Consider the following 57671-nt stretch of genomic DNA (forward strand, 5'->3'; position numbering starts at 1 on the left):
CGACAGTTTGACAGAAGTTAATATGACTAAAGTAGATATTTACTGAAAGACTTAAAAAATATTATCAGATATTTTCCAAATTCAGTTAGTGCGTAGAAATACGAACTGACAACCAAATTTGCTTGGTGACAATAGCGTTTTGGACCCACCTGATCCCATGCCGAACTCAGTAGTGAAACGAAACAGCGCCGATGATAGTGTAGCATTTGCTATGTGAAAGTAGGACATTACCAGGCTTCAAATTGTAGAAAGCCCGATTCGAAAGAGTCGGGCTTTTTTACGTCTGCAGAAAAGTGAAATACGCGCAATTAACATCCACTCACACAACACACATCTCGTAGGTCGGGCGTAGCGACTCCCGACGAAAAGATAACATCGGTAATAGCTATAATGTTCTTATTTCACGAGCTGGGTTACCCGCTACCACGGTATTAGCCATTACGTTTTTAGTAACGACAGCACCTGCACCTACAATACTATTTTCACCAATACTAACACCCGCTAAAATAATAGCGCCTGCGCCAATCCATACGTTATTGCCTAACGCGATAGGGCCTGCAAAGTTTTCCTTATTAAGCCTTTCTGCTGGATTAGTAGCATGTGACACAGCTAAAAGCTGAACGTTCGGGCCTATTAAGCAGTCATCACCAATGGTGATTGAGTGATTGGCTAATGGCGAGTCGAGAAGTGTGCAATTAATATTCATAAAAGTACGATCACCAATAACAATTTGATTACCGTAATCGCAATGAAAACCTGATTCTATAATTACCCCTTCACCGCATTGAGCGAGCAATTCTTTAATACGTTTTAAATTGCCTTTGCTCGGGCTTTTATTGAATAGACGACATACTTCGCCTGTTTGTTTACGTAGGGCTAAAAGCTCTTTATTTATGCTATTAAATGGCTGCATTAAGGTCTTTAATTAGGTTAATTATTGCTGAGTGTATTTTACCTTTATTATTACTCGTTGAAAGCTGCTTTATTTTTGTTCGTTCACTTGCCATTTAACTAGTTTCGTTTAAAATTGCATAACTTTCGAAACGAAACTTAATTCACGAGCTCTATGACTAAACGAAACACACAGCAGCGTCGTCACAATATACTGGTTCAAGTTAATGAATTAGGTGAAGTCGCTGTTGAAAAGTTAGCACAGCAGTTTCAAACATCTGAAGTAACCATTCGCAAAGATTTAACCTCGCTTGAAAAAAGTGGTTTATTACTTCGCCGCTATGGGGGGGCTATTGCGCTGCCTAAAGAAATTGTTAGCGATGAAATAGACTCTAAGCGCAAAGTGGCTATAGCTAAAGCAGCAGCAACGCTTATAAAAGATCATAACCGCATTATTATTGATAGCGGGCGTACTACGGCCGCCATGATCCCTGAGCTTGCAAATAAGCGCGGGTTAGTTGTAATGACCAATGCAATTAAAGTAGCAAGTCGTTTATTAGCACTCGAGAACGAGCCAACACTTTTGATGACCGGTGGAACCTGGGATCCACATTCTGAGTCATTTCAGGGGCAAGTTGCCGAAAACGTATTATGCTCTTACGACTTTGATCAGCTATTTATTGGTGCGGATGGTATAGACGTAAAACGCGGCACTACTACGTTTAATGAGTTAGTTGGTTTGAGCCAAGTAATGGCAAAAGCCGCTCGTGAAGTAATTGTAATGGTTGAATCAGATAAGATTGGCCGAAAAATACCAAATTTAGAATTACCGTGGAAAATAGTAACCACATTAATAACCGACAATGGCTTAGCAGAAGATAAACGCAAAGCAATTGAGGCGTGTGGTGTAAAACTAATTTGCGCAGAGATTATGGAATAGCTACTTAGTAGCAAGCATTTAAAATTAATGGAGACACTATGTGTGGAATAGTTGGGGCAGTTGCAGAACGTCCAGTAAACAAAATTTTAGTTGAAGGCCTTAAACGTCTTGAATACCGTGGTTATGATTCAGCAGGCGTAGCATTGCTTGATGGCAACACACTTAATACTGTTAAAGCAGTAGGTAAAGTAGTAAACGTAGAAGCTGCACTTGAGAAAGCAGGCGTTAGCGGTCATACAGGTATTGCACACACACGCTGGGCAACACACGGTAGCGTTACTGAAGAAAACGCACACCCGCATGTATCAAACAACCAGTTAGCACTTGTGCATAACGGTATAATTGAAAACCACGCAAGCCTGCGCGCATCGCTTAAAGAAGAAGGTTACGAGTTCCTATCTGAAACCGATACCGAAGTAATGGTGCACTTAATTCATAAGCTTCGTAAGCAGCACACTAGTTTACTTGCTGCAGTACAAGCAGCTGTTAAGCAATTTGAAGGTGCGTTTGGCACGGTTGTATTTGATAAAGACAACGACAACGAAATTATCGTAGCACGTTCAGGTAGCCCTCTTGTTATTGGTTTAGGCCTTGGTGAAAACTTTATTGCCTCTGATCAGTTAGCACTATTACCAGTTACTCGTAGCTTCATCTTTTTAGAAGAAGGTGATGTAGCCCGCATTACACGTGACACTGTTGAAATTTTTGATGAAAATGGCAACGCTGTAGAACGTGAAGTGATTGAATCAAACATCACCCAAGATGCCTCAGGTAAAGGCGACTACCGCCACTACATGCTAAAAGAAATTTACGAGCAGCCACTTGCAGTACGTAATACCCTTGAAGGACGTTTAAACGACGACCGCGTAGCAATAGATGCCTTTGGCGACAGCGCTCAGCAAATATTTAAAGACGTAAAACACGTACAAATTATCGCCTGTGGTACGTCATACCATTCAGGTATGGTTGCCCGTTACTGGCTTGAGCAATTTGCAGGCGTTAGCTGTAATGTTGAGATTGCCTCTGAGTTCCGTTACCGCCAATCGTATGTGCACGAAAACAGCCTACTTGTTACCATTTCACAATCGGGTGAAACAGCCGATACGCTAGCTGCATTACGCCTAGCTAAAGAGCAAGGTTACATGGCATCAATGACCATTTGTAACGTACCTGGCTCATCGCTTGTACGCGAATCAGACCTAGCGTTTATGACCAAAGCGGGCGCTGAAATTGGCGTAGCTTCTACTAAAGCGTTTACTACACAATTAGTTGGTTTGTTAATGCTTACTGCGTCTATCGCGCAAGAAAAAGGCCTTGATCAAAGTGCTATTGTAAATGCTATAAAAGTACTTCCAGCTAAGTTAGAAGAAACATTGCTACTAGCTGATGGCATTGCAGACCTTGCAGAAGAGTTTGCCGACAAGCACCACTCACTGTTTTTAGGCCGTGGTTCGCAATACCCAATTGCAATGGAAGGTGCGCTTAAGCTCAAAGAGATTTCGTACATTCACGCAGAAGCCTACGCAGCGGGCGAGCTAAAACACGGCCCATTAGCACTTATTGATGCCGACATGCCAATTATTGTTGTAGCACCAAATAACGAATTGCTAGAAAAGCTTAAATCAAACGTAGAAGAAGTACGCGCACGTGGCGGCATTATTTACGTATTCGCAGATAAAGATTCACACTTTGAGTCAGACGACACAATGCGTGTTATTAACGTAAACCACACTGACGACATTATTGCGCCAATTGTTTACACACTGCCATTGCAGTTACTGTCGTACTACGTAGCAGTAATTAAAGGTACTGATGTTGACCAACCACGTAACTTAGCTAAATCTGTTACTGTTGAGTAAAATCAAAAGGTTGGTAATTACCTGTTAAAGATAAAAAGGCGCTTAATGCGCCTTTTTTTGTACCTCAAAGCCTGTTAGATTAAATAACACACTATTTTCTAAAGGATTAGTAATGCGTTTATTAACCGCTGTTTTTATATGTAGCTTATTTATAGTTTCTAATAACACACTTGCAGAGCCTGATTTAAAACAGCAAACCATTAGCTATACACAAGAAACACATACAATCAATTCAGTAATTTTAAATGAGCTACGTACCGTTGTAGTCCAGCTTCCAAAGAGTTACCAAGCTAATTCAAACAAAGTCTATCCAATTATATATCGCTTAGATGGAGCGGGTAATATACCGCTTGCCAGTGCTGTTATTGAGCGCTTACAAAATGATAATCGTGCGCCTGAGGTTATTATTGTCGCTGTTGAAAGTACTAATCGACTCAGAGATTTCTATCCTACAGTGAATAAAGAGCCACAAGGCCCAGTTGGTGAAGGGGGCGGTGCAGCAAAGTTTTTAGCGTTCTTTGAACAAGAGCTCATACCTTTAGTTAATAAGAACTATCGCACACATGACTATAAAGTGATTTCTGGCGCATCTGCTGGTGGTGTATTTGCGCTATACGTGTTGCAGGCAAACCCTGAACTATTTCAAGCGCACATTGCTTATAGTCCTGCGGTTTGGTGGAACTATGGCGCATCGGTAAAAAGTACAAAATCGTTTATAGCTAAAACGAAAGACCTGAATAACTACGTTTATATCAATATTGGCGAAGAAGCCGGCATAATGCGTGAAAGGTACGATGAATTACAGCAATCACTGCAATCGCATAAAGTACGAGGGTTACGCTTCTCTAGTGATGCGTTTGATGATGTCTCACATAACCTGACTTCGGTTGCTGGGGCATTTAATGCCTATCACAACTTATTTTTGCCTAAACAAATGTCCATAAATGATTTAACTGACGATGCAGCCTCTATTGATGCTTATTATCAAACACTATCTCAGCAATGGGGCGAGCAAATTGGGCCACCGGATCGCGCTGTTAGATCACTCGGTTATAACTTAACGGGCAGCAAGCAGTTTACCCGTGCTATTGAGGTGTTTAAGTACAATATAAAAAACCACCCAAAATCAGTCGATGCGTTTTCAGCCTTATCTTATGGCTATGAAATGCAGGGTGATACTCGCCAAGCGCTTGAACAGATGGAATCTGCTTTAGCGATTGCAGACGACTCATACCCTTATATAAATTACTTAAAAGAAACAAAAGCTAAACTACAAATAGCTTTAGGCAAAGACGATACATAACCACTTTTTAATCCAACTCGATTGTTATATATTTAAAGAGAAAAGGGAGTAACAGCTTTTCTCTTTTTCTAAAACGACATTAAAATCACTAACCCCTACTTAACGGGTAATAAATACGCTAAAATTGAAGGCTATTTTAGTAATGAGCCCGCACATTTTATGACCTCAGCCGCAAATCCTAGTAATTTCAACGAACTTGGCCTAATTCCAGAGCTAATTGCTCGATTGTCTGATCTTGAATACACACAACCTACACCTATTCAGGCACAAGCAATTCCAAGTATTTTGGCGGGAAGTGATTTAATTGCAGGGGCAAATACGGGCTCAGGTAAAACAGCAACTTTTGCGCTGCCAATGCTACAAAAAATGTTCGTTGAACAAGGTAGTAAAAGCACAGCCAGCAAAGGCAACTTTGTAACAGGGCTTATTTTAGTACCTACTCGCGAGCTTGCAACGCAGGTGGCCGATAGCGTTAAATCGTATTCTGCAAATTTTAATGGCGCGATTAAAACGGTGGCGGTATTTGGTGGTGTGTCGGTTAATACACAAATGCAGGCTCTACGCGGCGGCGCCGATATTATTGTTGCAACGCCTGGTCGTTTGCTCGATTTAATCTCAAGCAACGCGATTAAGCTCGATAATGTAACTACACTTGTGCTTGATGAAGCCGACCGCATGCTAAGCCTTGGTTTTACCGAAGAGCTTGCTGAGTTATTAGCGCTTATGCCTGCTAAAAAACAAACTATGTTGTTTTCAGCTACATTCCCAGAGCAAGTCACTCAATTAACGCAAGAGCTGCTCAATAATCCTGTTGAAATACAAGTTCAAAGTAAAGACGAAAGCACCTTAGTACAGCGCGTATTTAGCGTTAATAAAGGCGAAAAAACTACGGTTTTAGCGCATTTAATTAAAGCGCATAAATGGCGCCAAGCGCTTATTTTTGTAAACGCTAAAAAAGACTGTGAGCACTTAGCAGGTAAGCTTGAAAAACGTGGTATTAACGCACAGGTATTTCATGGTGATAAAGGCCAAAGTGAGCGTACTCGCGTAATTGAAAAATTTAAAGCCGGTGAAATAGAAGTACTTATTGCCACCGATATTGCAGCCCGTGGTTTAGATATTGCAAAACTGCCTGTTGTTATTAACTTTAACTTACCGCGCAGCCCCGCTGATTACATGCACCGTATTGGTCGAAGCGGCCGTGCCGGTGAAGTTGGCCTAGCGTTATCGTTAATTGATTACGAAGATTTTCATCACTTTAAAATAATCGAGAAGAAAAACAAACTTCGCTTAGAGCGTGAGGAAGTAACAGGTTTTGCGGTAAACCAAGCAAATCTTGATGCGGCCCTTGCGCTTAAAAACGACAAGCCAATGGCAAAGCCTGAAGGCACAGGTAAGAAAAAGAAAAAAAATAAGGCTGACCTAGAAGATGACGTATGGAGCGGTTGGAGAAAAAGGTAAGACTTAATACTATATAAGTCATTAAATCTAAGTCATTAAAAAACCCTGCAAAATATGCAGGGTTTTTTGTTGGCTCTAGTTTATTTTGTTATACAGCAAATTAAAAATCAGCAGGTGCTGGTGGCACTACTAAAGGTTGCTTAGGGTTTTCTTTAAGCTCTTTTAATAACTCTTGTACTGCACGCTCTATTGATGGATCTTGGCCTTTATAAATAAGTTCTGGGCGGTCAACCACTTTAATATCAGGTGCAACGCCTTCGTTTTCTATAATCCAGTTACCTTGAGTATCTAAAATACGGAATGTAGCCGCAATGACTTGCCCGCCATCTACAAGGCTTGGGTTACCAGAAATACCAATTAAGCCACCCCACGTACGCGTACCAATTAACTTACCTAAACCCGCTTGGCGGAAGTAGTAAGGAATTGCATCACCGCCTGAGCTTGAATAGCCGTTAATTAGCATTGCTTTAGGACCGTCATGTGCAAATTGTGGTGTTTTAGTGGGCTCGGTGCCTCGGCGTTTCCAATAGTTAAGTGGTTTACGCGCAAGCCACGTGATCATGTGCTCAGGAATAAAGCCACCACCGTTGTATCGGTCATCAATAATCATGGCGTCTTTAGTGGTTTGCGGCATGTAATTTTTAAACATGGCGCGATTACCTTCATACGCGGTATTTGGCAGGTGTACATAGCCAATACGCCCATTTGATAGCTTATTAACGTAGGCTGCACGCGAGTTAACCCAATCTAAATAACGTAGGCCTTGCTCACTGGCTACTGGTTTTACAGTTACTTGCCACGCGCCTTTGCTACGCGGTTTGCTGTTTAGCACCAGCTCAACTTGCTCACCTTGAGTGTTCTCAAGTAGTTCGTAAAAGTTAGCAACGTCTTTAACCGAGCGTCCATTAACCGCAATTATGTAATCGCCGTTATGGGCTTTTACGCCTGTAGTCCCCAGTGGTGAGCGGAAATCGTCATGCCAGTTTTCACCTTTGAAGATTTGCTCTATTTTTACGTAACCCGATGGATCGCTTGCAAGCTTAGCGCCTAATAAACCGTGGTTTTTACGTTCGGCTTTTGGCATATCGCCCGATTGCACGTAAATATGACCTGAGTTAATTTCGCCGGCAATTTCACTCAATACGTAATCAAGGTCGCTACGATGGCTAATGGCATCAGCCATAGGCTGGTATTTAGCTAAAATAGCATCCCAATCTTGACCGTGGTGGTTTTCGTCGTAGAACCAGTCGCGCAGTGTGCGCCAACCTTCTACATACATTTGTTGCCACTCAGCTTGCGGGTTAATTTTAAGCGTCATTTTGCTTAAATCTAGCTTATTAGCGTTTAGGTCTTGCTTTGGCTTAGGTTCTATTAAGCTAAAGTCGTGACCGGCTTTTACTAAAATATGTTCAGCGTTGCTAGAAACAGTATATGTGCTTACATCTTTGGCTACGGTTTCTAGTTTACTGTCGTGCTCGGTACCTATAAGTTGCAATGCGCCATTAGCAAGCATAAGTACGCCGTCTTTTACTGCGGTTAAGCCACGGTAATTGCCCGCTGGTGCGTTAAGTGCGGTAACACGCTGCATAAAGTCGCTACTTTGCAGTGCGTTTTTAACTTTTTTGTCGTCTTCTTTTTCGTCGTCATCGTCTTTTACAATCGTGGTTTCGTCACTTTGTAAGGCAATAAGCGGTTTAACACTGTCGTTTACTGCGGCCGCATAAATACGGGTGGCACGGTTAAACATGTAATCAAACTCGTAGCTGCTAAACGTAAGGTTAAAGTCGCGCTCAGAGCTAAAGTAAAGGTATTGCCCATCTGGCGAAAAGGTTGGGTTTTGCTCGTTACTCATCTCGTCTGTTAAGCGCGTTACCTTTTCTTTTTTAAGGTTGTAGTGCCACAGTGAGGCATAACGGTTTTCGTTATTTTTAACATACACAATATCTTGGCTGTTAGGTGACCACGTATATTGAGTAATGCCGTCTTCGTCGTAAATGCCGGTGTCTATTTTATGTTGCTTGCCCGATTTTGCATTTAACCACCACAGTGTGTTGTTTTTATCTGCAAACAATAATTTTGAGCTATCGGGTGACCAAATAGGTGTAAAGCGCCAAATAGTGCCATTACTAGTGAGTTGTTTAATGGCATTATTTTTACTGCGATCTTTTAAGTAAATTTCGTACTCGCCAGTTTCATCACTCATGTAAGCAATGTAACGCCCATTTGGCGACCAGCTTGCGTCTATTTCACGGCTCTTTTGTGTGTACGATAAGTTACGCGTAGGGCCTTGTTTAACAGGTACACTAAATAGCTCGCCACGGGCTGTAAATACAGCACGTTTGCCATCGTGAGAAATCGACATAGAATCAATAAAGTCGCTTACATTTTTGCTGTAAGGCATAGCGTATTGGCGCACACCTGCAATGTTAATGCTCAGCTTAGTGCTTTTTTGTGTTTTTGCGTCAAAGCGATATAAGTAACCGCCGTTTTCATACACAACTGCATTAGGGCCTGCTGAGGGCCAAAGTACGTCAAAGTTTTTATAATTAGTGAGCTTTTTAGGCTCACTGCCTTTGCGGTATTGGTAAAGGTTTAGTGTGTAATCACGATCAGATACAAAATAAATGTTCTCGCCAACCCAGGTCGGTTGCTGGTCGGTAGCGCGGTTAGTGGTAAGTTGCTCTGAAGTGTTATTTTCTAAATCGTAAATCCATACATCTTGCGCGCGCCCGCCACGGGTGCGTTTCCAGGTGCGAAACTCACGGTCGATGGGCGTGTAAACATACTTGCTACCATCAGGGGAAAGCATACCGCCGCCAGTTTCTGGAATAGCTAAAGGCTGCTCAAGGCCACCGTCGGCTGGGACCATATAAGGGCGACCCATACGTTTGCCCCACGGTGTACGGTTTGCTCTAAATACTACATTTTTGCCATCGGCTGTCCAATCTAAAACGCGGTAATCAAAACCACCACGCGGTGGCATTGGGCCAACATCGTTATAGTAGGTAAGTTGCTTAAGACCTGAGCCGTCGCTGTTAATTACATAAATTTGGCGGCTGCCGTTATATTCGGCTGAAAATGCAATGCGTTTACCGTCAGGAGAAAATTTAGGAAAGGTTTCAAAACCAATATGATCGGTTAAACGTTTACTTGCGCCTGTTTGCGTATCAGCAATATAAATATCGCCGCTGTAAACAAAGGTCACGTTTTGGTTATGAATATCCGGAAAGCGCAGTAAGCGTGTGTCTTTAGTTTCATAAGCAGATACACCCGGTGCGATAACCGCAGCCAAGAGTGCTAAGGTTGTTATTTTTTTCATGGGATTACATCCTATATTAAAAGCGGTTACATCATAACAATCAGGTTATAAATAGCGATGCACTTGTGATAAAAGGTCTGTTACAAAATGTGAATAAAAAAGGTTGGCATTAAGCTGCCAACCTTTGTGTAAATGCTCTTTATTTAGCGCATAAAATTAATGGTCGTGTTCATCTTCAACCTCAGCAATACCTAACCATGTTAAGCCTGCTGGTGGAAAAGTTAACTCTAGTTCACTTTCAATTTCTAAGTCTTCAAGGTGTACTTGCACAACGTGCTGAGCAATAGGGTCAGCAACATAAGCAAACTCACCATTTTGAGCCACCGTCATGCTAAAGCTCATACCTTCAGGCATGGTTGATACATCTTGTTCGGTAATATCAACTTGGCCTGCAAGTTCCCAGTGCATTTCGCCATCATGGTCATGCCCCGTAAGTACATTTAAAAAGCCTAAGCTGTCGAGCACTAAAAAGTGTTCACCACTGGCTGAAAAAGAATAAGATACAGCACTTGCGCCATCGGCTAGTTGCCATTCTACTTCTTCCATTTCGGCATTTTCAGGATGAATACTCAGTAATACTGAGCCACTGCCATCGTGCCCTGCGGCAACACCAAAAATAGTGTCGCTATTTTCGTGGCCATATAAAGTACCAATGCGTTCAGTGCCTACCGCTTCTATGTTTGCTACTTTTTGTGCTTCGTATACATCATCTTGTTGGTGAGCTATTAGCACACCATCACCACAACCAAATACAACATAGTCGTGATTTTGTGCTGCACCGTGTAAATCAGGACACGTAACTTCTAAGGTCTGTTCTAGCTCGTATTCACCATCATGAAAGTGATAAACACCTACTTGATCTGGCAGTACTTTAGCAACCGATGTGTTATCTGCATCGTCGCGACGAATAGTTGATAGCAAATGCTCTCCTCGTGGCTCTGCTACACCGTGCATATTTATATCGTAGCTAATACCAGGGAGTGTTGGCGTTGCGTTAGTGATATCGCTATCAGTTAATACTTCAACCGAAGCTGGCGCACCTGAATCTGCATCGCCATCGTAAAATATGGCTAATTGCCCGTCGTGTGTCATTAAGTGTGTAGGGCGGCTGCCACTTGTTAGCTCGTAGCTACTAAATGCAGGGCCTTGCTCGTAATCATGCAAGTGCTCACCGTGATCTTCGCGCCACATACCGCCGTCTATAAACCCTAGGTAATCTTGAGTTCGGTTTGTAATTACAGCGTAACGAAAGTCAGGCGAAGCCGACAACGTATTTGACTCATCGTTTAATACAAACGTATCAAGCAGTGCGTTATCGTCTAAATCAAAAAAGCTCGCTTCGTTGCTATCCCCAGCCAGTACGGCAAGTCTGCCAAGTGAGCTTATGGTATAGCCGTCGTCATGGTCGTGATCATCATCATCGTCGTGATCGTGTTCATCTTCTACAACAATAGGATCTTGTTCCACAATGTTGGTTTCTGCATCACCACAAGCTGTAATAAATGTAGTGCTAATTGCCAGTGCAATAAGCTTTAATTGATATAGTTTTTTCATGTTTATTTCCTTTAATTATAATTTTTTAACGCTTAAAAATAACCGCGAATACCTAGCGCAAAACTACGTCCTGGACGTGGCGCTATATCTTTTACAAACGAGCTGTGCACGCGTGCCTCTGTATCTGTTAAGTTGGTACCTCGTAGGTACACAGACATATCTTGGTTTAATACTGAAAGGTCGTAAGAGATGCTTACATCAACCAATGTGTAACCCTCTGTGGCTGTTTCTTGTGGGGCTGTGCGGTCTTGCTTTTGATAGCGAGTAACGTGAATATGCGCACTGAGTTTATCTGTTTGATAGCTTAGCTCGCTACCAAAACGAAGCGGTGGAGTACGGGGTAAATCGCCGCCGTTTTTAAGGCGTGCACGAACGTAATCTGAGAATAAATCTACTTTAAACTCATCAGTTAATTGCCACGCAATTTGCGCTTCAAACCCGTGTAAAATTACGTCGTCTGTTTTAAATAAATAAACCGGCAGTTCTGATGAATGGTCGTGCTCGTCAACGCCTTCTTCTTCATCGCCATGGTCGTGGCCACTTTCGGCGAATAAACCGGTGTCTATTTGGTAATAGTAATTATCTACTTGGTTGTAAAAGGCATTTAAAATAAAGCCAACATCACCTTGGGTTTTACGCAGGGTTAAATCGATATTATTGGCTGTTTCCAAATCAATTGCTTGATCAGATAAACCCAAATGGCCGTCTTCATCTAAATCAAATAGTGCACCTACTTCGTAAGTGCCAGTACCAATATGTGGCCCAAACGATAACAATTCAGAGGCAGAAGGCGCACGTTCAGAGCGCGATACCGAAAGGCCTAAGTTATAGTTAGGTGTAAAATCCCATACTACGCCTGCCGATAAACTGATAGGTGTAAATTCATGCTCTACGTCAAATACGCGGGTAATTTCTGCACTTTCTTCGTGGTCGTGTTCGTCGGCTTCTTCTGCTTCATCGTGTGCGTGAGCGTCAATATTTGGCAGTAACACGTCGCCTGCTTCAATAGTTACACGCTCTATCCGCCCACCTACTTGCACTAAAAAATCACCAAAGTGTCTTTCTTCCATTAGTGCTACAGCAAAGCTTTCGGTTTCTGATGGAGGCGTAAAGGCCTCTTCACCTTGTGCTTCAACATCGCTTTGTTTGTAATGAAAGCTAATGCCGCCATTCCACTCGCTAAACTGGTTATGTAGTAGGTCTATACGTAATTCATTTGTTTCGTTTTTAAATGTGGTGCCTACAGCGCCACCTTCAATTTCAGCGTGTTCGTAGTCGGTATGGCCAACGCGCAGGTTTACTTTGTTTAACCATTTATTATCTAGGTTGTACTCACCTAATAATTGCACCTTAGTTTGTTCTAAATCAGCAAATACGCTTTCTTCTTCGTCGCTGTGTTCTTCCTCTTCTTCCTCGCCGTGCGTATGGCCTGGAATGCCGTATTGACGATTAAATTGCTCTACTGCTAAGCCAATAAATCCGTTATCCATTAAATAGCTAGCGCCAACAGTAAAACCGTCAGACTCTTCATTACTGTTTTCAACAGTGTAATCGCCACTATGGCTTTCACCATCGCTATCTATATCGGCAGCTACAGGCACCTCGTAGTCGTCGGCCTCACGCCAAAATGCATCGGCGTAAAAAGCCACCGAGTCTGTGCCTGTGGTGGCATTAAACGAGGCTACTTTTTGGTTATCTACCGAGTTATGTTCTACGTTCCACTCGCCGCGTGTTGTGCTGTCGGTTGGTACACGGCTATCTACTACATTAACCACACCACCAATCGCTCCGCTACCATAAAACAGTGTTGCTGGGCCGCGTAATACTTCAATTTGTTGTGCGGTAGAGGCTTCTGATGCAACAGAGTGATCAGGGCCAACGCGCGACACATCGCTTACATCAAGGCCATTTTGAGTAATGAGTACACGCGGGCCGCTTAAACCACGAATAATTGGTGTACTGGCTACTTTACCGTGAAAGTTAGTATTAACGCCTGGGAGTTTTTCAAGGCTGTCGCCAAGTGTTGCAGATTGTTGTCGTCTTAGTTGTTCGCCAGATAAAACGCTAACTGGTGAGGCAGATTCCATTGCCGACATATGAATAGGGGTTGCTTCAATATCAATAACTTCAATAGGCGAGCGCTTTAAATTAAACGTAACCGATTGGTTTTCATCATTCGTTATTGTTATATCGCGATGAAGGTGCGCATAGCCAGGGGCTACAACGTGAAGTTCTTTTAAGCCATTGTTTAGCTCTGCTATAACAAATTTACCGTTTTCGTCGGTGGTGACTTTAAGGTCTGAGCCTTCAACTTCTATAGTTGCATTGGTAACTATTTTACCTTGATTGTTTAAAACAACGCCTTCAATTGTGGATGCCAGCACACTTGCTGGTAATAAAGCTGCGATGAGAACAGCTAATTGTGATCTAGGTTTCATTTGACTACCTTGTTATATGTTATATTATATCAATTATGCGAGAAATGTTATAATGTATCAATAGCAATTAACTATTGTTACTAAAATGTCTCCTTAAAGGTAACGCTTTTGGGTAGAGGCACTAATTTAGTAGAGGAAATAATGAAGTCGAGTCAAAGTGTTATGGATCGTATGGCGATTGGTTTATCGTTAATGTGTACAGTACATTGTTTTGCAACCCCGGTTATTTTAGCGCTATTGCCAAGCTTTGCTGTACTGCAAATAGATAGTGAACAATTTCATTTATGGATTCTTGCAGCGGTATTACCCACCAGTTTATTAGCATTGAGCTTAGGCTGTAAAAAGCATAAGCGTAAGCGTTATATGGCCTGCGGCGTTATTGGGCTGTCTTTTATGATATGTGCGGTATTGCTAGGGCATGAAATAGCCGAAAAAGCGCTAACCTTAATAGGCTCAGCGTTTATTGCTGTGGCTCATTGGTTTAATTACCAACAATGCCTTAAACAAAATGATGATAATTGCCCGTGTTCAGGCGATGAATCTGATCAGGTAGCTTAGCGGTGTTAGTGCTACAAACAACTAACGTGTAGCACTTTAAATTAATGCCCTAGTGTTTAAATTTTTTAATAGCCTAAAGCTAAAAGTGAGTTAAAGTAATCATCTAATATTGGTTTATTATGCTTGGCTTAGGTTAATGAATACTGCTTTAAAATCCCTGCTGTTACTTTGCGTTTTAATGTGTTTTAAATTAAGCGCAAATACTCCGTACCAAATCCCTAGAAGCAGCGTTATTGAGCTCACTGAGCCCGTGACCAATCGGATATACCCTGTTTTTATTCAGCTTCCTAAGTCATATAAAAAGCACCCTGAAAAAATATATCCAGTTATTTATTTAACCGACGCGCCGTATACGTTTCCTATTGTGGCAGGTGCCACGCGGTATCCTATGAATAGCGGAAAAATGCAGCAGGCTATTATTGTGGCCATTAGCTACGAAAAAGGCTCCAAAGGGTCTAATAGCCGAATTAGAGACTACACACCAAATAAGGCTCAAAGCTGGAAAAAACAAACCGGTAACGCTCAAAACCATGCGCTGTTTTTAAAAAATACTGTGCTGCCATACATAGAAAATACCTACCGAGCAAGTAGCACACATAAAACCTATATAGGTAACTCTTTAGGCGGGTTATTTGGCGCCACTATTTTATTTACGATGCCCGATTTATTTAACAATTATATTATTGGCAGCCCATCAGTTTGGTTTAATAATAACGCAATTTTAGCGCTACAAGCACATAAACCTAAAGTGCCTACAAAGGTTTATATATCTGTGGGAGCAAAGGAAACCCCAAGCTTTGGTGAAGGGCAAAATATGGTGGAAGGGGCAAAGCAATTAACGCAAAAAATTAATGAACTTAGCAGTGACAATGTTGAATTAAAAAGCGTTGTTATTGAAGGGGCGAGCCATGCAACCGCATTTCCAACAACAGCGATACAAGGGCTTGATTGGGTAACAGCAAATAAGCCCTAATATTTAAAAAGCCCTAAAAGCTTAAGCGCTTTCGAGATCTTGTTTCCAGTTTGCCAGTACTTCAATAAACTCTGGGCCAATACCACAGCAGCCGCCGATAATGCTTGCACCCTGGCTGTGCCACTTTTTAGCAAAGTCTAAGTATTCTAAAGGCGAAATATCGCGATACGCTTGCGACCCTTCGTTGGCTTTGTAGTCGCGCGCTATAGGTGTAAAGCCATTAGCAAAAGCGCCTAAAATAACGCTTTTATTTTGCTTGGCTAATACCGCGTTGGTATCGCTAAAGGCTTGCTCTATAACCTCAGGAATTGAGCAATTAAAGAAAATACCAGCAACATTTTGTTCAAGCAAAGCCGCTACTGCGTCACTTACCAGTTCACCAGAGCGAAGTTTAGCTTGCTCGCTTACTTCATCATTTAAGGTAAATGCGTAATAACATAGCTTGTTTGAGCCTTTAAGTACGCTTGCCATAACGTGCGCTTCTTCAATGCTCGATATGGTTTCGCCAATCCATAAATCTATATACTCGTCTTGCGCTTTATATAGCGTATCTAAAATAGTAAATGCGCGCTCGCTTTCAAATAGTTCAGGGCGGTAAGAGCCAAATGCGGGTGGTAATGAACCTGCTACTATTACATTTTGTTTAGCGCTTTGAGCGACTTCTTTTGCAATAACGGCCGCTTGCTGTGCAAGGGCTGCGCCTTGTGCTTGGTATAGCGCTTCACCTAAATGAAAGGGCACGCAGGCATAACTATTAACGGTAATTATTTCAGCGCCTGCATCTATAAAACCTTGGTGAGCCTGCGTTACAAAATGTGGGGCTTCTATTAGAGCTTGTGCACTCCATAGAGGCTGTGTAAACGGCGCGCCTATGCGCTTAAGCTCGCGTCCCATGCCGCCATCTAAAATAGTGAGTTTATTCATAACAAGCCTTTGTGTATCTGTACAATATGGCGGTATTCAACCATGTTTTTTATAAAATCATAATGAAACTTCATCACTATTTACATGAAAAAAGCTCAACCTATTAAAAGAGCACAAAAAAAGCGACTACCCAATAAGGTGTCGCTTTTTTAGTAGGTATTATTAGCTTACTTATAAAAGGCTTCAACAGTGCCTTTTCTTGTAAGTAAAAGTGGTTGACCGCGACGATCAAGCCCTTTTGGAGATGCAAACTTTATCCAACCTTCGCTGATGCAGTACTCTTCAACATCAAAACGCTCTTTGCCGTTGAACGTGATACCAATATCGTGTTCAAAAACTTCTTCCACATGATGTGGGCTGCGTGGATTAATAGAAAGGCGATCTGGTAAAGCAGGTTTTGCGGTAGTGTCGTTCATGGTCATATTCTATATTGAATGAAGTATGCGCTATTGTAGGCAATACAAAGCTTTCGCTCAAGAGAGATAGTAGTAAATGTGTTTAAAAATGCACTAATTAATGAGTTGCGGATACAAATGAGATTGCGCTTGGAAAATATGTATAGAAGGGGATTTTGAAGATATTTGATTAAAAAATTATAAAGGTAAATATATTAATGGGTTATCTCTAACCCACTAAATTGTGTAGCAATTAGATGCTAACAATGTTCTCGGCTTGTGGGCCTTTTTGACCTTGAGTAACAGTAAACTGTACACGTTGGCCTTCAGCTAAAGTTTTGAAACCGTCGCCAGAGATTGCGCTGAAATGTGCAAAAACGTCTGCGCCAGATTCTTGCTCGATGAAACCAAAACCTTTTGCTTCGTTAAACCATTTTACTGAACCAGTAGTTGTATTAGACATAATATGTATCCTAAAAAAATTAATATAAGTGTGCCTGAAAAGAGGCGATTGAGCCGGAAAAAATAGTTAACTTGAGGATATCGCGTGGGATTATTACTAAAACAACGGGGTACTAACAAATAAAACAGAACTTCTTTCAAACTAGTATTCAAAATGGGTTATCGCTAACCCATTTTAACGAAAGCAATTAGATGCTGACGATGTTTTCAGCTTGTGGACCTTTTTGACCTTGAGTAACAGTAAACTGTACACGTTGGCCTTCAGCTAAAGTTTTAAAACCGTCGCCAGAGATTGCGCTAAAATGTGCAAAAACGTCTGCGCCAGATTCTTGTTCGATAAAACCAAAACCTTTTGCTTCGTTAAACCATTTTACTGAACCAGTAGTTGTATTAGACATAATATGTATCCTAAAAAATTAATATAAGTGTGCCTGAAAAGAGGCGATTGAGCCGGAAAAAATAGTTAACTTGAGGATATCGCGTGGGATTATTACTAAAACAACTCGGTACTAACAAATAAAACAGAACTTCTTTCAAACTAGTATTCAAAATGGGTTATTGCTAACCCATTTTAACGAAAGCAATTAGATGCTAACGATGTTTTCAGCTTGTGGACCTTTTTGACCTTGAGTAACAGTAAACTGTACACGTTGGCCTTCAGCTAGAGTTTTGAAACCGTCGCCAGAGATTGCGCTGAAATGTGCGAAAACATCAGGACCAGATTCTTGCTCGATGAAACCAAAACCTTTTGCTTCGTTGAAAAATTTAACTGTACCAGTTGTAGTTGTAGACATAATAGTATCCTAAGGATTAATAAAAGTGCGCCTTAAATTAGGCAATTTAACAGGAAGAAAACATACATTTAACTGAGGATAACGCGAAGGATTATTACTAAAACAACGTGGTACTTACAAATAAATAGGGTTTTCTGTCAACCCGATGGCAAGCAGGATAACAGTAAATTAAGTTATATACCAAGCCCTATTGTAAATTTATTTTAGAGTAAGTGCTTTATTTGTTTGTTTGTTTTTTAACTAATTAGTTATAATTAATATGATATTTTATACTTTTAAAATAAAGGTAAACTTTGTTGAATCAATGCGTTAAGTCTATTTTTATGCTCAATTTTAGAGTAGACAAAATACAGCTTTTAATTGGTTAAAACATGACCTAATTACCTACTAAATTTTTTGAGATATACCCTAAATAATGTAATTCTTTAGCTCCAAATTACAAATCCAAGTATTAATAATGCAATCCAAAGTGTTTCAGCAACAATTAAAATAATGGGTTTCATACCTACTTCGGTAAGTTTTCCTAAATTAGTTTTCATTCCGTTTGTACACAATATTATTACTCTAAGTTTAATAAATAGAATCCTACTGGAAGGAGGGTACTTAATTATTTCAATAGGAATTTATCTCGAAGATGCGTTATGTAATAAGTGAATCATGCTGCGTTTAAAGCAAAGCGGCTGATTAGTGGATGGACAGCCAGCAGAAAGGTATCAAGGTAAGGCTTGCTGTCTTTTAAAAATACGCGCTAGGATTGCTAAGTAGTAGTTTAAGTACGTTTAACTAGTCGAGTTCAACTTGGTAATGATAGTGATCGCTACGGCATTTACTTAGGCGGTATTCAATACGTTTACCTTCGATTGATTCGGTAATGCGCGATACTAACAGCAGTGGATCGCCAGCTTTTATAGCAAGCATTTTTGCATCATCTATTGTAGCAAGTACGGCTTTAATACTGTCTTGGGTTTTGTGTACTGTTTGGTTAAATTTACTCTGATAATAATGATAGAGAGTGTGCGGTATATCACTACTTTTATGTATATCAGGAAAGTAGCTTTGCGGTAGGTATATAGTTTCGCTCATGCAAAATTTGTTATCGAGAATACGTCTACGGACAAGCTTGGTAACTTTGTCTTTTTTATTGAGTTGTAACGCTTCTATTACTTCAACTGGCGCTGCACAAAGCTCAACTGATAGCAGTTCCGCCTTTGGTGAGTTGTCACTTTTGCCGTCGGCTTGTAGCGGAAAAAACCTAAATAAGGCATCTTGCGAGGTATGCTCTGATACAAATGTACCAACGCCTTGGCGACGAGTTACTATTTTATTGTCGGTTAATAAATTAAGCGCTTTACGAACAGTACCTTGGCTTACGTTAAATTCTTCAGCAAGGCGAAATTCGCTAGGTAAAGCCTCGCCGGGCAACCAATGCCGTTTAACAATGAGTTGTTTTATACTATCAGCCACTTGTAAGTAGAGTGGTTGAAAATCCAAACTTGGGCTACTTAATTTGTGATCAAACATAGAGTTACTCATTGTTATTTACCATTAAATTTAATCCACTTGTAGTTATATCATAGGTGAAGCCTTTTACGCATATTTGCGTTTCTCGACTAAGCGTGAGCTACCGCAGTAATTTTTATTGAGGCAAACTGCATATTATGTTTAAAAATCGTCCTTATTCATTTTAATCTCAGGTGGAGTAAGCACATTACTTGATGGATTGTTTTTTCACTGGATTTGCCATTGGTTTTTCAGTGTTATAAATACAATTACTCGATTAAATTTACTCGTAGTACCGGTGATATCACTTACACTAAAGCTTAAATTGTGTCCGGTAAAGGTAGTTGTGGTTTCATGTACACGCGCTCTGGGTTAGGTATAGCATTTCCGCCAGATTTTAAATAACTCTCTCAATAATTTCCCTTAAAAGCGCAACGTTTAACACGTTGCGCTTTTTTTGTGACTTATTTTTGTAATAGTTTAGTCATTTTACTTTCATCAAAATTACCTTTATCAGTCACATCTGTTTTCTATAGTGCAGCGGTTACTTATTTGAGGTTTACGCTTCAACAAAAAATAACCACTACAATATGGGAATTACGGATGAAAATTAAAAAAGTCGCTGCGGCAATCGCGCTAACGTTAACGTTTAGCGCAGTGAGCCATGCTGATGTACTACCGCAAAGCCAAAAAGACAGCAGCTGGTATAGCGCTGCGCAAACTAAACTAACAACAAAAATAGCACAAGCGCAGGCTACACAAGCCTCTAAAGCTAAAAATGTTATTTTATTTGTGGGCGATGGCATGGGTATTTCTACTCTTACCGCAGCGCGCATTTTGCAAGGGCAGCGTAATAACCAACCAGGTGAAGAAGGTTATTTAAGCTTTGAAGAGTTCCCATACTCTGCACAAGTTAAAACGTATAACGTAGATGCTCAAACTCCCGACTCAGCCGGCACGATGACGGCTATTATTTCCGGTGTAAAAACCGATGTGGGCGTTATTGGTGTAGACGAAGATATTGAACGCGGCGTGTGTTCAACAGTGGCAGGTAACGAGCTAATTACCGCAACTGAATTGGCTGAAATTAAAGGGCTATCTACCGGTATTATTTCTACAGCACGTATTACTCATGCAACCCCTGCTGCCACATATGCTAAATCGGCTGACCGTAACTGGGAAGACGTATCCGATATGCCAGAAGATGCCGTAACGGGTGGCTGTGAAGACATTGCATCGCAACTGGTTAACTTCGAAAAAAACCTAGAAGCACGATTTGTAGGGACCGACGTAGACGGCCTTGATTTTGTAATGGGTGGCGGTCGTCGTCACTTTTTACCAAAAGACGAAACAGCTAACTCAACAGATGCAGTAAGTGCTATAGAAGGCGACCGCACTGACGAGCGCAACCTAGTAACTGAGTGGCAAACACAATACCCAGATGCTACGTACGTGATGGATCAAACAGGCTTTGATGCAATAGCGGATGATGCCACTAAAGTATTTGGTTTATTTAACGAATCCCACATGCAATACGAAGCTGACCGCGCAAACGATGTAGCGGGCGAGCCTTCGCTTACCGATATGACCACTAAAGCAATTGAAGTGCTTGGTAAAAACGATAACGGATTTTTCTTAACGGTTGAGTCGGGCCGAATTGACCACGCGCATCATGCGGGTAATGCATACAACGCGCTTAACGACACCATTGAGTTTGCTAAAGCCGTGCAAGCAGCGGTAGATAACACCAACTCAGAAGAAACCCTTATTTTAGTAACCGCCGATCACAGCCATGTATTTACTATTGCAGGCTACCCTAAGCGTGGTAATCCAATTTTAGGTCAAGTAGTTGCAGTAGGTGCAACTACTCCAAGCCTAGCCGCCGACGATATGCCGTACACCACAGTCGGTTACGCAAATGGTTTAGGTTTTAGAGACCTAGGCGACGAGACCGATGCTGATGCAAGTTACTCAAGTGCTGCTGTTGCAGGGCGTGTTGAACTAAATGGCGTTGATACAACAACCCCTGGTTTTCACCAAGAAACAACCGTACCAATGGGTTCAGAAACACACGCGGGTGAAGATATTTCACTGCATGCAAAAGGTCCTGGTGCTCAGCTAGCACAAGGCGTAATTGAACAAAACGTTGTATTTCATTTAATTAATCAAGCTCTTGAACTAACTCAGCAATAATGGCGGCTAACATGAACAAATTAACGGTACTTTCTTTGGCAGTAATGGTCGCGCTTGCAGGTTGCTCGAGTGACGATAACAAAAATGAAAACAATATTATCGCAGTAGATAATACTATTGCAGTGGGCTCTGAGCAGTGTATTAATGGCGGTGTAGAGACGCAAGTAGGCGCAGATACCAATAATAACGACGTGCTAGATAGCAACGAAGTTAACTCAACTAATTTAGTGTGTAATGCACCCGCAACGTCGTTAACAAGCGAGCAGTTAGCCTCGCTCACTAGCAATACGTGGTTTAGTGAAGCACAAACAAAATTAGGTGCTGCACAAACAGCCAGTAGCAACATTGTTACTGAATCAGGCAAAGCTAAAAACGTTATTTTATTTGTTGGTGATGGTATGGGTATTTCTACCATAACCGCAGCACGTATTTTAGCGGGTCAGTTAGAGGGCGAAATGGGTGAAGACCACCAGTTAAGCTTTGAAACTATGCCTTTTTCGGGCTTTGTAAAAACATACAACGTAGATGCGCAAACGCCAGATTCGGCAGGCACTATGACCGCAATGGCATCGGGCGTTAAAACCGACGCGGGCGTTATTGGTATTGATGAAGCGGTTGAACGTGGTAATTGTGCATCAGGCAAAGGGCACGAACTTGTTACCTCGTTAGAGCTTGCTGAAATTGCAGGTAAAGCAACAGGGATTATTTCTACAGCGCGTATTACTCACGCAACACCAGCTGCAACGTATGCTAAATCGGCAGAGCGTAACTGGGAAGATATCTCCGATATGCCAGAAAGTGCCGCAACGTGTGAAGACATTGCATCGCAACTGGTTAACTTTGAAGCCAACCTAGAAGCACGCTTTAGTGGTGTTGATGTAGACGGTATTGACGTAGTAATGGGCGGCGGTCGTCGTCACTTTCTACCAAAAGATGCCGCGTTTAATTCAGCCGATGCAGTAAGCGCTGTTGAAGGGGATCGAACAGATAACCGCGACTTAACTGCAGAGTGGAAAACGCAATATCCAAATGGCACGTACGTAATGGATCAAACCGGTTTTGATGCAATAAGTGACGACGCCACTAAAGTGTTTGGCTTATTTAACGAATCCCACATGCAGTACGAAGCTGACCGCGCAAACGATGTAGCAGGTGAGCCTTCGCTTTCGCAAATGACCGAAAAAGCAATAAACGTACTTGATAACAACGAGCAAGGTTTTTTCTTAACGGTTGAGTCGGGTCGAATTGACCACGCGCATCATGCGGGTAATGCTTATAACGCGTTAAACGACACTATTGAGCTTGCTAAAGCCGTTAAAGTGGCGATGGAAAACACCAACCCAGAAGAAACATTAATAGTTGTAACAGCCGATCACAGCCATGTATTTACCATTGCCGGTTACCCTAAACGCGGTAACCCAATTTTAGGTAAAGTGGTTGCAGTAGGGGCTACTGAGCCAAGCTTAGCTGCCGACGATATGCCTTATACAACGGTTGGTTACACAAATGGTGGTGGCTTTAGAAACCTAGGTAGCGAGACCAATGCCGATGCAGGTTACGCGTTTGCACCGGTTACAGGGCGTGTTGATTTAACTGATGTTGATACAACAACACCTGGTTTTCATCAAGAAGCACTGGTACCAATGGGCTCAGAAACACATGCCGGTGAAGACGTAGGCGTTTATGCAATGGGACCAGGTGCACACTTGGTAACAGGCACAAACGAGCAAAGCTTTTTATTCCATGTAATGGACTTTGCCGCTGACTTTGTAAAAACAGCAGACGAAAAACTAGCGCAATAAATACCCGCTAGTTATAAATTTAGTTAAATATATCTAAATAAAAAACCCCGCCTACTTTGCGGGGTTTTTGTCATTAAACTGACATTTATAATCGTTATGTTATTGCCATAAACTTGAAATATAAATAAGAGATAGCTAAATGAAAAAAGCGTTATTAATAATTGCTACGCTTGTGAGTACAAGTAGCTTTGCCTCGCAATGTGATATTGATGCCAAGCATTTAAAAGCCGATTATAAAATTACCAACAGCCATAAAGCGCAGCAAAGTAGCGAGTCACTTACCCTTTGGCGAAACAACCAGCAAGTAGCGCATCAAAGTGAAGTAATAACCGAGCTTTGGCAGCACTTAGCCAATAATCAAATACGACCAATACGTTACTTTAATGCCCAGCAACGCGGCATTGAATACCAACCATCTGAAGTACGCGGCGTGCAAAATTGGAGTGCTAAAAGTCAGCTGGTGGATAACCACCTAATAAAAAAAATGACCTTAGTAAGCACACAAGGCAAAGGCTGCGGTGAAGTAAAAAACTATACACTGAGAGAAAATGGCAACGACTTTAACCTCGCCTTTTTTACGCATTCAAAATTAGTTAAAACATTTAGTATTAGTAATAAAAAAAGCCAAACAACTACCTTACTTAGCCTTAATAATGTAAGCAATGATGAGCCATTAATTAGTGCTCAATTTGCACAGTGGGATCGCTTTCAAACCACCGATTACGCCGACATTGGCGATAACGAAGGTGACCCGTTTTTAGCTAAAATGATAAACCTAGGTTTTATTGAGCACAGCGCAACAGGTTTTTACAACCAGCAGGGCGAGGCTATTCAAGGAGGACACCACCACTAGGTTTTTTAGTCATGTAGCTCATAGCTAAAAATGAAAGGCGGCTATGAGTTACAAGCTGGTATTCAAAAAGTAGATTAATTAAGCCATTCCCACCCAAGTAATACTACAAACACTTTTCCATTTTTATAAAAACGCACACCATCAGACGCATAATATTTATAGTTGGTAATAACTTACACTATTTGTTATTAATAGAAGTTCACACTATAGGGATGTTTTAGTGAAAATAAGTAAATGTCCTCTAATAGATTTATTAGTCGTCATTGTTGGATTTTAAACTGGAGGGATCGAATTGAGTTCGCCAATATTAGAAGCTCTTCCCGCATTACATGTAACTGTTATTGGTGTTATTGCAGCTTTCTTTTCAGCTTTCGCTATTTATGCGTATCAAAAAGTGAATGATGCGAAAGAAAAGCTAGATGAAGCTTTACATCACAGTATGTCCGTTAGTATACCCAATTCAATGATGTTCAATGGTAACAATGTTTTTTTGAACCAAGATGGAACTTTAAACTGGGATAATAGAGGAAAGGAAGCCTTACGTAGGGCGGTAATGTTGTATTCATACCTAGACTATGAAGAAAAGTATGGAGTACCACCTAGCCCTTATCAAAGAGAACCTAATCCAGAAGAAGTAATTGCAGCTTGCAATGATCTTTTTTCTCTTTTTACAACAATCTTCACGACCTACCCATTTTGGAATAACAACGTTGTCCACATTGTGGGGCAGACAGATAATGTAACCCAGTTGTGTTCTAAGAAGTTTGATACTAACCGCATTCAGGAAATGCAAAGAATCGTCGGATATTTGAATTGGACTTGGAGTACGAGTAATCGCTCTCTTATGACACTAGCGAGCCGAGGTATAGAGTTTACTCGTCAGAAACAATTGAAAGAACAAACAGAAATGTTTGAAGAGCAAGTACTTAATATGCAACAGCAAATGCCTAAAAGTGAACAAGAGCGGATTTGGAAACAGTTTCATTTACCTCATGTAGATAGAGTTAGCGATTTTCAAGAAGTATTTGCCAGTTACTTTGAAAAAGCTCATGTTGTTGAAAGGGAAGTAATTCCATTGCTTTCTTCTTCAATTTCTAGTTTCAATACTTACAATGAAACTTTTAGAGTGAAAGAAACAACGCTCAAGGTTATTACCCTGATTATGTTTAATATGGTGTTTGGTGTACTACTGCCTTTAGTGACTTTAAATTTACTCGTCGGAGTTAATGTTGACTGGTCAAACTTATGGTTTAGTGCATTTGAATACTTTGTTTTATTTTCAACAATATTTCCTTATTTATGGGCCTGTAATTTCTTGTTTAAAAAGGTTAAGAAGCTGAACTTTGCATAAATGGCTAATAATGTACTAAACGAAGCAAATGTTACGTTACGCTTTATTTCATATTTAACCCACTATTTTAGCCCAATTAACGATGTGCTATTAACTTTTCGCTAATAGCAAAAACCCAACCGCCTGACGCTACTCAAGATGAGCATCATCAGGCTTTTTAGGTTTACTCGCTACTTCTGTTAAGCCGTCTTCGCAGTCGCCGCTGTCACAGGTATTTAAATCACTTTGTGCTTGTTTATCTTGTTGCAGCACTTGTTTTAAATCTTCCATACGTTGGCGCACGGCTACGCCGTAGCTGGCGTCGTCTCCCCACAGCTCTGCAAGTTGCAATACTGCAGCGCGGTCGTGGTCTCTAAATAGCTTACCAGCACGTTCTGCATCTTGTTTAGTGTTACCTAGTAACTCGAGTGCTTCTACGGCAAGGTTAATAGCAGAGTCGACTGTTTCGCGGTTAAACGCATCTACTTTTAAATTAAGTAACTGATACGCATGGCGGCGGTCGATTGCGCGAGCAACAATTTTTAACTGCGGGTAGTTTTTATGCGCGAGCTTAATTATCTCAATAGTTTTATCGGGGTTATCAATTGCAATTACCAGCATTTGCGCGGTGTGCGCGCCTGCGGCTTCAAGAAGTTCTTGGCGTGCGGCATCGCCATAAAATACGGTATTGCCAAAACGGCGTAGTAATTCTATTTGGCTAGGGCTGTGATCAAGTACGGTAATTTCGTAGCCTTGCGCGTGCAGTAAACGCCCCATAATTTGGCCAAAACGTCCGTAGCCCGCGATAATTACGTGCTTAGCGGTGCTAATTTGCTCTGGCTTATCAAACTCAGGCAGAGCACTGCTGCTGCGTTTTTGTATTTGCTCATAAACCATAAGTAATAACGGCGCTATTAGCATTGATACTGCGACAACTAAGGTAACAAGGCTGGTTTGCTCGGGCGTTAAAATACTTAAGGTGGTGGTTACGCTTAGCAGTACAAAGGCAAACTCACCCCCTTGGGCAAGGGCTAGGGCAAATAATAACTGCTGTTTACTGTTAATTTTAAAGGTAACGGCAAGGGCAAATAAAATGCAGGCTTTAACTACAATAAGTAAAACCACTAAGCCAATAACAGTACTAAACTCGTTAAATAGCAGTTCAAAGTTAATTGATGCGCCAACAGTTATAAAAAACAATCCTAACAGTAAGCCTTTAAAGGGTTCTATATCGGCTTCTAATTCGTGTCTAAATTCGCTCTCGGCAAGTACAACGCCTGCTAAAAAAGTCCCCAGCGCAGGCGATAAACCAATACTTTGCATAACCAGTGCAATAGCGACCACTAAAAAGAGTGCAAAAATAGTAAATATTTCACGCATGTGTGTTTGGGCAATGTATCTAAATAACGGGGCCGATACATATTTACCGCCGGCAATAATAGCGGCAATAACCGCGACCGATACACATACTTGTTGCCATACAGGCCAGCTTGCAATAATCGAATCGCTGATTTCTTTTGTGCTAGTTTGCGGGGCAAATGCAAGCAGTGGCAATAGGGCTAAAATAGGAATGATTGCGATGTCTTGAAACAGCAATACCGAAAATGCGTTTTGTCCGGCTTCTTGCTTTAGCCAGCCTTTTTCTTCAAGGCTTTGCAGTACAATAGCGGTAGAGGAGAGCGCGAGCATTAAACCAATGGCGAGTGCGGTTTGCCAATGCATGGCAAAAAACCAATAACAAAATGCAAAAATAGCCGCTGCCGATAGCACAACCTGTAAGCCACCAAGCCCTAAAATAGAGTGGCGTAATGTCCATAAACGCGAAGGTTGTAGTTCAAGACCAACTAAAAACAGCATCATTACTACGCCAAATTCAGCGAAGTGCATTACATCGGTTTGATCGCCCACAACACCCAGCGCATAAGGGCCAATGAGTATGCCGGCAATTAAATAACCTAACACTGAGCCAAGTCCGACTCGTTTTGCAATAGGCACAGCTACAATGGCTGCTGCTAAGTAAATTAAAGCAATTTCTAACACGCGTTTATCCTAAGTCATTCTATTTATGCTCAAGGTATTTGAGCATAAATAGAATGACTTAGGTTTTTATAAAATACAATAATTCATGTGGCTGAAAATACGTTATTTTTAGCTCATACTGTTAGTCAGCTACTTTTACTGAACCGCTAATATTATCGATACTTACATCGCCCGAGCCCGACTCAGTAATAGTCAGCCCTTTTGCATGGTTAACGCGAATATCACCCGAACCGTCTTCAATTGTTACGCTTGAACCAATATGCTCAATAAGCAGGTCGCCAGAGTTATCATCAACATTAACTGCACCGCTAATATGGCTTATTACTATATCACCCGATCCATCTTCAACGTTTAGCGAACCGGTTATGTTGCTCACGTGCATTTCGCCAGAACCATCGTCAATAGTTGCATTGCCGCTTACGTTGTTAATGTGAATACTGCCAGAGCCGTCGGTTAATTCTAAATTACCCGCGATGTTTTCAAGGTTTACTTCACCTGATCCATCGTCAATGGTTAGGTTTTTAGCACCGCTTATAGTTAAATCTCCTGAGCCGTCTTTTACATCAATATTGCTTTGCATAGCACTTATTAAAATGTCGCCAGAGCCATCATCAATATCTAAATTTAGATTACTTGGCACAGTAACCACTAAATCAATATGTGGAGACTGACCATTGTAAAAGTTAATACCATTACGGCTTTTATTTTGGGCAACAAGTTTTGCCTGTTTACCGTCTTGCTCGAGCGTTAGCTCGTATTTGTCTTCAATGTCGGCTGTGTAAATGGTGGCGTTAACACTAATGCTGGTGGCTGTTTTTGAGCCTTTTATTTCAAGGCTACCTGCGCCGCTTAACACATTTAAATATTCAAGATTATTGCTTGGCAGTGATAGCTGTTGAGTTTGCTTTACTGAGGCAACGCTTGGCGATATATGAAATACACAGCCACTTAATAATAAAATGCCGCCAATAAGCGAAAGTGGTTTTGTAATGTTAGATACAGTTGATGAGCTCATGTTTAGTCCTTTGGTATTTATTGTTTGTATTTATATAAACAATATAGAGCAAAAATGAGGCCGAAATGTAAGCTGTTGTTTTATATAGGGTGGTGGTTTTTTATGAAAGTTGAAATACTAATAAGTGGTTAAAATAACTAACTATTAATAAAAAAGGATGCGCGATGCATCCTTTTATAATTGCTCAGCTTTTATTAGGGAACTAATTAAAAGCTGTAAGTAATGTTACCGTATAAAAAGCGTCCGTCTAATCCGTAAGGTGCATACGGTGTGTACGGGAATATTTGACCAAAGTCAGAGTAACCAATGTTATCCACGGTTGCTTGTGGGTATTGATCGAATAAGTTGTTTGCACCAACGGCAAATTTCCAATATTCGTCTGGACGGTATGCCACTTCTAGGTCGGTGATCCATTTAGGGTCTAGGTATTCATCGCGATCGGCTGTGGTTGATATATCAGCGACTTCACCATAACGTGTGGCACGAAGCGTTGTTTGCCATTCGTTAAAGTTCCACACTGCTGATAGATTCCATTTGCTATCTGGCGTGCCTTCTTCAAAGCGGCCTACTTCACGACGGGCAAATACAACGTAGTCGTCACCTAGTGAGTTTAGCTCGCTTGGGTTGTCGTTTACGTGTGTTACTTCGGTATCGTTAAAGTTAGCGGCTACGTTTAGGCGTAAATCACCTAAGTTGTCTAAATCTAAGTTATAAGTAGCAACAATATCAACACCTTGTGTGCGTGAGTCGATAGCGTTGGTAAAGTAACGTACGCTTTCGGTATTTAGCTCACCGGCATTTTGTAGTATTTCAACAACTGCATCGCCCTCTAAGTTTTCAGACAATACAATACGGTCATCAATATCAATACGGTACGCATCAACAGTTAAGCTAAAGCTGCCTTGAGTGTACATAAAGCCCGCAGTAACGTTTACTGACTCTTCAGCATCTAACGGCTGTGCACCTAGCGCTTGCGCTGCTGCAGAATCAGTTGGGAATAGACCAACTTCAAATGGTTGGTTGTTCTCAAGTACAGTAGAGATTTGGCGGTACGAGCTTTGCGCTAAAGATGGCGCACGGAAACCTGTGCTAATTGCACCGCGCAGCGATAGGTTTTCAGTAATGCTGTAACGCGAAGCAAGCTTAGAAGTAAATGTGTCACCAAAGTCACTGTAATCTTCATAACGACCCGCTAAAACTACGTTCCATTTTTCTGTTAAGTAGGTATCAAACTCAACAAATAAAGCTATGTTATGACGGCTTTCGTCAGTCGCACTTTCTGGTCCAAAACCAGCAAGTACTTGCGCGCCACCGGCTGCAATTGGGTTACCGTCGCTATCAAGTGCGGTGATGTAAGACGCTTCTTCGCCTTCTTCAATTTTGTAGCTTTCGTGGCGGTATTCAGTACCTACGGTAAAAAATACGTCATCAGGTAAGCCTAAATCGAGTGTGGTGTTGGCCGTTGCGTTTACTAAAAACTGATCGTAAACCAGTGCGCCGTTGTCAAATTCGGTTGGGCTGTCGGCACCTAGTGATGTGTTAATACTATTTACAACACCGAAACCAAAGTCGTTACGGCCGTAGTTGGTACTTACATCCCATGTCCAATCGTTAGTTTCGCCTTTTAAGCCCAGTGCAAATGAGTAGTCTTGTACGTCTGTTTCAATTTGCGGTAAAAAGCCATCTGGGTACACTTCTAAAACGTTACGGCTGTCTTTTGCACGGCGGTAAAAACCACCTGAATTACCTTCACGCTTTGAGTAGCTACCAAATGAATAAAGGTTTAAGCCGTTATCTAAATCGTAACCCATGTTGTAAAACAATGCGTAATCTTCAAGGTCGGCTTTACCAAAACGGTGGTTGTAACGATCGATAGTAAATTCACGTGGGTCTAGGCTGCCATCATCAAGGCGACTGTATTGTTCGCGAGGGTCAAAACCTGAGCGCTGAGTTGAGTCGTTATCACGGTACTCAATAGATACGTTTACAAAGCCGTTATCAGATAACGCAAAACCAGAGTTTGCACTAACAGTGCGTGTTGCACCGTCGTTTACTTCGCGGTCGCCACCGGTATTAAAGGCTAAGTCGCCGTTTGCGTCTGCATAGGTGCTGTCTAGCTGAGATACACCAGCCATTTGAGTGTCGTATTTACCGTACGTTACGCTAACGCTACCGCCTTCTGAGGCATCTTTAAGTACAATGTTAATTACCCCAGCAATTGCATCAGAGCCGTACTGTGCGGCTGCACCATCACGTAGTACTTCAACACGTTTAATTGCAGAGGTTGGAATCATGTTCAAATCAACAGCTGTAGAGCCTCGGCCAACAACGCCCGCTAAGTTTAATAGCGCACCAGCGTGGCGGCGCTTACCGTTTATAAGTACTAATGTGTGATCGGGTGCTAATCCACGTAAAACAGCTGGTTTTGCATGGTCAGTACCATCACCCATAGTGGCACTTGGGTAGTTAAAGCTAGGTACTTGGTTTGCTAGTATTTGGCTTATTTCTAGCTGACCCGTACTTTGCATATCACCGCTGGTAATAATGTCTACGGGTACTGAGCTTTCGGCAATACTGCGTAGGCTTCTGCGAGTACCGGTAACCGAAATTACTTCGATATTCTTTTCTGCTTGATTATCTTGCTCTGCGGCAACGGCCATAGAGTAAGGAGTGCTAAGTGCAGTGGTAACGGCCAAGCTAAGTGCTAGTTTATTTGCAGATAAACGCTTAAAAGTCATTAATTGTTCCCCAAGAACTGCTAGTAATTCGAAAAGGAGCGCATCATATAGAAGCGACTACCCTAGTGCAAAGATAAAAACTATCTAAGATATTCTAAGTTGTTAACAAGTGAAGCCACTATTTACGCGTGATATAGACGTTTGGATCGTTGTAGTTGCAATCTTGTGTCGAATGGTTGCGAATTCAAGGGGATTTTAGATAAAAGTTAGTAAGACGTAAAAAGGCCAAGCAAATGCTTGGCCTTTCAATTTTTTAAATTTAGTAATTTAAATTATTCAGGAGCAACTTCAAGCGTTGTAAATAATGCATAACGTCCTGCATCTACGCCTTCTTCATTTACGGTAACCTTGTTAGAGGTTTCGATTAGGTATAGGCCTGGCTCTTTCCACGTAATTGTAAACATACCGTCTTTATCGGTCGTTACTTTTACTTCGCCACGCTCGTTACGGTAGCGTGTGTCGCCTTTTAAAATACTTACTTCAACGCCTTCACCAGCAGATTTACCATCTTGTAGTAATTGAAAACGTGCCTGCTCACCTACAAATAAATCGTTTGGATGCGTTGGACCGCTAAGCTCTAAGCCTAAACCTAACTGTGCAGGCTTTGAGGTGCCATTTCGGCTTACAAATGTATCAACTGTTGAAACAACCTTCGTTGTAGTTACATCTTTTGCATTGCTTGGTAATTTTGCGTCTGTTTTTTTACCAAATACGCGCTTGCGCTTACCTTCTTCATTTTTGTAGAAGGTCATGTACATTGGCTTTTGGGTCATTGCAATGTGATAAGTGCCTTGCTCTGTTAAGCTTACGGCAGCTGAGCTTTTACGTTTTAAGTAATAAGCACGAATAGTGTCGCTTACTGGCTCACCATTAGGCGCAAGCGCCATTAATAATGTGTCGTCGTACTCGGCGCCTTTTTCTTTTGGTTTAAAGGCTTTGTCTGGTGCAAATATTTCGTTAGAGATACTCGCGTCAATCATTACGTAATGAGCTTTATCGCCTGATAAAGATGTATGCGAAGGTAGTAACCAACGTCCGTGTGCACTTGCTGAAGTTGACACTAAAGCAGATAAGCTCAATGCGCCGATTAATGCCGTTTTTAATAGATTAATTTTCATTGTATTTCCTTAAATTCAAATGATTAAGTAGCAGCTACTTAGTGCTTACAGTGACGAAGCTTTTAGAAAACTCATTTTTACCATCAATTGTCAGCTTGCCTGATTTAGTTAAATCGAGCTCAACGCGGGTGTAGTCTCTGCCGCCTTCTTCGCGTACAACTTCAATATTTAATAAGTATTTACCTGGTTTTACTGGGTTACCGTCTAAATCGTTACCTTGCCAATTTATAGTGTAAGTACCCGCGCGCTTTGTTGCGCCGCTAATGCCGTCAAAGTTGGCATCGCTTTTACCGGCTTTACGCCACCATTGGCGTAAGTCTTTAAACCATTCTGCTTTTTGCACCCAAAGTGCAAGCGTTGTAACGTGTTTGCGCTCTGGTGTTTCAAGCCAAACTGCAACGTACGGGCGGTGATACGGTTGCACTTCTAAGTCAGGAAGCGTTAATTCAACCTCTAGCTGTGGTGTTTGCGCATGCACCGTTGTTTGAAAAAACGCAGCTACGAGCAGTAATGCGGCGCTTATAAATAATTTAAATTTAACCATTAAGACACTCCTTTTATTTGTGGAACCCAGCATAAATAAATAACCAGTGGAGTTGCGACTCCTAGTAAGGTTATCCATATTCCTGCTAAGCGTTTTTTTCTATTTTGAAACAAAATAATCATGCCGGTGATGGCAAATAGAATCATTAGTACGGCAGATATATCAATCACCCAACTCCATACTTCACCGCTGTGGCGGCCTTTATGTAAGTCGCCAATAAGGCTTAAAAAGCCACCTGTTTGGTAATCAAGATTTAGCTCGCCAGTTGTAAAGTCAAGCTCTGCGTAGGCAAACCCAGCAGGCAGTGGGTAGTCGAGCATGACAAGTGCGTCTTCTTTTTCCCACTCAATGCTTTTTACTTTTGTAAGTGCATATTGCTCGGCTAAATAAGCTTCTATTTCTGGGTAAAGCGTAGGCAACGTATTTAGCTGCTCATTTGCTTTGGTAACTAGCTCAGCTGGAATTACCGCCGTTACTTGGCCGTTATTTTTGTCGTTTTTAAGCCAATCAATATGGTTGAGCACAATGCCGCTAACACAAAATAAAATAAGCAAAAAAAACAAAGCTGTAGAAATATAAATATGTAGAGCACGGCTTGTACTATACAAAGCCCGCTTATTAATAAACGACATAAAAACAGTAAATAAATTAAATTTACAACATGATAATGATTTGCATTAGCTATTACAAATTTACTTACTTATCTTTACATTAAGATTTTAAAAGTGGAGGGTATTTGTAGGTATGCGTTTAGTACTTAGGTGGAGTAGAGGGTCTTAAGATAAGGTAAATCATTACCGATATTTCTATCGTTGCAACGAGGTAAATAACCCAAATAGGGGCGGCTGAGTATAGTAAAAATATAAATCCAATTAACATGCCAATGGCGGCGTAGCATTTGGCTTTAACAGGCACTACTTTGTGGGCTTGCCATTGCTGCAAAGTTACACCGTAACGAGGGTGGTTTAACAGCCATTGTTCAAGCGCGGGTGACGAGCGAGTAAAGCAGGTGAGCGCTAAAATAAAAAATATAGTGGTAGGCATGACCGGTAACACAATGCCAATAATGCCCAAGGCTACAAGTATTAAGCCAAGCGCTTTAAACCATAAGTTTTTATAACAAATAAACACTGCTTTTATATTCACTTAGGCTCTTTTTAGGCGTGTTATGGTATCTCTAATTGTAGGCTAAATAGCTATTAATTCGAAGCTTAAAATCAATAAAAAAGGGCAAACTAAGTGAAGTTTGCCCTTTTAAAAATAAATGCGGTTAACAGTTTAGAAGTAGTAACCAATATTTATGTTGAAGCGACGTTCTGTATCACCATCACCAATAATTGTTCCGCCAATAAATGGCTGGTTACGTGCTTGAATAAAGTCAAAGTAACTAAAGAAACCACCTGCAGCAACACTCATACCTGTTACGTTCATCCATGTATCTGCGCTGTCGTCAGACTTGTCATAAATAATGCCGTAATCGTTGTAAAATTGAATGTCGGTAACTGGACCCCAATCAAGCGAGTAATTATAAGCAACGTTAAAGTTAGTCATAGTTGCTTCGCTTGATACAGTGTCGTAATAAGCATACGCACCAACAACAAAGCGGTCGCTGCTGTCGTCTAGATCGTAGTCGTATTCACCGTGTTGAAATTGGATATTCCAGTTGTTAATTGTGCTATCAACATGAAATGCCCATGCACCGTAGTTACCTGCACGATCGTTACCGTCATGTAAGCCACCACTTAATAATGATACACCCACATCGGTAGTTATATTTTTGCTGTGTTCAATTTGATATGTCGCACGCCCGGCAAACGTATTGTATTCACCTATGCGAGAGCCTGGTGCATCGTATGTACCTTCCTCTGCTGAACGACTACCAATAATGTCGTAAGAGTAACGATGGTTAATATCTGATGAGCCACCGTCTACTCCACCTAGCTCATCATTTTTGAAAAAGCCTAGGTCTAGTTTCCAGTTATCTTTAAGTTTACGTTTTACTACTACACCTAAGTCAAAGTCGTCTTCTAGGCCTACGTAATAGTTAGTGCTGAAAAAGTAGCTGTGTGAGTTGTATGGACCATTACCAAAAGGCACAGGTGCAATACCAGCTTGTCCTTCCCAACCATCTGCAAACTCGTAACCTAAGTAAGCGTACTTAACAACGGTCATATAATCGTAAAAACGTACTTCACCGTTAAGTGAAATATCGTTAATTTCACCAGATACATTTATACGGAAAATATCAAAATCAAAATCGCCACCGCGATCTTGGGTATCTTCATCGTATGTGTTGGTGCTGTAATTAAAGCGTATTGCTCCACCAACTTTAATACCTTCATCTTTTTTCTCAGGTTCAGCTGCGGCAACTTCCACTACTTTTTGATCAGATTTTTTACTGATGTTTGCAACTTGCTGTTCGTGCTGCTTATTAATTTGCTGTTGTTTTGTTTTTTCATCAGCTAATTTATTTTCAAGCAATTGCATTTGTTGCTTTAGCTGTTTAAGTTGGCTTTGTAGTGTGTCTAGATCATCAGACGCATAAGAAGTGCTTGTAACACCACCTAGAACTAGTGCTAGTGTCAATTTTGAGAGTTTAGTCATAATAGCCGCTCTGCTTGTGATTAAAAAATAAAAAATTCAAGACGTCAAAAAACGCCTTACGTTTAGAGTAAGTACAAAAACTATGTATTTTTTTATTGTTTATTCTTTAGGAGCTTGAGTAAGTGCACCAACTTCTAGAAGGGGCGATGCATCTAATTTATCTGCATCCATCATCGCGGCTACACGCTGCATTGATGAGAGTAAAAGGCTCTGTTCCCACTCAGCAAGCGCAGAAAACTTTTCAATAAAGTGTTCTTGCAATGGCTGAGGTGCTTTATCAAGTAACTCTTTTCCTTTGTCGGTGAGGTATAAGCTCACTCTGCGTTTATCCATTTGACTGCGTACGCGTGTTACTAAGTTTCTGCTTTCTATTCTGTCGAGAATATTGGTGACCGTTGCTGGGCTTAAATTTACATTTTGAGCAATACGGCTCGCCGTTATTCCATCGGTTTTTTGCACTTCTTGCATTATAAGCAATTGTGGGCCAGTTAAACCCGAAGTTTTATTTAGCTGCTTAGAATGTAAGTCAATCGCGCGGATAACTTTACGTAAAGAAACCAATAACTCGTCATATTTTTGCATTTGCTTATCTCGTCGATGGGGCGGTAGTTTGCCGTAATCGCGAAATGTTACACATCAAATAAATTGAATTCAAATAATATATTGTACTTTAGCCTGCTTTTATTGGTTTTTAATAGTTAGAGCAGTAACTAATGTAAAATTATATTGTTTAAATATTGGTAAATTTTCTTAGCACATTGTGTGCATTAAGTTGCGCACAGTACGTATGTTGTGAATAATTGGCAAGTCTTATTGCATAGACTTTAGTATTATTCATTTACAGCTGTTAGTACAAAGTAATTGTTTGTGAGTTTACTGTATATGTATTAATCGGCAATGAACAAATTCAGCAATCAATATTTAATATCAATAGCGTATACTTTAAGCATGCATTATTGTTTAGATGTAAATGTTAAAAATCTTTAGTATCAGTATTATAGGGGAAGGTATGAAATTATCGCCATCAGTTAGCATTGAGCAAAGCGAATCCGGACTTGAGTTTATCAAAGTAGCTAGTGAAAAGTGCGACGCAAAAATATTTTTGCAAGGTGGACAAATTACCGAGTTTATCCCTAAAAATAACAAGCCACTTATATGGGTATCACAAGACGAAACCTATCAAGAAGGGGCGAGTATTCGAGGTGGTATTCCTATTTGTTGGCCATGGTTTGGTACACACGCTAATGATGGCTGGCCTGCCCATGGTTTTGCGCGCACAAGTGTGTGGCAAGCCGATGAAGTACACGAATCTGATGAGCAAATTACGGTTAGTTTAAAGTTACCTATGAAGCTAGTTAATACAACGTATTGGCCGCATCAGTCAGCATTAAAAGTTGAGTTTATATTAAGCGATAAATTACAGGTTCGCTTAACGACCACTAACTTAGGAACTGTGCCATTTAGCTTTACTCAAGCACTGCATACCTATTTTCCTACCTCAGACATTACAAATACCCATGTAGATGGTTTGCAAGGCGCGCAATATATTGAGTTTAGTGAAGGGCCATTTGTACAAAATGATGTTGTAAGCTTTAATCGCGAAACTGACATGGTTTATACACAAGCAAGTGCAGTACAAACGATTAATACGCCAGAAGGTGTTATTAGTGTGAGCCGTGAAAATTCAAACTCGTGTGTACTGTGGAATCCATGGATAGAAAAATCAAAACGCTTATCTAACTTTGCTGACGATGAATATAAAACAATGCTGTGTCTAGAGGCCGCTAATGTACTGACAGATAAGGTAACGCTTGAGCCAAAACAAAGTCACACCTTAATAACCACCATTAGTTGGTAAGTAATTAAGCAGTAATAGGGATAAATAGTGTTTAACAATCAACAAATAATGGATTTACCAAAGCATAGTGATATTAGCTTTAAGCCATTGGCTGATAAAGCCTTATTACATACACAGCTTAGCTCGCTTCTGTTTTATATACCGCTAATTGGAGCGCTTATTGCTGTTTGTTATTTTAATGAAGCCTTTGCTAATAATGCACAAACGTATTTGCTAATTGGTATGCCTATTTTGGTGGCCGTATCTATGGCGTACAACATAATAAGTGTGAGGCTGCGAGGTTTTGCAGTGCGAGATCATGACATTGCTTTTAAAAAAGGCGTTATTTGGCAACAAGTGACGGTATTACCTTTAGCACGTGTACAGCATATGGAAATACACCAAGGGCCAATAGAGCGAAAACTTAGCCTTGCGAGCATTAAATTATTTAGCGCTGGCGGTGTAAGTGCCGATTTACAAATTAGCGAGCTAACCCATGATGATTGTAAAAATATGCGCCAATTTGTACAAAACTACCGCCAAGACGACGCAACTACTCAGGCAGCTTTAGTCGATGAGTAATGCAACTCTCGAAGATAAAGCCAGCCCTATTTACTGGCAAAAAGTATCGCCCTGGGCACTTTTATACTTTGTTGTGCACTTTAGTGTGCGCTTTGTAAAAGATGGCCTTTTAAACCTACTGCCTATGCTAGTCGTGTTTGTTACTCAAGTAGAAAATAAGTTGTTTTGGGCACAGGCTGCAGGTGGGATTGCGCTAATTTCGTTGCTTATTTACTCATTTTTATATTATTTAAATTTTAAGTTTAGTATTAGTAGCGACAACGAAATACTGCTTAACAAGGGTGTATTTAAAAAAGAGCGACTTACGCTTAAATTTGGCCGTGTGCAAAACGTTAATATTGCCGAGCCGTTTTATTTTACCCCCGTAGACTTAGTTAATTGTATTTTTGATGCCGCTGGCAGTGTGTCGCAAGAAGTTGTTTTACCTGGTGTCACTAAAGATTATGCACAGCAAATGCGTAAACAAATATTTGATTTTAAAGCGCAGCAACAGCAAGAAGTACAAAATACTGAACAAAGCAAAACAGACACTATCGAAAACAGCCTAAGCATTAGCAATAAAGAAATAGCCAAATTTGGTTTGATGTCGAATATGGCTATTTTAGCAATGGCTGCTTTGGCCCCTTTTATAAACCTGATTGTTGATTTTTTAGAGAAGCAAATTATTGCGAAAGTAGAAGGCTTTTATCAACAAGAGTTTGGTATGCTGGCAAGTGCTGCAACTTTTGCGATGATCACCTTAATTGTTTTGCTAGTTTTTGCAGCTGTGATGCTATCGGTGACTATGTCGCTTATTCGCTTTTATAATTTTGAACTTTACTTTAAAGGTCAAAAATTTAAACGTATTGCAGGCTTGTTAGAGCGCCATCAGCTTTCTATGAGTATGGATAAAGTGCAATCTATTGTTATAAAGCAAAACTTAATGGGGCGACTACTAAAGCGCTTTACCGTGGAGTGTTTACAAGCAAGTAGCGGTGGAATAGTTGCAGGTGTTGCGGCTAAACAAAATAAACAAACCTTAGTATTACCAGTATTAAATAGCGAACAAGTTGATAGTGTATGCCAGTGGATTTACCCGTGGTTTAATAGTAAAAAACTCGCTTTTAAGCGCGCAGAACGAGCGCTTTTGTATAAAAATTTAGGCTTTTATTCATTGTTACCCAGTGTATTAGTGTTTGGCTTTTGTTTTATTACTGATATTAATACTTTGATAAGCCTTGGTGTTTTGGTGGTGTTTTCTGGCTTGGTAACTTTGTCGTATCAGCGTTATGGTTATTACATGCATGAGGATAATGGCCGATTTTACATGGTTGTACGCAAAGGTATGATTGGCGTTCATTACCGTGTTTTTGAGCTTTATAAAGCGCAAAGTGCACGAAGTATAAGTACGTACTTAATGCGCAAATCAAGCTTAAAAAGCCTGTATATACAACTTGCTTCGGGCTTTGCATTTATGCCCTATATAAAGCAGCAAGATGCTGACTTTATTATTGATTTTACAATTAAGCAGATTGAGTCAGATACTCGCAGCTGGATGTAATATCTCCTCATTAAAAATAACGCTACCAGAAGTTGAAGATGCCATAGTAAAGAAAAATAGTAGACTGAGTAAACTTTACAAAATAAAACATCAGCAAAATCAAATGGCTTAGTATATGCAAACTGGTTTACGTTAGGCGGATTAAGCTCCAAAGAAAGTATGTGAGCTTGGTAAGCTTTTATTGTTTACTTCAAAAGTATTAAATTAATGATGATTTAAGCTAAGTTATTTCCCCATTTGTAAGGATGGTAACTTAGCCTAAAACCCTGAGCTACTATATAATCAATTGCTTACTGTGTGGCGTTTACTTGAGCGATTTTTTTGTGACTGTTTTTTACGTTTACGACGGGTAAACCATAAATAAAAACCAGTGCCACCAAGCCAGACAGGGCTCAGACCTATAACGCACCATAGAGTTTTACTAATTAAACCTGCAAAGTAACCAAAGTGGAGCTTTCTAAAGCTATCAATAGCTTGCCAACCAACACTCGCTCCACGTATATCCCAGCTAGCCATATGCTCACCAGTAATCTTGTTGTAAGTTACTGTATTAGCGTATTCACTTGCAAGCGGGTTACTGGTATCGACCTCCCCAAACACGGTGATATTTTGCTCTGGTTCAAGCGGCATAAGTAAATACGTACCATTAAATGTAGGTATTTGTCTTTTACTGTCATCGAGTACATGCTGAAAAGAAACCTCTTCGCTGTATAAGTTTTTGGTTAGCGTAAAATGTTCTTCTTCAGCGTGCTCTATTACTTCGTGGTACCACACCGCACCATTAAAGTAGCCACCTGTTATGGCTAAAACAATAATAATGGGTGAGCCGATCACGCCTGTCATTTTATGAATGTCGCTAAGTACTATTTGCAGTGTTGCACGCCAGCGTACGCTAAATAAACGCTGCCAAAATTTACGATAAATAATAAGGCCAGTAATACCTAATACCAAAAAAAACACGGCAAAAAAGAAACCTAAAACGGTACCCGTTTGCCCCGGTAGGCTTTTTAAATCGTTAAGTAAAAATGTGTAATGTAAGTCTAAAAACCAATCTGTAAAATAGTGGCTAGTACCTACCGGCTCTGAAAGAATATTTCCAGTGTATTGATCTAAGTGAAATTTATACCAATCTTCTGTACCGCGCTTTATTAAATAAACCCGATCAGCGATATCATCGTTAAATATTTCCCAACTACCTACTACATATTCAGGGTAAGCATGCTCTGTTTTAGCAATTAATTTGTCTATAGGCATGCGCTCTGGTTGTGCTTTTACAACAAAATGGCTGTTTGGCATAAGTAAGCCATCTATTTCACTTTTAAAAACTAATACGCTCCCTGTAATACTAATAACAATCAAGGGAATGAGAGCTATAAGAGCGATCCAACTGTGAATTTTAAAAAGAGTTTTTCTCATAGATAGTTTTATATACAGCAGCTAATGACTTGCGCATGATAACAACTATCATTTTTATTTGATAGGTTGTGAGTAGGTTTCCTATTAAATAGGTAAACCGTGAACTTAATTCTACGGTTTTTGTATACCTAGCTTGCCAGTACCTAAAATAAGAATGTCATATTTAGTTGAGTTAAATTTACGCGGCTCTACAATGCCGCGCTCATAGTAAAAGCCTTTTAAAACAGATGTTTATTAAATGTTTTTATTTCTGTTTTTAATTAACATTTATGTAACGAGCGAGGTTGCTTTGGCGCATTATTTGCCTATATTGTCTTCTTTTATTTTGGTTTTTAGTTTTTTACCATTACTAAACAAAATTCGTAAAAACCGTAGTGTCTCTGGTTTGTCACTATTAATGATGACATTTGGATTAGCACAAAGCCTTTATTTTATAACTTACAATATGTACTTTGAGCGCTATTATATTGCGTTACCATTTGTCGTAACTGGTGCGTTAAGCGGGCTTATTTTGTATTTTTTTGCGCGTTTCAACGCAGCTAAACGAGAACGCGTACAGCTGGTTGTTATGCTAGGTTTTTCGTTACTGCCTTTTTCACTGCTTTTAAATTCAAGCCTCGATACTGCAACAGTATTAAGCGCTTTAACGTATGTTGGTCTTGTGATGAGTTCGGTACGTGTTATGCCGCAAACTTATAAAACATTGCGTACAGGCAATGTGAGTAATTTAAGCGCGCGCTACTTTAGCTTGCAGTTTATTGCTGGTATTTGCGGCTTAGTTGTTGAGCTTACAACCGCGGCTCCAAGCACCGCGCACTTACTTATGTTTATTATGTTATTGCTTACCAATGCTGTGCAATTTGGTTGTATGCAATATTATAGAATGCGACCTGCAATGGCTTAAAGCTAAAATAAAAGTGCTAATTGAGTTTAGGTGTGGCAGTTTTAAGCTATTAATCATTACAAAGTTTAAACAATGCAATTAACTATTCATCAAATTGATGCGTTTTCGAATGAGTTATTTAAAGGTAACTATGCGGCAGTGATCCCATTGAAATCGTGGCTAAGTGACGATTTAATGCTAAAAATTGGTGCTGAGAATAACGTATCTGAAACGGCTTTTACCTGCCTGCAAGACGATGGCAGTTTTGTTATTCGTTGGTTTTCGCCGTTAATGGAAATCGATTTTTGTGGTCACGCCACACTTGCGGCTGCCTATGTTTTATGTGAAGAGCATAACATATCGCAAATTCGCTTTATTGCTGATGCGGTGGGCGAGCTAATCGTTAATAAAAACGCTGATGGCAGCTTTGCAATGACCTTTCCTAAACAAGCACCGGTTGAGGTACAGAATGTACCGCAGCAATTGCTTGATGGCCTGTTTATACAACCGAGTAAAGTGCTTAAAAACCGCCAAGCTTACTTTGCTATTTATGAAAGTGCCGATCAAATAATTGAATTAACAACTAACTCCGAGCTTTTAAAAGCGCTTTATCCACTTGATGTAGTAGCTACAGCACCTAGTGATGATTATGATTTTATATCTCGTTATTTTTGGCCTGCAAGCGGTGGCGACGAAGATTATGTAACGGGCTCAATTCATACTGGCTTGGCACCTTACTGGGCGCAGCAATTGGGTAAAACTACGTTAAGTGCTTATCAGGCTTCAAGCAGAGGCGGGTATTTACTATGTGAAGTGGGTGATACAACCGTCACTTTGACCGGGCATGCTGTAAGGTATTTAAAGGGCACTATTTATATTTAATTAGGAGCTTTATATTTGGCAAGGAACGATGTTTAAATTATTCATTTCAAAATCATATTAGCAGGTTGTTTTTATGATCCCACTAGCCGTTTTTTGAATTACCTCCTTTATTTTATCTATTAACACACGCATTTGTAACAGTTGCTTACAAATGTCACCTTAATGTTTCATATGGCTCTGGTATTATGGCGTTAATAGAATTTTGGGGATAATAGGATATGCAAACAAATTCACTTAGATGGGTTTTTCCATTTGTAGCGCTCATTGTTGGTATTGTTGGCTTTATGGGAATAAATGCCATTGCACAAGAACCAGAGCAAAAAAAGGCGGTAGATACTCGTCCAACAGTGCAAGTTGAGCCAGTGGCTGCAAATGATCATCAAGTTATTATTAATAGCTACGGTGAAGTAAAGCCGCTTGAAAATACACAGCTTTCGGCGCAGGTATCGGGTGAAGTACTAAGTTGGCATCCTAACTTTGTAGCCGGTGGCATCGTTGCTCGCGGTGAAACCTTATTCACTATCGAAAAAGATAACTATGAAGCTGCAGTACTTGTTGCTGAGGCTGATGTTGCTCGAGCACAGGCTGCCCTTATTGAGGAGCAGGCTCAGGCACAGGTAGCCGAAGACGAAGCAAAGCGTTTTCCTAGTAAAGCGCGTACCGATTTATTTTTACGTAAGCCGCAAGTGTTAAGTGCTCAAGCTGCAGTTAAATCGGCGCAAGCAGCTTTAAAGCGTGCGCAACGCGATTTAGATAATTGTGAAGTGACAGCGCCATACGATGCTTTAGTGGTTAGCCGTAATGTAGGTGTTGGCCAGTTTGTCACTATGGGTTCGCAAGTTGCTGAACTCAATAATATTGAGACCGCTGAAGTGATTATTCCTATTGCAGGGTTCGATAGCGTGTTTTTACCAGAGCGTATTAAAGGCATTACCGCTACAGTGATTCAAAAAGGGCTAAATAGCTTTACGCGCGAAGGGGTAATAGACCGCGACTTAGGAATTGTAGATAGCGCTACGCGCATGAGCAGTTTAGTTGTGCGAATTGAAGACCCTTATGGTTTAAAAACAAAACAACCATCTATTAAATTTGGTAGCTACGTACAAGTTAATTTTGCAGGGGCTACGCTTAATAATATTTACCGCTTACCGCAAGCTTTAGTGAATAACCAAACCGTATGGGTCGTAAACAAAAGCCAAGAGCTTGAGCCACGTAAAGTAACGGTTATTCGTGAAGAAGGTGAATACTTTTATATCAGCAGTGGTTTAAATGCTGACGACCAACTCGTTACTACTTTGCCTGAATACCCACAAAAAGGGATGCAGGTTAAAATTGCCGGTGTAGCTACACCTGAAAGCTCAGAGTTGAGCACCTCAAACACGCAACAGCTGTAAGGTGTATTAGATATGAGCGAATCAATACAAAAAAAACAAACAGGACTCATTGCCTACTTTGCTAATAACTCGGTTGCTGCAAACTTAATGATGTTTTTTATCATTGTTATGGGGGCTATAAGTTACTTCACTATTCAGCGTCAAATGTTTCCAAATATAGAAGTTAACTATATTAACGTTGAAGCTAACTACCCAGGTGCCTCTCCTCAAGAAATAGAAGAAAGTATTCTTATAAAAATTGAAGAGTCACTTAAAGATATAACCGAAATTAAAAAAGGTGTGTACCGCGCTTTTAGAAATGGCGGCACTGCAAGCCTTGAAATAAACACTGATGCTGAACTTACCGATGTGCTTGATAAAGTAAAGTTACGTGTTGATGGTATTGCGACTTTTCCGGCTGGTATGGAACCGGTCACCATAAGCCAAGTTGAATTTAGGCAAGATGTAATAGGTATGACACTCGTTGGCGATTTACCGCTTACAGAGCTTAAGCCTATTGCTAATCAAATAGAAGATGAGTTACTACAGCTATCTAATGTTTCACTCGTTGAAAACGATGTACCGCTTGACGAAATTGCAATTGAAATAGACCCCGATACGCTTCGCCAATATAACCTTACCCTTAGTGATGTTATTAATGCGGTGCGTCGTTACTCAGCTAACTTTTCAGCAGGGCAATTAAAAACCGATGCGGGTGTTATTTCTGTTCGAGTAGAGAACCAATTTTACTCGGGTGAAGAGTTTAGACATATCCCGGTAAAAATTGGTGAGTATGGCGCTAAAGTTTTACTGCAAGATGTGGCCGTTATTAAAGATCAATTTACCGAAGGTGAGCGTTACTTTAAATTTAACGGTGAAAATGCCGTTTATATGTCGGTTAAAGCAACACAAGAGCAGAATATAATTCCTGTGGCCGATTCGGTTAAGGCATTTATTGATCAAAAAAATAAGCAGCTACCGCCAGGTATTAGGTTAGAGCCATTAATGGACATGACATATTACCTAAACGCACGCCTTGATATGATGAAGGCTAACTTGTTTCAAGGTGCAATTTTAGTGGCCATTATGCTGTCGTTATTCTTGCGCTTTAAACTTGCATTATGGGTAATGATTGGCTTACCCGTTTGTTTTTTAGGGGCCATGATGATGATGCCGTTATTTGGCATCAGCATTAATATTATTTCGTTATTCGCGTTTATTATGGTGCTTGGCATAGTGGTGGATGATGCCATAGTAATAGGCGAAGCCGCCTATACCGAGGTAGAAAAAAGCGGTGGTGGTGTCGAAAACGTCGTACGTGGTGCAAACCGCGTAGCAACTCCTGCAACGTTTGGCGTACTAACAACAATTGCTGTGTTTGCGCCGTTTACGCTTTCAAGCGGTCCAGAAAGCGCCTTCTTTTACGGTATAGCTGTTGTAGTTATGCTGTGTTTGGTGTTCAGCCTTGTAGAGTCAAAGCTTATATTACCGGCTCACATTGCACATACACACTTTTCACCGATTAAAAAAGGGGGCTGGCGCGATCGCTTTAACACTCGCTTTTTTGGTTTTGTAAATGGCCCATATAAACGTTTTATTGCGAAATGTGTAGATTGGCGCTGGACTGTTTTGTTTGCTTTTATTGCAATGTTTATTATCAGCATTGCACTTATTACGTCTAATAAAGTACGTACAGTACCTACTCCTAAAGTGCCGCACGATTTTCCGCAAATACAAGTAGAAATGAATGATAACGTTTCTGACCTACAAACTATTGCGGCTATTCGTGAAATAGAAGCCATGGTACTTAGAGTAGATGAAGAAACTGAGCGTGAATTTGGTCAAAAAATTATTCGTGATGTGTTGGTATTTAACCAAGGCAGAACTGAGTCGCAATTACTTGCCCCTTTAGTTGACGAAGATTCACGCCCGTATAATGCATTTGAACTTTCACGTCGTTGGCGTGAAGCTATGCCAACTATTGCCGGTATTAAGTCGTTAACTATTCAAGATGATGTTGGCGGCGGCGGTGGTAGCAATGGCGGCGGCGAGTTTGGTTACTTACTGTTTGGTTCTGACATAGAGACTTTAAATGAAGCCGGTCGTCGTTTTATTCAATTACTGCAACAGCAAAAAGGACTGTTTGATATAAGCTCAACAATTGACCCCGCGAGCAAAGAAGTGCAAATGAGCCTTAAACCAGTTGCATACGATTTAGGCTTAGATTTGGCAGGTATTGCAAACCAAGTGGGTGCTAGTTTCTATGGTGGTGAAGCGCAGCGCGTGATCCGAAACGGTGAAGAGGTACGTGTAATGGTACGCTACCCTAAACTAACTCGTGAAGCATTTTCATCGCTTAAACATACTGTAGTGACCACCCCACAGGGGCGAGAAGTATTACTTGGTGATGTTGTAGAGCTGACCGAAACACCTGGCATTAGTTATATTCGTCGTGAAGGTGGTTATCGTACCGTGTATGTTTATGGTAATATTGATGAAGAGCAAATTGAACCTGGTGAAGTAGTTAAGCAGGTAAAAGAAAACTTACTTCCACAGCTAATTGAAGAATTTCCAAGTGTTAAATCAGAACTTGGTGGCGCAATAGAAGAGCAGCAAGCTCAAGCCAATGAGCAAATAATGTTTTTTATTGGCGGAATGATTTTAGTATACATACTGCTAGCTGTGCCGCTTAAAAGCTATTCACAACCGCTTATTGTAATGTCGGTTATTCCGTTTAGCTTAACTGGCGCTATTTGGGGTCATTACTGGTTTGATTTAGATATGAGCTTAATGTCGGGCTTTGGCTTAATTGCTGCTGCAGGCGTTGTTATAAACGACTCCCTAGTAATGACCGATTACGTAAACCAAGTTCGCCGCGAAGGTGTTAGCGTTAAAAATGCAGTAATAGAAGCAGGTTGTGCACGCTTTAGAGCAATCTTATTAACATCAATCACTACATTTGCAGGTGTATTGCCCATTATGTTTGAAACAAGCCTGCAGGCTAAGTTTGTAATACCTATGGCAGTGGCACTTGGCTTTGCTGTTATGTTTGCAACGTTAATAACGCTTATATTGGTACCGTGTTTATATATGATTTTAGGTGATATTGGCACGTTATTTAAGCGCCCATTTAAAGGGCGAGCTGCGAAAGTATCAATAAATAGTTAATAGACAATAAAGTTAAAAAAAGCCCTGAACGGTTAACCATCCAGGGCTTTTTTATTATCTTTTTAATGCAGCTTAGATGCTGCAGTAAAATTAATCTTTAAATTGCTTATGGCAATCTTTACAACCTTTAGCCCATGCACCAAAAGCTTTACCAATTACGGCCTTATCGCCTGATTGAGCAGCTAACGCTAGCTTATCTGCATTTGCTGCAAAAGCATTTGCTTTTTCAACAAAGGTTGCATTTTCGGCCCAAACCGCAGCAAGTGCCGCTGTATCGCCTTTATCTGTTCCTTCGTAAAACGCTTCCCATGGCATTTTTGAAAGTGCAGCGGCATTGTTAGCACGCATTTTAAATTGCTCTGCGTTAAAAGGTACTTTACCTTTTAGCATTGCGCCCATGTCACCAATTTGCACTGAAATCATTGAGAACGCAGCTTGGCGGTATTCAATTGCGTCACTTGGCTCTTTAAATGCAGAATTTGCCGATACGCTAAATGCACACGTTGCCAGTGCTATTGTTGCTAATACTTTTTTTAATTTCATGTTTGCCCCTGTTGAAAATTGTAATTCTTAATTTGATATCTTGTATCTAACATCGTATTTATTCAAGTGAATGCGATAGATTTAATTAAAACTTAGTCATTAAGACCTATATCAGCGAATATCATTCCTCGGCGCATACTTCTGGTAGCCAAAAATACTTCTCCAAGTAGTGAAATAAATGCACATATGAGTAATGCCATTGCTGCAACAAAACAACAAGCAATAGTCACGCTTAAGTTTATTGATTGAATGTGCGACAAGAATAAAAACATAACCACAGCACATACAAGCAAGGCACTTAATACACTTAAACTAAAAGCAATATGTATACATCGAGATCTTTTTAATAAAGCGCGGAGTTCTGTTGCTAGCGACTTATTAAAATCATCATCTGTATTTACTTTTAATCTTCGCTCCAATAAGCGCGCTCTGTCGGTAATTCGTGCTAAGCGATTAGATAAAACACCTAAAGTTGCTGCTATACCTGTGATTAAAAATACGGGGGCAACGGCCGTTTGAATTACTTTTGCCATAGTTAAAATGTTAATTACTTCGCTATTCATATTTTTCTCAAAAGGGTCAAATGTGTTTACACTCATTTACAAAATAAAAATAAAATATATTCTTTAAAAATCAACTGCTTATTTTTTTATATAACCTTTTTATACACGGGTTGTAATTTGTTTGTAATCAAGATGTTGCTCAGAGTGGGTGTAAAGTTTTATATTCTAATTATAGGCCAATTACAATTGGTAATAAGTACAATAATATAAAACTCACCTCAGGGGAAATAATGTCAAATATAATAATGAGAAAAACAGCTATATCGACTGCTATTGGTTTAGCTATGATGTCATATGGTGTAGTTGCAGCACCTGATTTATCTAAAGGGTATGCACCTGAAACTTCAAGTGTTAAAACTTACTCTCAAGATAAAACAATATCTAGAAAAGCGCGTTATATTATTCAACTTGAAGATGAGCCATTGGCGACTTACAGAGGTGGTATTGTAGGGCTAGAAGCAACCTCAGCAGTTATAACTGGAGATAGTAAAGTTAAGCTATCTTCTGCACCCGCTTTAAAATACAGCAGCTACCTAAAAGCAAAGCAAAAAAGCGTAGCGCAAGTTGCAGCGTCTGTGAGTGGTGGTTCAGTATCTCATTCGTTTAGTACGCTATTTAACGGTATTGTTGTTGAAGGTGAGGAAGGTCAGCGTGAAGCGCTTGCTAAGCTTTCAGGCGTTAAAAAAGTATTTTTAGATACTGAATATCATACCTTAATGGATGCATCTATCGATGTTATAAAAGGTGTTGAAGCATGGGAGGCTTTAGGTGGCCAATCTGAAGCTGGTAAAGGTATTAAAGTTGCAATTATAGATTCTGGTATTCGCCCTGAAAACCCGATGTTTTCAGATGTTGGTTTTGCTGCTGCAGAATTTAGCGAAGAAGAAGCTGCTTACATTGCTGAAAACCCAGACTTCTGTCGTGTAGATGGCGGCGAAGCTGATTTTTGTAATAACAAATTAATTGTAGCGCGTGCTTTTGGTCCAACCCCTAGTAATGTGCACCCAGATGAATACATTGGATCTCCTTTAGGTTATGACGGCCATGGTACTCACGTAGCAGGTACTGCGGTTGGTAACCCGGTCGAAATTACGTATAAAGATAATAACGTATCTATTTCAGGTGTAGCTCCTGCTGCGCAGCTAATGGCTTATAAGGCGCTGTGGCATACGGCTGATGGAAATGGTAGCGGTACAACTGTTGCATTAATGTCTGCATTAGAAGCAGCCATTAATGATGGTGCTGATGTTATTAATAACTCTTGGGGCGGCGGCGCAGGTGGTAACCCGTCAACGAGTGCCTACAGTGACTTATTCAAAGCTGCTGAAGAAGCAGGTGTAGTAGTTGTTACTGCCGCTGGTAATGACGGTAATGGTGCCCAGACAATTGGTTGTCCAAGTTGTATCGAATCGGGTCTAACTGTAGCTAATACACAAACTGGCCGTTTTTTCTCACAGTCGATTGAGGTTGCCGGTGAGACCTTCATGAGTATTGAAGGTAGTAATGGTTTATTAACAGACCCTATTTCATTACCTATTATTTCTGCGCAAGTGATTGCACCAGATAACTTTGAAGGGTGTGAAGAGTTTGCTGAAGATATATCATTTGCTGACTCTGTAGCATTAATCTCTCGTGGTAGCTGTGCATTTTCAGCCAAAGCTGCAAATGCTGAGAAAGCAGGTGCAACAGCGGTAATTATCCACAACAATGTTGCAGGCGGTGCAATGGGTATGGCTATGGACGATGCGACTATTCCAGCATCATCAATTAGCCAAGAAGATGGTTTAGGTTTAGTAGAGTTATTAACTGAGGCTGAAGAGTCTGTCATTGCATTATTAGATCCAAGTGTTAAGCGTACAATTCAAGAGAAGTTTACAGATGCAGTGAACTCCTCAAGCTCTCGTGGTCCTAACGGCGAGCCTAGCTTCTTAAAACCTGATATTGCAGCGCCTGGTACAGATATTTTATCAGCATATTCTCCTGACGAAGGTAATGGTATTACATTTAACGCGATTACTGGTACGAGTATGGCAAGCCCTCATGTAGCTGGTGCTGCTGCGCTTATGAAACAGGCACACCCTGAATGGAATGCAATTCAAATTAAAACAGCTTTAATGAGCTCATCAAAAATGGATGGCTTACACAAAGAAGATCTTATAACGAAAGCTGATGCATTTGATGTAGGCGCAGGACGTTTAGATATGCCTAGTGCGTTAGAAGCATCTCTTACATTTGGTCATGGTTCATACGCTGATCCAAGTTGTTTGAGCGTATGTAGCTTTACTAATACAGTTGAGAACATGACTGATGTAGCTGGGGAGTGGACGGCTAAGATAGTAACAGATATGGAAGGTGCTGAAATTACAGTGACTCCAAGTACTATTATGCTTGAAGCAAATGGTTCTGTTTCTACAGGTACTGAAAGTGCAGGAAAAAAAGCTAACGTAGCTGAATTTAATTTAGATATTGATTCTACATTTAATAGTGTGAAAGGTTGGAACTTTGGCCATGTAGTGTGGACTCACACTGAAACAGGACAAGTTGCGCATTTACCATTTGCTATTTACGATAATGAAGCCACAAATAGCAGCGTATTTAGCGCAACAGTTGATGCAGACTCACTAAATTCTTCTACGCCAGCAAAAATTGGTGTGCAATTTAATAATACTTCGTTTACTGATGAGTTATCAGTAAATATGAAACTTGATGAAAATGCAGAGCTTCTCAAAGGTGCAGTACCTGTAGTTGAAGTAACAAATGGCGCTGGTGCAGTAACTTTAAGTGAAGACAACAAGGAGTTAACTTGGACAGGTACACTTGGTCCAAAAGAGTTTGCTATTAACAGCAGCGACCTCTTAGGCACGCTCTCTCTTGCAGATGAAGGTTTTGACCCACAATCTTGCCCTGATGGATGTGATGAGATAACGATTACCGTAGAAGCAGATTTTATTTTTGATGGTAAAGAGTACTCAGCATTTACAATCTCAGATAACGGCTTTATTGCTGTTGGCGCTGATGTAAATACAGCTAACTCATGGAGTCCTCAAGCAATGCCTAATGCTAGTTCACCAAGCGGTGTAATTGCTCCATTATGGGCTGATTTTGATTTGGCGGGTGGAACTGGTGGCGGCGATATATATGTAGCTAAATTTGAAAGTGGCTATGTTGTTGTTGAATGGCATGACGTTGAACTTTATGGAAGCAGTTCAGGTGATAAGTACACTTTCCAAGTTATTTTAAAGGAAGGTACTGATGAAGTTCGCATAAACTACATTGACGTTCCAACTTTACCTTCTCCTTACTCTGCAGGTGTCGAGTCTGCAGATGGTAACGTAGGTGCAATGATAGATACAGTTCCAACAGGAACTGGTATTGGTAGTGGTTATCTAGTTGATCAGATTAAAGGCGGAACTGTTGATATTCAGTATCAAGCTTTTGCAAAAGATCGTAGCCATTATACAACTGCAGATTCAGTGGAAGTTGATGAAGAGCAAACAGTTAATATTAACGTATTAGCTAACGATATGGCTGAATCTCGTTTTGTATTTGATGCAGTTGCTTCATCAGAAACAGAAAATGCGGAGTTCTTCGCGCACAAAGGTGTGAGAGTTAAGGGGAGTCTTGTAGCATCGACTGTTGAGGTCTTATCTGCACCTGCAAATGGTTCAACAACAGTTAAGGAAGATGGCACTATTGATTATACGCCTAATGCACAATTCTCTGGTGAAGATAGCTTTACATATACAGTACGTGAAGCGTCAGGTACCACCGCTGAAGAAACAACAGTATCAATAGTGGTTAACGATACAATTGCAGATCCTCAGCCAGTGACACCAACAGAGCCTGAAAGCAATGGTTCGTCTGGTTCACTAGCTTGGCTTACATTGTTAGTAGCGCCGTTTGCATTTATGCGTCGTCGTAAACAAAAGTAATTTTATAACTAATTAGTTATATAAAGGGAGCTTCTGCTCCCTTTTTACATAGCTTCACAAACTAAATCACAATAAAGGCCATTTATAGGTATATTTAACTACTTAATAAAAAATAAAAACAACAAGGATTTTACTGATGAAACGTACTCCATTCGCTCTTGCTGCACTATCGCTCGCTATTTTAAGTGGCTGTAATCAAGCCCCTGAAGAAACCAAAAAAAATAATACACAAGTTAAAACGGTTCAGGTAGCCCAAGCTATAGCCCCAGTTGCTAAAAAAGTGCCTTATGAGATGACTATTCATGGTGACACACGGGTAGATAATTACTATTGGTTACGTGATGACGAACGTAAAGCGCCAGAGGTGATTAACTATTTAGAAGCTGAAAATACATACACTGATGCAATGCTTGCACATACTAAAACGCTGCAAAGTGAATTGTTTGAAGAGCTAAAAGGGCGTATCCAAAAAGACGATGATTCAGTCCCAGTTAAAAACGGTGATTATTTTTACTCAACGCAAACACGTGGCGATAACGAGTACACTACTTACTTACGCAGCAGCGATTTTGCAGGTACGGATCAGCAAGTTATTTTAGATGTAAATGAGCTTGCGAAAGGCCATGATTATTATGCAGTAAGTGGCTTAAATGTAAGCCCGAATGGCAATTTAATGGCTTATGGCGAAGATACTGTTAGCCGTCGTATTTATAGTATAAAAATAAAAGATTTAACAACCGGTAAATTACTCGAAGATACACTTGAGGGCACTAACGGTGGCATTGTGTGGGCAAACGATAATAAAACGGTTTATTACATTAAAAAAGATTTACAAACTTTATTAGGTTATCAAGTTTACCGTCATACGTTAGGTACACCACAAGCTGATGATGAGCTAATTTACGAAGAAACTGATACCAGTTACTACATGGGGATGAGTAAAAGCAAAGATGAGTCAGAAATTTATATTTGGCACAGCAGCACAGCAGCATCAGGCGTATCGGTACTAAATGCTGATGATGCTAAGGCAACGCCTAAACGCTTAATTGAGCGCGAAGCAGGGCTTGAATATGAAATTTCGAAGCTAGGGAATACTTACTACATTGTAACTAACTTAGATGCTGTAAATTTTCAGCTGATGAAAGTGGATATTGATAAAGCTGGTGACAAAGCAAATTGGCAAAGTGTGATCCCAGCGCGCGATGATATTAAGCTCGAAGGCATTGATTTATTTAATGACTACTTAGTTTACCAAGAGCGTGAAATGGGCCAATCAAAGTTGATTGCTCGTCATTTAAAAACAGGTAAAGAGTTACCACTGAGCTTTAACGATAGCGCTTATACAATTGGTACTTATGGCAATAACGATATAAATAGCAGCACGTTACGTGTTTACTACACAAGCATGACCACTCCAGGTTCATCGTACGATGTAGATTTAGCGACTGGCGATAAAAAACTACTTAAACAGCAAGCTGTATTAGGTGATTTTGATGCTGATAATTACGCCTCAGAGCGTATTTTTGTAACAGCACGTGATGGCATAAAAGTACCGGTAAGCTTAGTTTACCGTAAAGACTCGTTTAAAAAAGATGGTACTAACCCGCTACTGCAATACGGTTACGGCTCTTATGGCGCAACCATGGATCCTACTTTCTCAAGTACGCGTTTGAGTTTACTTGACCGTGGCTTTGTATTTACAATTGCCCATGTACGTGGCTCGCAAATGCTAGGTCGTCCTTGGTACGAAGACGGCAAGCTACTCACTAAAAAGAATACGTTTAATGACTTTGTTGACGTAACTAAAGCATTGGTTTCTCAAAAGTATGGCGCAAAAGATGAAATATTTGCGTTAGGTGGCAGTGCTGGTGGCTTATTAATGGGCGCGGTAGCAAACCAAGCACCGAAGCTTTATAAAGGCATTGTTGCTGCGGTCCCGTTTGTAGATGTAGTAACCACTATGCTAGATGCGAGCATTCCGCTTACAACAAATGAATACGGTGAGTGGGGTAATCCGAACGAAAAAGCGTATTACGATTACATGCTATCTTACTCGCCATACGACCAAGTATCTAAGCAAGCATATCCTAATATGCTAGTAACGACTGGCTTGCACGATTCGCAAGTTCAATACTTTGAGCCTGCAAAATGGGTTGCTAAGTTGCGTGACTATAAAACTGATGACAATAAGTTACTGTTTAAAATAGATATGGAAGCAGGGCACGGTGGTGCATCGGGTCGCTTTAAGCGCTTAGAAGATACCGCGCTAAACTATGCATTTATGCTTGATTTAGCGGGTATTAAAAAGTAGTTAATATTTATATTTAAATAGATTTAACTCAATAAGGTGCTTTTTAAAAAAGCACCTTTTTTTGTGGCAAATTAAAGCTAAACATAGTGCCTTTACCAATTTCACTTTGTACGTAAATTTCGCTATCCATTAGTTTTAATAACCCTTTGCAAATAGCCAATCCTAAACCACCTTGCTGGCGCCCTTCTTTATTAGAATTACTTGCTTGGTAGTGAGGGTCAAAAATAGCATTCAGCTCATCTTCTTTTATGCCTACACCCGTGTCTGATACATGCACAAATAATTGATTATCTTCACTGCGTTTTACATGTACTGCAATGCTGCCGCCGCGAGGGGTGTGCCTAATTGCATTATCAATTAAATTGCTCAGTACTCGCTCTAGCTTAGCGATATCGGCAACTACAGGAAAATCACAAATCGCAGGTTCTACCGACAAACTAATGCCTCTTTTATCAACAGCTAAACTAAATTTTGCCATGCAATCGTAAATGAGTTCGCCTAAATTAAAGGTTTCTTTATTTATACTTATTTCGCCATTTTCTAAGTGAGCAAGCTCAAATATTTGCTCTATGAGTAACTTTAATTGCCCACAATTATTAAGCGATACCTGTAAGTATTCTTGCTGCTCTTGTTTACTTAGTTGTTCACCCGACTGATTTAATACTTCTAAAAACCCCTGCAGTGAAGCAAGTGGTGTGCGTAGGTCGTGCGATAGATGAGTTAGCAACTCTTTGCGTTGTTTATCGCCTTGTTCAAGTGCTTTAAATTGCTCATTAATACGCGTTAACATGGCTTGAATACTTCGGCCTAAGCTATGCACTTCGTTACTTTTTTGCGTTGAATAGTTACTTAGCTTGGTGTCGGTAAGGCTGTAGTTAGCGGCTTCAATATTACTAACATCGCGTGCTAAGCGCTGAATTGGGTTGGTAAAAAAGCGTAGTAAAATTAGCATCGCAATAAATAAAAATGCAAGTGCAGAGCCAAGCCATAAAGCGGCTAGCCATAACTTATCATTATTTTTTACAGTGCTTAGTGAGGTATCGTAAGCCTCGCCACCAATAATTACATATAAATAACCTTGTAGCTTATCTTGATTAAATACTGGCGCGGCTGAAAATATTTTTTGTTGCTCTTTATTACGAGGGTTATCACCATAAATAGGTGCAGCGCTTGGGTCGTTAATCAGCCTTTTTAAAGGGGTTAAACTAATATGCGTACGTTTTACTTTACCTGGCTTTGCGGAGTAAGTAAGAATTTTTCCGGTTTCGTCTACAAAATAAAATTCAAACGCCGGGCCTAATAACATCAAGGTATGAAAGAGGTTTTCAAGCGCTTTATAGTCGTAAACACCTTCTTTTATTAATGGGTTATCTTGTACTAAATGCTCGGCAAGCGCCAAATGTAAATTTTGCTCAGCATGATGTTTTGAGGTGAGTTCCAGTTGCTTGCTCCAGCCGTAAACAAGGGCGCAAATAAAACAAAAAATGACGACTAGCGATATCGCTAATTTTTGGTACAAAGAAAGTTTCATAATAGGTGTCTTAATTGAGTTGGCTAGGGTTTAGTTTGTAACCAACACCCCAAACGGTTTCGATGATAGGCGCTTGTTGGTGTTCTTCTAGCTTGGCACGTAAGCGGTTTATGTGTGAATTAACCGTGTGCTCGTAGCCACTGTGTTGGTAACCCCATACTTTATCGAGTAACTGCTGGCGACTAAAAACATGATTAGGATGACGTGCAAAGTAAACGAGTAAATCAAATTCGGTGGCGGTAAGGTTAAGGGCTTGTTTACCTAAATACACTTGGTGCGAACTAAATTCTATATTGAGTGAGCCTATATTTAGTGTTTGTTCGCTATCAACGGGAGAGTTGTCGTTGTTTTGGCTCGCGAGTAGTTGTGCTCTGTGGCGTAATTGGGTTTTTACTCTGGCTTGTAATTCGCGTGCAAAAAAGGGTTTACAAATATAATCATCGGCGCCCATTTCAAGGCCAATAACTCTGTCCATATCGCTACTAAGCGCGGTGAGTAAAATTACGGAGGTAGTAGGGTAATGCTCTTTTATTTTTCGGCATAAGCTTAAGCCATCCATTTGGGGTAAGTTTATATCGAGTAAAATAAGTCCGTAGGGATGCTTAGCTATTTTTTTTAAGGCAAGTTCTGCGCTCACAACATGATCAACATGTAAGTTAAGCGACGTTAGCTGCGTGGTAATTAACTTACCTATTTCTCTGTCATCTTCTACTACTAATATTTTTTCGTGACGCATGTATTACCTCGTAAAAAGGGGGGCATCCGTGCTCCCTTACTTCCCCATTACAAGCTGGAACGTTACTGCGTGCGCGTAATTACTATTTTCGATACTGGGTTATCAAACTTATGTTCAACACCAAGTGCTGATGTAGATAATCCATCTTGATTTGAAACAATGCCCGGATGCATTGTTATTATATCGGCTGTATCGTCACGTATTTCGTTAAACCCTTCACCGCTAGCGGCAGGACCTGGCACAGTTTCAGCTGTTTCTGTATTTGCTTCCGTACCCGCATCATAAGCAGTCGTAGTGCGTGATAACGAACCGCCAACTTCTAATGTTGATACATCTAAAGAACTAAGACCGGTAAAAGCATCATTTGTATTCCCAAGCATGGCAGCAAATGACAAATTAAGCGTTTCTTGCTCTTCAACAGTAATGATTACTGTGGTGGTTTCGCCAGGGGCAATAGCGCCTTCAGCTGAAACTGCAGCAAGTGCATTCTCGTAGCTGAGGTATTCTTCATTTGCGCCGCTTTCTGCAAGCATTTCTAAACCAACAGAAGCGGTTGTACCGAATGTCCAAGGTGCTTCATCTTCAAAAGCAATGACAGAGAGTGGTGATAAAGGCTGCCCTGCAGTTAAGTTACTAAAAGTAATAGTAAACTCACTGATCACAGGTTCTACAACAATTGGCTCAACAACGACCGGTTCTTCTATTATTGGATCGTCATTATCGTTATCGCTACACGCTGCAAGTGTGGTTGCAAGTGCAAGCACTA

At 40.5% G+C, this 57671-nt stretch carries 44 protein-coding genes, 1 rRNA gene and 1 pseudogene (1 of these 46 running past the window's edge); 20 read left to right on the plus strand and 26 right to left on the minus strand.

The window, feature by feature from the left end; all coding sequences use genetic code 11:
- Positions 1–121 precede the first annotated feature (121 nt).
- Positions 122–236 (plus strand): 5S ribosomal RNA (gene rrf / locus EU510_RS18025).
- A gap of 149 nt (positions 237–385) precedes the next feature.
- Here the strand turns inward: rrf and EU510_RS18030 are convergent.
- Positions 386–913 (minus strand): sugar O-acetyltransferase, encoded by a 528-nt coding sequence (locus EU510_RS18030; RefSeq protein ID WP_149594601.1) that lies wholly within the window; start codon positions 911–913, stop codon positions 386–388.
- A gap of 153 nt (positions 914–1066) precedes the next feature.
- Between EU510_RS18030 and EU510_RS18035 the strand changes: the two genes are divergently transcribed.
- From EU510_RS18035 to EU510_RS18050, 4 genes are all read left to right on the plus strand, one after another.
- Positions 1067–1831 (plus strand): DeoR/GlpR family DNA-binding transcription regulator, encoded by a 765-nt coding sequence (locus EU510_RS18035; RefSeq protein ID WP_149594602.1) that lies wholly within the window; start codon positions 1067–1069, stop codon positions 1829–1831.
- 38 nt (positions 1832–1869) lie between these two features.
- Positions 1870–3690, plus strand: a complete 1821-nt coding sequence (glmS, locus tag EU510_RS18040; RefSeq protein WP_149594603.1) for a glutamine--fructose-6-phosphate transaminase (isomerizing) — start codon at positions 1870–1872, stop codon at positions 3688–3690.
- Between the two features lie 112 nt (positions 3691–3802).
- Positions 3803–4993, plus strand: a complete 1191-nt coding sequence (locus EU510_RS18045; protein ID WP_149594604.1) for an alpha/beta hydrolase-fold protein — start codon at positions 3803–3805, stop codon at positions 4991–4993.
- A 159-nt stretch (positions 4994–5152) separates the two neighbouring features.
- Entirely contained in the window at positions 5153–6454 is a 1302-nt protein-coding gene (locus tag EU510_RS18050; protein ID WP_149594605.1) for a DEAD/DEAH box helicase, read from the plus strand.
- A gap of 100 nt (positions 6455–6554) precedes the next feature.
- On the opposite strand, the gene EU510_RS18055 is transcribed toward EU510_RS18050, so the two are convergent.
- The 3 genes from EU510_RS18055 to EU510_RS18065 form a co-directional block, all read right to left on the minus strand.
- Positions 6555–9773, minus strand: coding sequence for a S41 family peptidase (locus tag EU510_RS18055; RefSeq protein ID WP_149594606.1), 3219 nt, complete (start codon positions 9771–9773; stop codon positions 6555–6557).
- 156 nt (positions 9774–9929) lie between these two features.
- Positions 9930–11327, minus strand: a complete 1398-nt coding sequence (locus EU510_RS18060) for a 5-methyltetrahydrofolate--homocysteine methyltransferase (RefSeq protein WP_149594607.1) — start codon at positions 11325–11327, stop codon at positions 9930–9932.
- A 32-nt stretch (positions 11328–11359) separates the two neighbouring features.
- On the minus strand, positions 11360–13765 hold the full coding sequence (locus EU510_RS18065) for a TonB-dependent receptor (RefSeq protein WP_149594608.1): 2406 nt from the start codon (positions 13763–13765) through the stop codon (positions 11360–11362).
- A 141-nt stretch (positions 13766–13906) separates the two neighbouring features.
- Between EU510_RS18065 and EU510_RS18070 the strand changes: the two genes are divergently transcribed.
- Positions 13907–14323, plus strand: a complete 417-nt coding sequence (locus tag EU510_RS18070) for a MerC domain-containing protein (protein WP_138540492.1) — start codon at positions 13907–13909, stop codon at positions 14321–14323.
- 136 nt (positions 14324–14459) lie between these two features.
- Positions 14460–15296 (plus strand): alpha/beta hydrolase, encoded by an 837-nt coding sequence (locus EU510_RS18075; protein ID WP_149594609.1) that lies wholly within the window; start codon positions 14460–14462, stop codon positions 15294–15296.
- Positions 15297–15317: 21 nt separating this feature from the next.
- On the opposite strand, the gene EU510_RS18080 is transcribed toward EU510_RS18075, so the two are convergent.
- The 7 genes and pseudogenes from EU510_RS18080 to EU510_RS18110 form a co-directional block, all read right to left on the minus strand.
- Positions 15318–16220 (minus strand): homocysteine S-methyltransferase family protein, encoded by a 903-nt coding sequence (locus EU510_RS18080; RefSeq protein WP_149594610.1) that lies wholly within the window; start codon positions 16218–16220, stop codon positions 15318–15320.
- A gap of 167 nt (positions 16221–16387) precedes the next feature.
- A complete protein-coding gene (locus EU510_RS18085) occupies positions 16388–16636 on the minus strand; it encodes a DUF3297 family protein (RefSeq protein WP_002963088.1) in 249 nt (82 codons plus the stop codon).
- Between the two features lie 232 nt (positions 16637–16868).
- The gene (locus tag EU510_RS18090; RefSeq protein WP_007580429.1) at positions 16869–17078 is read right to left on the minus strand and encodes a cold-shock protein; all 210 of its coding nucleotides are present in this window, start codon (positions 17076–17078) and stop codon (positions 16869–16871) included.
- Positions 17079–17265: 187 nt separating this feature from the next.
- On the minus strand, positions 17266–17475 hold the full coding sequence (locus EU510_RS18095; RefSeq protein WP_007580429.1) for a cold-shock protein: 210 nt from the start codon (positions 17473–17475) through the stop codon (positions 17266–17268).
- A gap of 186 nt (positions 17476–17661) precedes the next feature.
- A complete protein-coding gene (locus EU510_RS18100; protein WP_024595869.1) occupies positions 17662–17871 on the minus strand; it encodes a cold-shock protein in 210 nt (69 codons plus the stop codon).
- A gap of 425 nt (positions 17872–18296) precedes the next feature.
- Positions 18297–18413 (minus strand): annotated as a pseudogene (locus EU510_RS18105) (putative sulfate exporter family transporter); the annotation flags it as partial.
- Positions 18414–18654: 241 nt separating this feature from the next.
- The gene (locus EU510_RS18110; RefSeq protein WP_149594611.1) at positions 18655–19404 is read right to left on the minus strand and encodes a GntR family transcriptional regulator; all 750 of its coding nucleotides are present in this window, start codon (positions 19402–19404) and stop codon (positions 18655–18657) included.
- A 570-nt stretch (positions 19405–19974) separates the two neighbouring features.
- On the opposite strand from EU510_RS18110, the gene EU510_RS18115 reads away from it, so the two are divergent.
- From EU510_RS18115 to EU510_RS18130, 4 genes are all read left to right on the plus strand, one after another.
- Positions 19975–21564 carry an alkaline phosphatase gene (locus EU510_RS18115; RefSeq protein ID WP_149594612.1) on the plus strand — a complete coding sequence of 530 codons (1590 nt, stop codon included), beginning with the start codon at positions 19975–19977 and terminating at the stop codon, positions 21562–21564.
- Positions 21565–21575: 11 nt separating this feature from the next.
- Positions 21576–23366: an alkaline phosphatase gene (locus EU510_RS18120; RefSeq protein WP_149594613.1), complete on the plus strand. Its 1791-nt coding sequence runs from the start codon at positions 21576–21578 to the stop codon at positions 23364–23366.
- A gap of 139 nt (positions 23367–23505) precedes the next feature.
- The gene (locus EU510_RS18125; RefSeq protein ID WP_149594614.1) at positions 23506–24219 is read left to right on the plus strand and encodes a hypothetical protein; all 714 of its coding nucleotides are present in this window, start codon (positions 23506–23508) and stop codon (positions 24217–24219) included.
- 292 nt (positions 24220–24511) lie between these two features.
- Positions 24512–25570: a hypothetical protein gene (locus EU510_RS18130; RefSeq protein ID WP_149594615.1), complete on the plus strand. Its 1059-nt coding sequence runs from the start codon at positions 24512–24514 to the stop codon at positions 25568–25570.
- A 129-nt stretch (positions 25571–25699) separates the two neighbouring features.
- Here EU510_RS18130 and EU510_RS18135 read toward each other — a convergent pair whose 3' ends face one another.
- From EU510_RS18135 to EU510_RS18175, 9 genes are all read right to left on the minus strand, one after another.
- Complete coding sequence (locus EU510_RS18135) at positions 25700–27589, minus strand: monovalent cation:proton antiporter-2 (CPA2) family protein (protein ID WP_149594616.1); 1890 nt, start codon at positions 27587–27589, stop codon at positions 25700–25702.
- Between the two features lie 121 nt (positions 27590–27710).
- Positions 27711–28604, minus strand: a complete 894-nt coding sequence (locus EU510_RS18140; protein ID WP_149594617.1) for a DUF4097 domain-containing protein — start codon at positions 28602–28604, stop codon at positions 27711–27713.
- Between the two features lie 206 nt (positions 28605–28810).
- The gene (locus tag EU510_RS18145) at positions 28811–31342 is read right to left on the minus strand and encodes a TonB-dependent receptor plug domain-containing protein (RefSeq protein WP_149594618.1); all 2532 of its coding nucleotides are present in this window, start codon (positions 31340–31342) and stop codon (positions 28811–28813) included.
- Between the two features lie 272 nt (positions 31343–31614).
- Complete coding sequence (locus EU510_RS18150; RefSeq protein ID WP_008136072.1) at positions 31615–32460, minus strand: DUF4198 domain-containing protein; 846 nt, start codon at positions 32458–32460, stop codon at positions 31615–31617.
- Positions 32461–32494: 34 nt separating this feature from the next.
- Positions 32495–33004 carry a DUF2271 domain-containing protein gene (locus EU510_RS18155; protein ID WP_149594619.1) on the minus strand — a complete coding sequence of 170 codons (510 nt, stop codon included), beginning with the start codon at positions 33002–33004 and terminating at the stop codon, positions 32495–32497.
- On the minus strand, positions 33004–33636 hold the full coding sequence (locus tag EU510_RS18160; protein WP_007580451.1) for a PepSY-associated TM helix domain-containing protein: 633 nt from the start codon (positions 33634–33636) through the stop codon (positions 33004–33006). Before EU510_RS18160 ends, EU510_RS18155 begins: the two co-directional genes overlap by 1 nt.
- A 118-nt stretch (positions 33637–33754) precedes the next feature.
- On the minus strand, positions 33755–34150 hold the full coding sequence (locus EU510_RS18165; RefSeq protein WP_149594620.1) for a YbaN family protein: 396 nt from the start codon (positions 34148–34150) through the stop codon (positions 33755–33757).
- Between the two features lie 132 nt (positions 34151–34282).
- Complete coding sequence (locus EU510_RS18170; RefSeq protein WP_149594621.1) at positions 34283–35608, minus strand: carbohydrate porin; 1326 nt, start codon at positions 35606–35608, stop codon at positions 34283–34285.
- A gap of 99 nt (positions 35609–35707) precedes the next feature.
- Positions 35708–36190 carry a MarR family winged helix-turn-helix transcriptional regulator gene (locus tag EU510_RS18175; RefSeq protein WP_002960189.1) on the minus strand — a complete coding sequence of 161 codons (483 nt, stop codon included), beginning with the start codon at positions 36188–36190 and terminating at the stop codon, positions 35708–35710.
- Between the two features lie 427 nt (positions 36191–36617).
- On the opposite strand from EU510_RS18175, the gene EU510_RS18180 reads away from it, so the two are divergent.
- Genes EU510_RS18180 through EU510_RS18190 form a run of 3 tightly spaced genes read left to right on the plus strand, consistent with a single transcriptional unit; the run spans position 36618 to position 39567 of the window.
- A complete protein-coding gene (locus tag EU510_RS18180; protein ID WP_149594622.1) occupies positions 36618–37466 on the plus strand; it encodes a D-hexose-6-phosphate mutarotase in 849 nt (282 codons plus the stop codon).
- Positions 37467–37493: 27 nt separating this feature from the next.
- Complete coding sequence (locus tag EU510_RS18185; RefSeq protein WP_149594623.1) at positions 37494–38027, plus strand: PH domain-containing protein; 534 nt, start codon at positions 37494–37496, stop codon at positions 38025–38027.
- Positions 38020–39567 carry a PH domain-containing protein gene (locus EU510_RS18190; RefSeq protein WP_149594624.1) on the plus strand — a complete coding sequence of 516 codons (1548 nt, stop codon included), beginning with the start codon at positions 38020–38022 and terminating at the stop codon, positions 39565–39567. Before EU510_RS18185 ends, EU510_RS18190 begins: the two co-directional genes overlap by 8 nt.
- A gap of 282 nt (positions 39568–39849) precedes the next feature.
- On the opposite strand, the gene EU510_RS18195 is transcribed toward EU510_RS18190, so the two are convergent.
- Positions 39850–40983, minus strand: coding sequence for a PepSY-associated TM helix domain-containing protein (locus tag EU510_RS18195; protein WP_149594625.1), 1134 nt, complete (start codon positions 40981–40983; stop codon positions 39850–39852).
- Between the two features lie 289 nt (positions 40984–41272).
- Between EU510_RS18195 and EU510_RS18200 the strand changes: the two genes are divergently transcribed.
- The 4 genes from EU510_RS18200 (at position 41273) to EU510_RS18215 (ending at position 47289) form a co-directional block, all read left to right on the plus strand.
- Entirely contained in the window at positions 41273–41887 is a 615-nt protein-coding gene (locus EU510_RS18200; protein ID WP_188085443.1) for a SemiSWEET family transporter, read from the plus strand.
- A 72-nt stretch (positions 41888–41959) separates the two neighbouring features.
- The gene (locus EU510_RS18205) at positions 41960–42748 is read left to right on the plus strand and encodes a PhzF family phenazine biosynthesis protein (protein ID WP_149594627.1); all 789 of its coding nucleotides are present in this window, start codon (positions 41960–41962) and stop codon (positions 42746–42748) included.
- Positions 42749–42966: 218 nt separating this feature from the next.
- On the plus strand, positions 42967–44142 hold the full coding sequence (locus EU510_RS18210; RefSeq protein WP_149594628.1) for an efflux RND transporter periplasmic adaptor subunit: 1176 nt from the start codon (positions 42967–42969) through the stop codon (positions 44140–44142).
- 12 nt (positions 44143–44154) lie between these two features.
- Entirely contained in the window at positions 44155–47289 is a 3135-nt protein-coding gene (locus tag EU510_RS18215) for an efflux RND transporter permease subunit (protein ID WP_149594629.1), read from the plus strand.
- A 90-nt stretch (positions 47290–47379) separates the two neighbouring features.
- Here the strand turns inward: EU510_RS18215 and EU510_RS18220 are convergent, their stop codons facing one another.
- Positions 47380–47832: a c-type cytochrome gene (locus tag EU510_RS18220; protein ID WP_149594630.1), complete on the minus strand. Its 453-nt coding sequence runs from the start codon at positions 47830–47832 to the stop codon at positions 47380–47382.
- A 92-nt stretch (positions 47833–47924) separates the two neighbouring features.
- The gene (locus EU510_RS18225) at positions 47925–48395 is read right to left on the minus strand and encodes a DUF2721 domain-containing protein (protein WP_024605414.1); all 471 of its coding nucleotides are present in this window, start codon (positions 48393–48395) and stop codon (positions 47925–47927) included.
- A 230-nt stretch (positions 48396–48625) separates the two neighbouring features.
- Between EU510_RS18225 and EU510_RS18230 the strand changes: the two genes are divergently transcribed.
- Positions 48626–52327: a S8 family serine peptidase gene (locus EU510_RS18230; RefSeq protein WP_149594631.1), complete on the plus strand. Its 3702-nt coding sequence runs from the start codon at positions 48626–48628 to the stop codon at positions 52325–52327.
- A gap of 136 nt (positions 52328–52463) precedes the next feature.
- Positions 52464–54638, plus strand: a complete 2175-nt coding sequence (locus EU510_RS18235; protein ID WP_149594632.1) for a S9 family peptidase — start codon at positions 52464–52466, stop codon at positions 54636–54638.
- 43 nt (positions 54639–54681) lie between these two features.
- Here EU510_RS18235 and EU510_RS18240 read toward each other — a convergent pair whose 3' ends face one another.
- The 3 genes from EU510_RS18240 to EU510_RS18250 all read right to left on the minus strand — a co-directional run.
- On the minus strand, positions 54682–56169 hold the full coding sequence (locus tag EU510_RS18240; RefSeq protein WP_149594633.1) for a sensor histidine kinase: 1488 nt from the start codon (positions 56167–56169) through the stop codon (positions 54682–54684).
- Positions 56170–56179: 10 nt separating this feature from the next.
- Positions 56180–56905, minus strand: a complete 726-nt coding sequence (locus tag EU510_RS18245) for a response regulator transcription factor (protein ID WP_149594634.1) — start codon at positions 56903–56905, stop codon at positions 56180–56182.
- A 62-nt stretch (positions 56906–56967) separates the two neighbouring features.
- Positions 56968–57671, minus strand: the 3' portion of a protein-coding gene (locus tag EU510_RS18250) for a spondin domain-containing protein (RefSeq protein ID WP_149594635.1). 34 nt of this gene lie beyond the right edge of the window; only the last 704 of its 738 coding nucleotides appear in the window; its start codon lies off the right edge, out of view — the gene reads right to left on this strand; its stop codon occupies positions 56968–56970.

Origin of the sequence: Pseudoalteromonas sp. FUC4 (genome assembly GCF_008370255.1) — a bacterium.
In the GTDB taxonomy this organism is placed as follows: Bacteria; Pseudomonadota; Gammaproteobacteria; order Enterobacterales; family Alteromonadaceae; genus Pseudoalteromonas.

Coding starts and splice junctions, on each gene's coding strand:
- EU510_RS18115 (WP_149594612.1), top strand. CDS start 19,975: ATGAAAATTAAAAAAGTCGCTGCGGCAATCGCGCTAACGTTAACGTTT.
- EU510_RS18125 (WP_149594614.1), top strand. CDS start 23,506: ATGAAAAAAGCGTTATTAATAATTGCTACGCTTGTGAGTACAAGTAGC.
- EU510_RS18225 (WP_024605414.1), bottom strand. CDS start 48,395: ATGAATAGCGAAGTAATTAACATTTTAACTATGGCAAAAGTAATTCAA.
- EU510_RS18210 (WP_149594628.1), top strand. CDS start 42,967: ATGCAAACAAATTCACTTAGATGGGTTTTTCCATTTGTAGCGCTCATT.
- EU510_RS18240 (WP_149594633.1), bottom strand. CDS start 56,169: ATGAAACTTTCTTTGTACCAAAAATTAGCGATATCGCTAGTCGTCATT.
- EU510_RS18150 (WP_008136072.1), bottom strand. CDS start 32,460: ATGAAAATTAATCTATTAAAAACGGCATTAATCGGCGCATTGAGCTTA.
- EU510_RS18035 (WP_149594602.1), top strand. CDS start 1,067: ATGACTAAACGAAACACACAGCAGCGTCGTCACAATATACTGGTTCAA.
- EU510_RS18230 (WP_149594631.1), top strand. CDS start 48,626: ATGTCAAATATAATAATGAGAAAAACAGCTATATCGACTGCTATTGGT.
- EU510_RS18030 (WP_149594601.1), bottom strand. CDS start 913: ATGCAGCCATTTAATAGCATAAATAAAGAGCTTTTAGCCCTACGTAAA.
- EU510_RS18195 (WP_149594625.1), bottom strand. CDS start 40,983: ATGAGAAAAACTCTTTTTAAAATTCACAGTTGGATCGCTCTTATAGCT.
- EU510_RS18140 (WP_149594617.1), bottom strand. CDS start 28,604: ATGAGCTCATCAACTGTATCTAACATTACAAAACCACTTTCGCTTATT.
- EU510_RS18235 (WP_149594632.1), top strand. CDS start 52,464: ATGAAACGTACTCCATTCGCTCTTGCTGCACTATCGCTCGCTATTTTA.
- EU510_RS18050 (WP_149594605.1), top strand. CDS start 5,153: ATGACCTCAGCCGCAAATCCTAGTAATTTCAACGAACTTGGCCTAATT.
- EU510_RS18120 (WP_149594613.1), top strand. CDS start 21,576: ATGAACAAATTAACGGTACTTTCTTTGGCAGTAATGGTCGCGCTTGCA.
- EU510_RS18065 (WP_149594608.1), bottom strand. CDS start 13,765: ATGAAACCTAGATCACAATTAGCTGTTCTCATCGCAGCTTTATTACCA.
- EU510_RS18070 (WP_138540492.1), top strand. CDS start 13,907: ATGAAGTCGAGTCAAAGTGTTATGGATCGTATGGCGATTGGTTTATCG.
- EU510_RS18080 (WP_149594610.1), bottom strand. CDS start 16,220: ATGAATAAACTCACTATTTTAGATGGCGGCATGGGACGCGAGCTTAAG.
- EU510_RS18055 (WP_149594606.1), bottom strand. CDS start 9,773: ATGAAAAAAATAACAACCTTAGCACTCTTGGCTGCGGTTATCGCACCG.
- EU510_RS18100 (WP_024595869.1), bottom strand. CDS start 17,871: ATGTCTACAACTACAACTGGTACAGTTAAATTTTTCAACGAAGCAAAA.
- EU510_RS18215 (WP_149594629.1), top strand. CDS start 44,155: ATGAGCGAATCAATACAAAAAAAACAAACAGGACTCATTGCCTACTTT.
- EU510_RS18155 (WP_149594619.1), bottom strand. CDS start 33,004: ATGGTTAAATTTAAATTATTTATAAGCGCCGCATTACTGCTCGTAGCT.
- EU510_RS18160 (WP_007580451.1), bottom strand. CDS start 33,636: ATGTCGTTTATTAATAAGCGGGCTTTGTATAGTACAAGCCGTGCTCTA.
- EU510_RS18085 (WP_002963088.1), bottom strand. CDS start 16,636: ATGAACGACACTACCGCAAAACCTGCTTTACCAGATCGCCTTTCTATT.
- EU510_RS18170 (WP_149594621.1), bottom strand. CDS start 35,608: ATGACTAAACTCTCAAAATTGACACTAGCACTAGTTCTAGGTGGTGTT.
- EU510_RS18045 (WP_149594604.1), top strand. CDS start 3,803: ATGCGTTTATTAACCGCTGTTTTTATATGTAGCTTATTTATAGTTTCT.
- EU510_RS18180 (WP_149594622.1), top strand. CDS start 36,618: ATGAAATTATCGCCATCAGTTAGCATTGAGCAAAGCGAATCCGGACTT.
- EU510_RS18205 (WP_149594627.1), top strand. CDS start 41,960: ATGCAATTAACTATTCATCAAATTGATGCGTTTTCGAATGAGTTATTT.
- EU510_RS18075 (WP_149594609.1), top strand. CDS start 14,460: ATGAATACTGCTTTAAAATCCCTGCTGTTACTTTGCGTTTTAATGTGT.
- EU510_RS18090 (WP_007580429.1), bottom strand. CDS start 17,078: ATGTCTAATACAACTACTGGTTCAGTAAAATGGTTTAACGAAGCAAAA.
- EU510_RS18245 (WP_149594634.1), bottom strand. CDS start 56,905: ATGCGTCACGAAAAAATATTAGTAGTAGAAGATGACAGAGAAATAGGT.
- glmS (WP_149594603.1), top strand. CDS start 1,870: ATGTGTGGAATAGTTGGGGCAGTTGCAGAACGTCCAGTAAACAAAATT.
- EU510_RS18145 (WP_149594618.1), bottom strand. CDS start 31,342: ATGACTTTTAAGCGTTTATCTGCAAATAAACTAGCACTTAGCTTGGCC.
- EU510_RS18175 (WP_002960189.1), bottom strand. CDS start 36,190: ATGCAAAAATATGACGAGTTATTGGTTTCTTTACGTAAAGTTATCCGC.
- EU510_RS18095 (WP_007580429.1), bottom strand. CDS start 17,475: ATGTCTAATACAACTACTGGTTCAGTAAAATGGTTTAACGAAGCAAAA.
- EU510_RS18060 (WP_149594607.1), bottom strand. CDS start 11,327: ATGAAAAAACTATATCAATTAAAGCTTATTGCACTGGCAATTAGCACT.
- EU510_RS18220 (WP_149594630.1), bottom strand. CDS start 47,832: ATGAAATTAAAAAAAGTATTAGCAACAATAGCACTGGCAACGTGTGCA.
- EU510_RS18110 (WP_149594611.1), bottom strand. CDS start 19,404: ATGAGTAACTCTATGTTTGATCACAAATTAAGTAGCCCAAGTTTGGAT.
- EU510_RS18190 (WP_149594624.1), top strand. CDS start 38,020: ATGAGTAATGCAACTCTCGAAGATAAAGCCAGCCCTATTTACTGGCAA.